The organism is Phenylobacterium sp. LjRoot225, assembly GCF_964252855.1.
GTDB lineage: Bacteria > Pseudomonadota > Alphaproteobacteria > Caulobacterales > Caulobacteraceae > Phenylobacterium.
The window spans coordinates 606415-660639 of record NZ_CAXUPL020000003.1 but is presented as its reverse complement, the minus strand read 5'-3'; the positions used below and the strand labels follow the sequence as shown (position 1 = coordinate 660639).

The following is a 54225-nucleotide window of genomic DNA, read 5'->3' as shown; positions in this document are numbered from 1 at the left end:
GGTGGACGGCGCAGGACGCCGCCAAGTTCGACGCCCGCGCCGAAGTGCTCGGCAAACAGTACTCGGCCTTCCAAGTGCTGCCCGGCGCCTTCGTCAACGGCAAGCAGACCATGGGCGAGAACATCGCCGACCTCGGCGGCCTGCTGCTGGCGCTCGACGCCTACCACGCCTCGCTGAACGGCAAGCCCGCCCCGGTGATCGACGGCCTGACCGGCGACCAGCGCGTCTTCCTCGGCTGGGCCCAGGTGTGGCGCGGCAAGCTGCGGGAGGAGCGCGAGCGTCAGCTGCTGGTGGTCGACGTGCACGCCCCCATCCAGGCCCGCGTGGACATTCCCGTGCGCAACATCGACGCCTTCTACGCCGCCTTCGGCGTCAAGCCGGGCGACGCCATGTACGTCCCGCCGGCGGGCCGCGCCCGGATCTGGTGAGGGGGCGCGATCCCCTTCTCCACCCTCCTCACCGTCATTCCCGGCCTTGTGCCGGGAACCCATCCACACGGAGTGACGGAGACGATCCTGCGCCTTCGACGTTCATGGATGGCCGGGACGGAGCCCGGCCATGACGGAAGGACGGGGGCTTGGTCCCCTACTGGGTGATGACGAGCTGGATAGGGGAGAGTTTTGCCGATCCCCGCCATTTTTGACATGAGAGTCAGAAAATGATCGGGGCAAAAAATTGGCCCGCCGCGAGGGTGAGCGGCGGGCCTCTTTCCGAGCTTACGCTCTGATTTAGAGGGCGTTTCCTCCCCGAAACGCCGGAGACTTCAGGCCTTGGTAGCCCTCATGTCTCTCGCAAGGAGGAGGAAACGGCAAAATCTGACGGGTGTCAACGCCCCCAAAGGGCAGACAGGCAGATCAATGTCAGAAAGTCGTGTTTTTTGGGTTCACAGGATGTTTATTTTTGACGAATGCGTCAGATACGGGCGCGCAACGCCTCAAATGAGGGCGACGCAACCTCATAAACGAAGTCCGGGCGCGCGGCGGTGACCGGACCGAGGCCCGCCTGGGTCAGGGCGGCGGCGGCGGCGGCGACGTCAGCGGCGTCCAGCAGCAGGCCATGCGGCCGGCGCGAAGCTCCGCTGGCCACCAGGGCGTCGACCACCGCGGCTTCCCGGGCATCGCCGGCGGCGGGCCAGGTCAGGGTCGCGCTGCGCAAGGCGTTGGCCCGCGCCTCCACCACCCGAAGCAGGCGTTCCGCCTGGGCGAGCCGCGCCTGATCCCAGTCAGCGGTGAGGCTGGCGGCGAGCTGGGCCTGGCTCTTCAGGATCAGACCGTCGGACAGCACCTTCAGTCCGTTGGCCGCGAGCGTGGCGCCGGTGGTGGTGATGTCCACCACCAGTTCGGCCGCGCCGGTCGCCGGCGCGCCCTCGGTCGCCCCGCTGGATTCGGTGATCCGGTAGTCGGCGACGCCATGCCTGGCGAAAAAGGTTCGGGTCTGAACGACATATTTGGTCGCGACCCGCATGCGCCGGCCGGTGCGGGCGAGATGCTCGTGCGCCACGTCCTCCAGATCGACCATGGTGTCCACGTCGAGCCAGCTCTTCGGCGCGGCGACCACCAGGTCGGCGCGGCCGAAGCCCAGCGGGCGCAGCAGCATGACGCGGCGATCCACATCCGGCCCGCGCTCGCGCAACAGGTCCTCGCCGGTGACGCCGAGGTGGACCTCGCCGCCGTCCAGCGCCTCGGCGATGTCGCCGGCCGACAGCAGCCTCACCTGGACGCCGGGCAGGCCCCGGATATCCGCCACATAACCGCGCGCGCCGCCGCTGACCTGCAGCGGAATCCCGCAGTCGCCGAGCCAGCCGTCGACCTGTTCCTTGAGCCGCCCCTTGGAGGGGACGGCGATGATCAGCGGACCGCTCATGCCTCGCCTCCCGTGAAGGCGCGCGCCGGTCGCACCATGCAGCCCACCGCCCGCGCGCCGACCGCGCCGCCCAGTCGGGCCAACAGGCCGTCATAGCGGCCGCCGACCGCCACCGCCCGCTCGGGCCCGAGGCCTGCGCTGCGCACCTCGAAGGTGAGGCCGTCGTAGTAGTCGAAGGCGTGCCCGAGCGCCGGCGCGAAGCCGAGCGCCGCGCCGGGCGCCAGGGCGTCGAGACGCTCCAGCCGCCGAGCCCAGTCGTCGAGCGCCTGATCCAGGGCCAGGCCCGCGCCGGCGAGCTCGCGCACGCGGGCGAGACCCGCCTCGGGCTGGTCGGAAATCGCCATGAACTCGCGGATCGCGCTGGCCTGGGCCTCGGTCAGGGCCGGGGCGTCGGCGGCTTCGGCGCGGCGCACCAGGCGCGCGGCGATCTCGGCGGGCCCGCGCCCGCCGACCGGCTCGACGCCGGCCAGGGACCAGACCTCTTCCAGCAGGTTCGCCGCTTCCGCCTCGCCGAGCCCCGCCAGCAGGGCCGCGAGGCGTCCGCGCGCGGCGGGTTCGGCGGGCTCGCCGGCCCGCGCCAGCTCGGCGTTCAGTAGCCGCGGCCGACCGGCGACGCGCTGCAGCCGCGCGCCCAGGGCCTGGGGCAGGGACAGGCTTTCGATGAAGGTCGCGAACAGGCCCACGTCGCCCAGCCAGAGCGACAGGTCCCCTCGGCCGCCGGCCGCGGCCGCCCGCCAGGCCAGGGCGGCGATCTCGGCGTCGGCTTCGACGCAGGGCGCGCCGGCCGGCTCGAACCGCTCGACGCCCAGCTGCAGGAACTCCTCGGCCAGTTCGGCGCCTTGCGAGGCGCGGAAGGCCGAGCCCTCGTAATAGTAGCGGCCCTCGCCCGCCCCCCCGTCGACGTGCTGGCGCGCCACGGCCACGGTGAAGTCCGGGCGCAGACAAGCCTCGGCCCCGCCCTCGGCCTGGACCACGAAGAGCCGCTCGCGCATCGCCTCCCCGGCGAGGTCGAGGATCAGCGACAGGGGCTGCAGCAGCGGCGGCTCGACGCGCGTCGCGCCCGCGGCCAGCAGGGGCTCGCGGATCTGCGCCAAGGCCTCGGCGGGGATCGGGGCCTCGCTTCTCACGGCTGGGCGTCCACGATCTTGCGGATGGTCGCCACCAGCTCGGCGCGCGGCACCGTGGCCTGGCCAGGACGCTGCTCGCGCCAGGCGGCGTTGTCGGTGACCCCGGCGGAGAGCGCCCGCCCGAGGTCGAGGTCCTTCACCGTCGCCGTGCCCGCCGCCAGCTCGTCCTCGCCGATGATGATCGCCGCGGGCGCCAGCCGGCGGTCGGCGTACTTCATCTGCGCCTTCATGCCCGAGCTTCCGAGGTAGACCTCGGCGGCGACGCCGGCGGCCCTCAGCTCTCCGGCGACTTCGAAATAGTCGCTCATCCGGGTCTGGTCGAAGGCGATCACCACCACCGGCCCGCGGGCCTGGGCGGCCACATCCCGCCCCGCCGCCCTAAGGGCGCTCGCCAGCCTCGAGACGCCGAAGGAGAAGCCGGTGGCCGGAACCTGCTGACCGGTGAAACGGGCCACCAGATCGTCGTAGCGGCCGCCGCCGCCGATCGAACCGAAGCGCACGGCATTGCCTTTCTCGTCTGCGGTCTGGAGGAGGAGCTCGGCCTCGAAGACCGTGCCCGTGTAGTATTCGAGCCCGCGCACCACCGTGGTGTCGATCCGCGCGACGTCGTCGGGCACGTTCATGCCGGCCAGGGCCGCGGCGATCAGCTCCAGCTCGTTCAGCGCCTCCTCGCCCTTCGCCCCCATCTTCAGGGTTCCAAGCGCGTGGACGACCTCGATCCGGCCGAGGTCCGGGGCGGCTTCGATGGCCAGGAAGGACTGGATCGCGGCGGTCGCCTCGGCGTTCAGCTCCGCGCCCTTGGTGAAGTCGCCCGACTCGTCGAGCCGGCCGGGGCCCAGCAGGTCGCGCACGCCCGGCCAGCCCAGGCGATCGAACTTGTCGATGGCCCTGAGCGCCGTCAGCCGCTGGCGCACGTCGACCACCCCGTGGAAGTCGAACAGGCCGTCGAGCAGCTTGCGGTTGTTGATCTTGATCACCGCCGAGCCGACCGGCAGGCCGGCGGCCTCCAGGCCTTCGGCGGCCATGGCGATAATCTCGGCGTCGGCCTCGGGGCGGGCCGAGCCCACCGTGTCGGCGTCGCATTGCCAGAATTCGCGGAAGCGGCCGGGGCCCGGCTTCTCGTTGCGCCAGACCGGGCCGTAGGCGTAGCGCCGGAACGGCTTGGGCAGGGTCTCCCAGTTCTGGGCGGCGAACCGGGCGAGCGGGGCGGTCAGGTCGTAGCGCAGCGCCATCCACTGCCCATTTCCCTCGGAGTCCGCGTCGTCCTGCAGGGCGAAGACGCCCTCGTTCGGACGGTCGGCGTCGGGCAGGAACTTGCCGAGCGCGTCGGCGTACTCGAAGGCCCCGGTGTCGAACGGCTCGAAGCCGTAGCGCTCGTAGACCTCCGACACGGCGGCCAGGATCCGGCGCTCGGCGGTCAGGTCGCGGGCTCGGCGATCGACGAAGCCGCGGGGACTACGCGCTTCGGGGCGGGAGGGGTCGGTGGTCATGGTCGCGCGATTAGCCGAGGCGGCGCCATCACTCAAGAAAGGAAGGTTTTCCATCGTCGTATCCTGGAGAAATCGGAGGCGACGGAGGGGACTTCGAAAGACCGAGCCCCGTCCGCTTCGGCGGGGCTTCGGAAGGGTCGCGTCAGGCCACGCGATCCCATGCCGAACCCGCCAGGGTCGGATGGTGATGCGAGCCGTGATGATGCGCGACGAAGGTCATCGGGGGCGGCCTATAGCCGAGGGATGTGAAGAAAGCGAGTCGGAGAGACCCGCGCCCCTCGCCCGCTTTTCCCCCGTGAAAGCGGGGATCCAGGCTTTTCTTGTCCACGAAATACACGAAATACACGAAAGGGCCGGCGCTGAGAGCGGGCCACGGTGAAGCCCGTGAGAAGAAAGGACCGGCCACAGGCCGGTCAATCAAGCCGCCCCGTCTCGAACCCGTTCGTGTGGTTCGTGGACAGACTTTCTTTCGTGTATTTCGTGTATTTCGTGGTTCTACAAAAGAGCCTGGGTCCCCGCTTCCGCGAGGATGACCGGGTTTAGCTGCGGCCTCAGACCTTCAGCTTCCCGATCAGCGCCTCGGTCGACGGGTCGTGGCCGCCGGCGGGGCCGCCTTCCAGTTCGCCCAGCACCCGGGTCGCCAGGGTCTTGCCGAGCTCGACGCCCCACTGGTCGAAGCTGTTGATGCCCCAGAGCACGCCCTCGACGAAGGTCTTGTGCTCATAGAGCGCGATCAGGGCGCCCAGCCGCTCGGGGTCGAGGCGGTCAAGCAGCAGGAAGCTGGACGGCCGGTCGCCGGGGAAGGTGCGCTGGGGGGCGAGCATGTCGATCTCGGCGGGATCGAGGCCCTTGGCGGTCAGCTCCGCGCGGACCTCGGCTTCGCCGCGGCCGACCAGCAGGGCCTCGGCCTGGGCGATGGCGTTGGCCAGCAGCTTACGCTGCATCGCCGGATCGCCCTCGGAGCCTTCGCGCACCGCCACGATGTCGACGGGGATGATGTCGGTCCCCTGGTGCAGCAGCTGGAAGAAGGCGTGCTGGCCGTTGGTGCCGGCGTCGCCGAACACCGAAGCCGCCGTGCCGCGCGTCAGCGGCCGCCCCTGGGCGTCGACCCGCTTGCCGTTCGACTCCATCTCCAGCTGCTGGAGGAAGGGCGCGAAGAGGCGCAGCCGCTGGGCGTAGGGCACCACCGCCCGCATCGGCCGGCCCAGGCCGTTGCGGTTGAACACATGGGCCAGGGCCAGGAGCACGGGCGCGTTGCGCTCCAAGGGCGCCTCGGCGAAATGGACGTCCATGGCGTGGGCGCCGGCGAGCATCCGCTCGAAGGCCGCGAAGCCCAGCGCCGTCGCGCACGACAGGCCCACCGCCGACCACAGCGAATAGCGGCCGCCGACCCAGTCCCAGAAGGCGAACACCCGGTCCGGCGCGACGCCGAAGGCCTGGGCCCGGTCGGGCGCGGCGGAGACGGCGGCGAGATGGCCGTCGGCGCCGGCCTCGCCCAGCGCCGCGCGCAGCCAGGCGCGGGCGATCTCGGCGTTGGCCAGGGTCTCCAGCGTGGTGAAGGTCTTGGAGACCACGACGACCAGAGTCTCGGCCGGATCGAGGCCGGCGAGCGCCTGGGCGAGCTCGGCCGGGTCGACGTTGGCGACGAAACGCAGGTCGATCCGCGGCTCGAGCGGCTTCAGCGCCTCCCAGATCAGCCGGGGGCCCAGGTCAGAGCCGCCGATGCCGATATGGACGATGGCGCGGAAGGGCTTTCCGGTCGCCCCTCGGATCGTGTCCGAGCGGACGCCGTCGGCGAACCGCTTCATCGCCGCGCGGGTCGCGTCGACCTCGCTGGAGACCTCGACACCGGCGGCCTTCAGTCCGGCGCCGGCCGGGGCGCGCAGCGCCACGTGCAGGGCCGGGCGTTGCTCCGAGCGATTGACGATCTCGCCGGCCAGCAGCCGGGCGCGCGCCGCCTCGACGCCGGCCGCGCGGGCGAGGTCGAGCAGCTCGGCCAGGTCGGGCAGCGACCAGGGCTGTTTGGAGAGGTCCAGGGTCAGGCCCGCGGCCTCCAGCGTCAGCCGGGCCAGTCGTCCGGGTTCAGCATCGAACAGGCTGGCGATCCGGCGGACGCGGGCCCGGTCGGCGGCGGCGTTCAGCGCGGCCCATGCGGCGTCGAGTTCAGACAATCGGTCAACCCCTTGGAGGCATGCAACGTCAGCTTGCGTCAGAGTCCGCAAAGCTCAGATTAACGCCGCAGGCAAGGCAAACGATCATGCGCCGGCGACAAGCGCGCTACGCGCCTGGACCGAGCCTGCCCCACCCGGGGCGCGCGCGGCTGCCAGCGCTTTGAGCACGGTTCCCTCCGTGAGGATGGTCGGCAGCACAACCGGGGCGCCGCCGCCGCTGGGATAGACCAGGTAGAGCGGCACGCCGACGCGGCCGAATCGCGCCAGGTCCGCGGCGATCACCGGATCGCGCAGGGTCCAGTCGGCCTTGAGATAGGCGACGCCCTCGCGCCGGAAGGCCTCGGCGACGCGCGGGGTGGAGAGCGCCACCCGGTCGTTGACCTGGCAGCTGACGCACCAGGCGGCGGTGTAGTTGACGAAGACCGGCGCACCGCGCGCCCGCAGGTCGGCGAGCCTGGCCGGGGTGTAGGGTTGTTCGGCGAGCGCTGCGGACTCCGGTCCCTGCCCCGCCGTGGCCGATCCGGCCGTCGCATAGGGCGCCAGGACGGCTGCGCCCGCGGCCAGCACGGCGATCGCCGCCGCCGCCCCGCCCAGCACCAGCGCGCGGCCGCCCGCCGCATGCCGCCGCTGGGCGGCGCCGCCCAGCCAGGCGGCGAGCCCGACCGCCACCGCGGCGGCCAGCAGCCGCGCCAGCGCCGACGAGCCGGCCTGCACCGTCAGCACCCAGGCGAGCCAGGCCGCAGCGGCGTACATCGGAAAGGCCAGCGCCTTCTTGAAGGCGTCCATCCACGGACCGGGTCTGGGCAGTCGGGCGATCAGGCCGGGCGCATGGGAGACCAGGACGAACGGCAGGGCGAAGCCGAGGCCGAGGGCTGCGAACACCACCATCGCCGCCGCCGGCGACTGGGTCAGCGCCCAGCCGAGCGCCGGGCCCATGAAGGGCGCCGTGCAGGGCGCGGCCACCACCACCGAGAGCGCGCCGGTGAAGAAGGCGCCCGCCAGGCCCTGGCGGGTGGCCAGGCCCGAGCCTGCGCCCTGCAGCGAGGTCCCGACCTCGAACAGGCCGGAGAGGTTGAGCGCCACGCCGAGGATCAGCAGGGCCAGGCCTGCGACCACCGGCGGCGACTGCAGCTGGAAGCCCCAGCCCACCGCCGCGCCGGCGGCCTGCAAGGCGATCAGCAGGCCGGCCAGGCCGAGGAAGGTGAGCATCACCCCGGCCCCGAAGGCCAGGCCTTGGCGGCGCACCCCGGTCTGCTCGCGCGCATGTCCGGCGAGCGCCGCGGCCTTCATCGCCAGCACCGGGAAGACGCAGGGCATCAGGTTGAGGATCAGCCCGCCCAGGAAGGCGAATACCGCGGCCGGCGCCAGGCTGAAGCCCGCCCCGTCGCCCTTGGCCGGCGGCGGTCCGAGACCCGCGGCGCTTGCGGGCGGAGCGCCCGGAGCGGCGGCGACCTCATAGGCCTTGCCGTCCGTGACCAGCACGCCGGCGAGACTGGACGGGGGCTTGCCCTGGGTGAAATCGTAGCCAGGCTGCAGGGTCAGCGTCAGGCCGGCGGGCCCGCGCTCGACGGTCTGCGGCTTGGCGTGTTCGATCACCGTCGAGGCGAAGGGATAGAAGTAGGCGTCGCGCCCCTCGGGCGCTGTCAGAGCCGGGCCGGTGACGGCGAGCGCCAGGCCCGTGGGGCGGCGCTCGAACACCGCCTGCAGACCCGCCGATTTCGGCGCTTCGGCGAGCGCCTTGGTCACGGCGCGCCCCCACTTGTCGTCGACCGGCGCGGTCGTGGCGACGACCGGCAGGTCGAGCGTCAGCAGGGCGTCTTCCGGAACGCAGGTCTCGGCGCAGACCAGGAAGGAGGCCGCCAGCTTGACCGGGATCGTGTCGCCCGGCCGGGCGGTCGGCGGCGCGGTCACCGGAACCGGCAGCAGCACCTCGCCCTCGTAGCCGAAGTCCATCAGCGGCCCGACCGGCAACCGATGCGGCGTCGCCCAGACGATCTCGCCCGCGCGCCAGCCGGCCGGCAGGGTCCAGCCAAGCTTCATCGGCTCACCCGCGTCGCCGGGATTGCGCCAATAGGTGTGCCAGCCCTTCTGGATCTTCTGACGCACGGCCAGCCAAACGGTCTGACCCGGGACGACGCCCTGCGACTGCGCCACCAGTTCGGCGGTGAGGTGGCCGGTGTCGACCGGCCCCGAGCCAGAAGGGGCCGCCGCCGCGCCCGCGCTCAGCGTCAGAGCCAGGATGAGGCCCGCCAAAAGTCGCATCATCTTCTCGCGCGCCCCCCGGTCCGGAGACTATATGGTCGCCCGGGGCGATTTCCGCAAAGCCGCGCTCGACTTCGCAGGCGACGCCGCCGCATCATCCGCGAATCCCTTCGCGCCAAAGGAGCCGCTCGCCCGTGCCCGCTGCGTTCGACGATATCGAGATCGGCCAAGTCGTGTCCCTCGGCGCCTGCGCCGTCCAACCAGAAGCCCTGCAGGTCTTCGTCGACGCCTTCACCCCCGGCTGGGCCGTGGAGCGCGGCGCGCCCGACGCCATGGTCTTCGCCCTTTGGGCCCGGCTGGACGCCGTGGCCCACACCGACTGGCCGCAGACCAAGCGGCTGGGGGTCGACGCCCTGCGCTGGCTGCGCAACCCGCCGGCCGGCGAGCTGCTGCGCGGCCGCATGACGGTGATGGCCAAGGACCCGGTCGGCGAAGGCAAGGGCATCGTCATCTGCCAGCACGACCTCCTCGACGAGGCCGGGCGGCTGGTCTTCTCCTGCCTGACGCGGGGCGTTTTCGCGCGCTGAAGCAGATCCCTTCTCCCCTTGTGGGAGAAGGGGCGTTCGGCGCGACGGCCCCTACGCGTTCGCCGCCTGCGGAGCCTGCTGGGCGCGGACCAGGGCCAGCGAGATCAGCCTGTCCCAGCCGACCAGCGACAGCAGGTGGGCGTAGATCTGGGCGAGCGCGCCATTGTCGCGCAGTTCGATGAATTTCTCGATCGGCAGCTTGCCCAGCTTCTCCTCGGAGACGCCGAAATACTCCGCGATCTTCTGCGGCTCCTGGGCGGGCTGGCCTTCGGGAACCGGCGGGGTGAAGGTCGCGGTCTTCAGTTCGAACAGGTCGAGCTCCTGCAGCAGCTTCACGAAGCTCATCGTGCGCTGACGCTCCATCTCGAAGTTGTTGCAGAACTCCATGCAGGCCTTGGTGTAGTCGCTGGGCTGGCCCTTCTCGTCGAAGAAGGGCAGGTCGCCGCCTTCCACCACGAACTCGGCGTCGCGATCGACGCAGAGCACCATCTGCTGGTTGCTGTCGTCGTTGGCGAAGACGAACGGATAGCGGCGCACATAGGCCGGGATGTAGACGCCCGGCTCGAACAGGCCGTCGGGGCGCAGGAACATGTTGTCCCCGGCGTTCAGACCCATCACCGAGAGCGGCAGCTTCTCGTCGCCGACGAAGATGATCGGCCCCGTCACCGCCGCCAGCGGGAACTCGCCGACGGTCAGCGGAATGGCGTGGCCGGACTTGGCGAACTTGAACGGCGCGTCGAGGCGCTTGACCCCCATCTTGCCGTGCAGTTCGGGGCTCAGCGGCTCGGGCCGCGAGTAGAAGAGGACGGTGCCGGAGATCTCGCCGGCGGGGGTCTGGGACGTGGTCATAGAGGGCCTTCGATCAGGGGGCGCGGCGCTTTTCGGAGCGCGCGGGCGCAACATGTAGGTCCGCTTCTAACGGATCGGGCTTGGAGCGGCAATTCAGTGTCCCAGGTCCTCCACCGAGGGCCGGGCGATCGCATATGGCGCGCCGGGCGAAACACCCCACGACTGTCATCCCGGTTTTTCGCGGAGCGAAACCGGGATGACAGTCGTGGGGAACCGCTCACCTGACCCGCCAGCATCCGATATGCGATCGCCCTGCCCCCGAGGGGGAGCATCCATCAGACCGGACGCCCCTGCGCCAGCGCGCCGTAGAGGTCGGGGCGGCGGTCGCGGAAGAAGCCCCAGGCGGCGCGGTGCGCGGTCAGGAAGTCGAGGTCGAACTCGGCGCTCAGCACGCCTTCGTCCTCCCGCCCGAAGGCGGCGACCAGATCCCCGCGGTGATCGGCGATGAAGCTCGAGCCGTAGAACTGCTGGCCGCCGTTCGGATAGCCGGCCCAGGGCTCGAATCCGGTGCGGTTGGCGCCCACCACCGGGATCACGTTGGAGACCGCGTGCCCCTGCATGGCGCGGCGCCAGGGCGCAGCCGTGTCGAGCGTCGCGTCATGCGGCTCCGAGCCGATGGCGGTCGGATAGAGCAGCACCTCGGCGCCCATCAGCGTCATCGCCCGCGCGCACTCCGGATACCACTGGTCCCAGCAGATGCCGACGCCGATCCGGCCGAAGCGGGTGTCCCAGACCTTGAAGCCCGTGTCGCCCGGCCGGAAGTAATACTTCTCCATATAGCCGGGACCGTCGGGGATGTGGCTCTTGCGGTAGACGCCCATCAGCGAGCCGTCGGCGTCGACCATCACCAGGCTGTTGAAATAGTGCGGCCCCTCGCGCTCGAAGATCGAGATCGGCAGCACCACGCCCAGTTCCTGGGCCAGCGGCGCCAGCGCGGTGACGCAAGGATGCTCGCGCCACGGATGGGCGGTGGCGAACCAGCGCTCCTCCTGGGCGACGCAGAAATAGGGCCCCTGGAACAGCTCCGACGGCAGGATCACCTGGGCGCCCTGGGCGGCGGCCTCGCGGATGAAGCCGGCGGTCTTGGCGATGTTCGCGCCCAGGTCCTCGCCATAGGCGGTCTGGATGGCGGCGACGGTCAGGCTGCGCGTCATCAGGCGGGCTCCTGCTGGGTGATGCAGTGGAACGAACCGCCGCCGGTGAGGATGGCCAGCGACGGCAGGCCGATCACCGTGCGGTCGGGGAAGATCGCCTTCAACGCCTCGATCGCCATCGCGCCCGGCCGCTCCTCGTAGAGGGGCACGATCACCGCCCGGTTGGCGATCAGGAAGTTCATGTGCGAGGCCGGGATCGGGCCGCCCTCCGGACCCTCGACGAAGCCCGGCGAGGGAATGCGCATCACCTGCAGCTTGCGCCCCGCCGCATCGCTCATGCCGGCGAGCCTGCGGGCGGCGTCGTCATAGGCGTCGGCGTTCGGGTCGCCGCGGCCCCAGGCGATCGGACAGGCGACCACGCCCGGCGCGACGAAGCGGGCCAGGTTGTCGACGTGGCCGTCGGTGTGGTCGTTGAGCAGGCCTTCGCCCAGCCACAGCACCTTCCGGGCGCCCAGGCTCTCGGCGAAGGCGCGCTCGGCCTGTTCGACGTCCCAGCCCGGATTGCGGTTGGCGTTCAGCACGCACTGGCCGGTGGTCAGCACGGTGCCCTCGCCGTCGTGGTCGACCGCCCCGCCCTCCAGGATGAAGTCGTGACGCGCGAGCGGCGCGCCCGAGGCCGCGGCGATCTGTTCGGCGACGGTGTCGTCGTGCTCCAGCTCGTACTTGCCGCCCCACCCGTTGAAGCGGAAGCCCTGGGCCTGCGGTCCCTTTTCGGTCCGGGCGAAGATCGGGCCCGTGTCGCGCAGCCAGATGTCGCCGAAGGCGCCCGACACGATCTCGACGCCGTCGACCTCGCCCAGCAGCCGGCGGGCGTCCGCCTCGCCCTGCGCCGAGCCGGTCAACAGCCGCACCCGCTCGCCGCCGGGACCCGCCAGGGCGCGCGCCAAGGCCGCCACCTCGGCCTGAGCTTCGGGCAGATCCTCCTGCCACAGCTCCTCATGGCTGGGAAAACCCAGCCACATGGCGCGGTGCAGCGCCCATTCGGCAGGAACCATGACCTTCATTCGACCCTCGACGACCCAAGCCGCGCGCAGATGGCCCCAGGGGGCCCCCACGTCAAGAATGCGCGCGCCGCGCGACGATAAAGCAAAGGGCGGCCGCATCGCTGCGGCCGCCCTCCTTGTTCAAACCGTAGCGCGCCGGATCAGATCTCGGCGTGCAGGGTCACGATGAAGGTCCGACGGTAGCCGGGCTGGAATTGGCCGTTCCCGTTGGTGTTGGTGGTGATGTCGCCGAGATAGCGCTCGTCGAACAGGTTCTTGATGTTGAGCTGCAGGTAGGTGTTCTTCAGGCCGAAGGCGGTGACCATATAGCGCGCGTCGAGGTCCCAGAGGGTGTAGCTCGGCGCCTTCTCGGTATTGGTGAGGTTGGACCAGCGCTCGCCGACGTACTTGCCCTGCACCCCGACCGAGACGTTGTCCGTCACACTGTAGGTCAGGCGGGTCGCCCCCTGCCACTTCGGCGTCTCGTAGAGCTCCTTGCCCTTGGTAGCCAGGATCGCGCCGCCAGCGCCGTTCGGGAAATCGTTCTTGATCTCGGAGTCGACGTAGGACAGCGAGCCGTAGAGGTTGAGCGCGTCGGTGGGTTGCCAGCCGATCTCGCCGTTGAAGCCCTTGAGCTGCACCTCGCCGACGTTCACCGAGAAGAAGATCTGCGCGTTCTCGTCGAACTGGCGTTCGATCCGGTTCTCGAACTTGTTGTAGAAGGCGGTCAGCGTGGCCATGAGGGTCGGCGTCTGGTAGCGCCAACCGATATCGTAGGCATGGTTGAGCTCGGCCTTCGGGCTCACCGCGTTACGGTCGTAGAGATCGTCCGTACGCGGCGCCGACAAAACCTCTGCGTAGCTGGCGTAGACCGACATCTGGTCGGTCACGTCATAGCGCACGCCGGCGCTCGGCAGAGCGCGGTGGTAATTGCGCTCGAAGCTGCGGGGCTGGCCGAAATAGACGCTGGGATTGGCCGTCGCCCCATAGACCGCCCGGAAGGCGGCGAGCTGCGCCGCGGTCAAGACGCCGGAGCCAGCCGGAGCATTGGCGCTCGTCGGGAAGACCACGAAGGGTACGCCGGCTCCATCATTGGTGCCGGTCACCGTGAACGGCGTCTGCGTGGTGCAGAAGGCGTTGAAGGTGTCGCGCTGATAGCAGTAGTTGTTCAGCTCACGGTGGAAGTAGGGCAGACGAACGCCCACGTTCACCAGCAGCTTGTCCTCGAGCCAGCGGCTCTGATACTCGGCGGAATACTGGTTGAGCTCGGCGACCGAGTAGCGGTCGCGGCGGCGGAAGCTCGTGCCGTCCGACAGAAGAACCTTTTCGCCGTAGCCGTTCTTGCCGCCGAACACGTTCTCGGGGTTGCCGCTCTGGTCGAAGTAGCCGGCGTCGCCGGTCTGACGGTGACGGCCCTTGTCGTAGGTGTAGGCCAACCGGAAGGTATGGTCTTTGGCGACGTTCCAGATCAGCGACGAGGTCACGAGGTAACGCCGCGTGTTGCTGGTGTTCGGCCAGTAGAGCAGCACGCGGTCCAGGGCGTCGCCGTCGCCGTTCAGGTCGGTCGCGGTGCGCAACTGCAGGTCGGACTCCGGCATGATCGTCCGCCCACCGCCGTTGGCCAGCGTGTACTGGAACGAGGGGTCGACCGTCAGGATCAGGTTGTCGAGCAGGTGGAACCTGCTCTGCCCACGGATGTTGCCGGTGTTCGAGGGGTTGATGTTGTTATTGTAGTAGTTGCCGCAGGCGGCAGTGAAGCCGCTGGCGGTGGTCGCTTCGTTCTGCGCCGTGCCCGCCGCCGGCGTCGGGCGCGTGCAGGTCGCATCATAGACCCAGGCGGTGTCCGGCCGGTTCGCCGCGGTCACGCCCTGCATGTTGTACTGGGTGAGGCTGATCCGGCGGATGAAGTTGTTCCGGTTCACGTTATAGTGGGCGATCAGGCTGACGAAGTCGCCGTTGTCGCCCAGATCCTGGTAAATCCGCGCGTTGAACTGCTTTTTCTCGATCTTGCCGGGTGCGTCGATCGGCGAATTCTTCGGCCGGAAGAGGTCGTTGCGGGTGTAGGTGGCGCTGAGCCAGGCCTTGGTCCCCCACGGGCCGAACTTGCCGGTTTCGAAGGTGCCGTAATAGCGCTGGAAATTGTCCGAACCGCCGCCGATCTCGGCGCGCATGCCCATGACGTCGGACGGCACCTTGCTGATGTAGTTGATGGTGCCGCCGGCGGCCGCGGCCGTGGGGCTGTCCACATCGGTGGTGCCCTGGTTCACGTCGACCCGGGCGATCAGCTCAGGATCCAGCTGCTGGTTCGAATAGAGCGCGTAGTTGCCGGTGTCGTTCAGCGGCATGCCGTCTTCGAGAAGGGCCACGCGCTGGGAGTCGAAGCCGCGCAGCGTGATGTCGCCGCCAGCCGAACCGTAGGGGTCGTTGTTGGTGAAGTTGACCGCCGGGAGGAGGTTGATCGTCTCCAGCACCGTCGCGCCGGGCTGCTGCCGCGAGATGAACTCCTGAGTGATGGTGGAGCGGGACTTGGGCGCCTCCACGGCGACGATCCCGCCCTGGTTGAGCGGGCCCCGTGCGCCCGTGATCACCAGCTCTTCCACGACAGCGGTGCCGGAGGATTGTGCAAAGGCGCCGCCCGCCATAAGCAGGCCGGTGGCAAGCGCCGTCGACGCGCAAAGTGCGCGGTTCAAGTTGATTCTCACGATTTTACCCCTCTCGAACGTCCGCTAAGCGGCGCCCCCAAGCATCCGCGAGGCCCCGAGAGGAGCCGCCACGTTCCCTAACTTTGGCGGGAACAAATGACCCCGATCGGCAACACTTTTGTTACAGAAAACTCAGCCCGGTACGGGGTAGTGACAAGATTGCCACAAGCTTGATCAGCGGCCGCCCCAGACCGCTTTCAGCCGCGCATCCCGGCGGCAGCCGATACGATAGGCCTGGTAGTTGACCGGATTCTTGCGCGCGTAGTCCTGGTGATAGGCCTCGGCCGGCCAGAAGGTCGCCGCCGGCAGCACCTTGGTGGCCACCGGCTTGCCGAGCGCCTTGGCGACCTGGGCCTTCACCGCCTCGGCCTGGGCGCGCTCTTCCGGCGAGCCCACGAATACTGCGGTCCGGTACGACGGCCCCTGGTCGCAGATCTGGCCGTTCGGATCGGTCGGGTCGATGTGGTGGAAGAAGGCGTCCACCAGCTGCGGATAGCTGATCTTCGCCGGGTCGTAGGCCACCTGGATCGATTCCAGATGCCCCTCGTGGTCGCGGTAGGTCGGATTGCGCAAGGACCCGCCGGAGTAGCCTGCCACCACCTTGGCCACGCCGGGCGTGTGCTCGATGTCGTGCTCGGCCGACCAGAAGCAGCCGCCGGCGAAGACGGCGGTCTTCAGCGCCGCGGCGGCGGGCGCAGCTTGCGCGGTCAGCAGGGCGAAGGCGGCGGCGGCCGCGGCCGCGGCGGGGATGCGGGTCATGGGAAGGCTCCGGTTGTCGCCCTGAGGATACGCCAATTCCGGCCGCGCAGATGCAGCGCCGGCCGCAGCTTCAGCGTGTCGCGGACTCCAATCTGGTCTCGAAAAAACCGGCTTGAGTGTCGTTATATTATAACATATCAGACGGCGGACAAGCTGGCATGAGGCCCACCCGTGAGCGTCAAAACCCTTCTCTTCGCGGCGGGCGCCGTGGCCGCCCTGTCCACCGGCCGAGCCTATGCCGAGGACGCTCCGAAATCGGTTTCGGAAGTGGTGGTGACCGCCTCCCCGATCGCCGGTGATCCGGACCGGTTCGCGACCATCGTCGACCAGGTCAACCGCGACGACGTCCTGACCAATGGAGGTTCGAGCCTCGCCGATTCCTTGCGCGACATCCCTGGCGTCGCCGGCACCGGTTTCGCCACGGGCGCGAGCCGCCCGGTGATCCGCGGCATGGACGCCCAGCGGGTGAAGATCGTCGAGAACGGCCAGTCCAGCGCCGACGTCTCCGATGTCGGCCCCGACCACGGCGTGCCGATCGATCCCCTGGCGGCCCAGACCGTCGAGGTCGTCAGAGGCGCGGCGACCCTTCGCTACGGCAGCCAGGCGATCGGCGGGGTCGTCAACGCCATCAACAACCGGATCCCCCGGAAACCGATCTCGGGCGTCGAAGGTGAAGCCTCGGCCGCCTACAACTCGGTGGCCGGCGGCGGCGAAGGATCGTTGATGCTCGACGCCGGCGGCGGTCCGTTCGCCATGCACATCGACGGCTTCGGCCGCCGCGCGAGCGACTACGACACCCCGATCGGCAAGCAGCAGAATTCCTTCTTCCGCGGCAATGGCCAATCGGTGGGCGCGTCCTACTTCTTCGGCGACGACGACGACAGCCGCGTGGGGGCGTCGGGAACCCACTACGAGGCGCGCTACGGCATCCCCTCGGACGACACCTTCATCCGGATGCGCCAGGACAAGGGCGCCTTTGGATCATCGCTCCAGGTGGACGCAGGCCCGCTGCAGACGATCAATCTCGACCTGAGCTACGCGGACTACACCCACAGCGAGATCGATCCGGAAGGAAACCTCGTCCTTTCGACCTTCAACAACAAGGAGTGGGACAGCCGCGCCGAAGCCTTGTTCGGCCCCATGGGACCGCTGTCGGCCGCAGCCCTCGGCGTGCAGTGGCAGGACCGCAAGTTCGAGGCGCTCGGCGAAGGCGCCGACTATCTGCTGCCCACCCACACCCAGTCCGCGGCGGGCTTCGCCTTCGTCGAGGCGCCTCTCGGCGCCTTCCAGTTTCAGGGCGCCCTGCGCGTGGAGCGCTCCCGGATCGACGGCACGCCGGCGTCCGGCGTCTCGATGCGCCGGACCTTCACCCCGATCAGCGTCTCGGCCGGCTTCACCTATGAGGTGTCCGACGACCTGCGCCTGGGCCTGACGGCGTCGAGCGCCGGACGGGCGCCCGCGCAGACCGAGCTCTTCGCCCGGGGCCCCCATGACGGCCCGCAGACCTTCGAAACCGGCGATCCTTCGCTGAAGATCGAGCGGGCCAACTCCCTGGAAGCGACGGCGAGGTATCGTGTCGGTTCCGGCGGCAAGATCGAGGCTTCGGCCTGGGGCACGCGCTTCAACGGCTATATCTACGGCGCGCTCACCGGCCGGACCTGCGACGAGGCCGGGGTCTGCGCCTTCGACAGTCCCGAAGAGCTGAAGGAACTGAACTACAGCCAGCGCGACGCCAACTTCTGGGGCGTCGAGCTCAAGGGCGCCTTCCCCGTCGCCAAGACCCTGGGCGGCGACCTGTCCGTCAACGTGCTGGCCGACTATGTGCGGGCGAAATTCACCGGCGGCGGCGGCGATGTTCCGCGCATCCAGCCTGGGCGCATCGGCGGCGGCCTGAGCTGGGCCAGCAAGTCGCTGGACGCCGGCTTCATGGTGCTCGCCGTGGACTCGCAGGACCACGTCGGGGTCGCCGATTCCCCGACCGACGGCTACACCTCGGTCGATGCGCAGATCGCCTGGCGGCCGCTGGACGGATCGCGCCGCCTCGAGGTGCTGTTGGTGGGCCACAACCTCGCCGACGAGACCATCCGCAACGCCACGGCGCTCAACAAGGACAACGTGGTCATGCCGGGCCGGGATGTGCGGGTCGTGCTCGTCTCCCACTTCTGAGCGACCGCGGCAGGCGCGAGCCAACTACCGATTCCATACGATCACCGGTTGTGCCGCCGCGGAATCTGATGGACCATCAAGCGTAGCCGAGGCGGCGCAATCCGCCGCGTCGATGTCCGGCATGACTTTCAGTATTGGGAAGTAACTCCCAGCGCTTCAGTCCGCGTCAGTCGCAGTTCCCCGATCTCAATCGACGAAACAGGAGCGGAAGGGGAGTTGCCCCGGCCGCTCGCAGTATCTCTGAGACATTATTGATTGGGCTTTTGGACGCCGCGTCCTGACGTCACCGTCTGTTCGCAATGGCGGAGCAATAATGACAGGACGCAGGCAGGTCGACCGAGGATGCGGCAATGGCGATTAGTGATCGAGGTCGTGTCAGCTCTGTCGCGCAGCAGATCCGGGAGGCCAGCAATCCCGATGTCCAGGCGGATATCGACGCGCTCCTGACCCAGCCGAAAGCGCGGCCCGCCTGGCTCAAGGAAGCCCAACCGGCGATGGAGCGGCGGCTGAGCAATCGGCCCGCGAGCCGCGCCCACCTCGGTCCGCTGGCGGTGAACGAGGGCATGGCGCCGTCGGAGGAGATCGGCGTTCGCGAGACCATCGTCTTCGCGATCGGCACGCCGGTCTATGTGGTTCGGGACGGCCGGGTCGATCTCGACAGCGCGCGGGCCGAGGCGAAAGCCTGGCGAACGCTGCTCGCCAAGCATGATGCGTCCATGACAAGCGCCCTGCTTTCGGTCGGCCGCATCGATGTCGACAATTTCGTCGACGACAGCCCCTATGTCGGCACCGCCTGGGTCATCGACGACGGTCTCATCGTCACCAATCGGCATGTCGCCAGCCTGTTCGCCGAGGCGAGCGGCGCCCACTTCAAGTTCCGCCTCGGCTTCGACGCGCGGACCCCGATCGGCGTGCGCGTCGACTTCCTCGAAGAGTTCGGCAACACGGCCGCCGCCGAGGTCGCGGTCGAGCGGATCGTCTGGGTCGCCCCTGAGGCCGGACCGGATGTCGCCTTCCTGAAGCTTGCGGAGTCCTCGACGCTGGTCGGCAGGAAGCCGCTGATCCGATCGACCGAGGCGCTGCGGCCGAAAAGCCCCGTGGCGGTCGTCGGCTACCCGGCGCGCGACACGCGCTTCTCCGACCGCGCCCTGGCCGAGAAGGTGTTCGGCGGCGTCTTCGACAAGAAGCGGGTCGCGGTCGGCCAGATCCTTGGCGTCGGCGGCGATCAAGTGACCCACGGATGTTCGACGCTCGGCGGCAATTCCGGATCGCCGGTGATCGATATCGCCACCGGCGAGGTGGTGGCGCTGCACTACCGTGGCGTCGAATTCGTCGAGAACGACGCCGTGCCCGTCTCCGTGCTGGGCCGGTGCCTCGAACGGGCGCGCGCATTGCTGGGATCGGGAGGATCAGCCTTGTCGGACAACGAAGGCCAGAACGCCGGAACGACGACCGGAACGGTGCAAATCGGGACGGGGGCGGGAAGCGTCACCGTCACCATTCCGCTGAGGATCACCGTGGAGCTCGGCGGCCCGATCGCTCTGCCGATCGCGGCCGGCGCCACGCCCGCGGTCACGACGACCGCCGCCTCGGTCGCCGGGGGCGATGTCGACAAGCCGCGCCTGGCGCAGGCGGTGGCCAAGGCCAAGACGCTGCTGGCGAACCGCGCCGACGTGGTGGCGATCAAGCCCGGCTACCGCTTCGAGAACGGCATGATCACCAACGAACGCGCGGTCGTGGTCTCCGTCCGTCGCAAGATCGACAAGTCGTCGCTCGAGTCCCGCGGCGTGCTCGCTCTGCCCCAGGACATCGACGGCGTGCGGGTGGACGTGACGGTGGCTTCCACCGCGGACCTGTCGGGCGAAGGCGCCGGGCCCAGCGAGGAAGCGCGCACGCCAAGCTGGCGCACGTCCTACAAGGCGCGGCCGGACCTGCCGCTGACGCGCCGCAGCGCGGAGATGGGATTCGTCATCCATTCCGGCCCGGATTCCGGCTGGCCCCAGCTATCCAAGTTCCTGAAGGCGACGAGGACGTCGCTGGCGATCGCCATGTACGAGTTCGGCGCGCCGCACGTCGTCAAGGGCGTCCTCGCCAGCGTCAAAGGCGCGAACGAGACGATCGACCTGGTGCTGCAGCTCGGCGGCGATGTGGGGCGCGGCACGAAGAAGGACGACTTCACCGACGTGGAGACGGTCGATCACATCCGCGAGGCTAAGGCATCGAAATTCACCTTCGCCCCCGCGAGCGTCGGCAAGGCGGGCATTTTCGACTCCGCCTATCACATCAAGGTCGCCGTCCGCGACAACCGCGCCCTCTGGCTCTCCAGCGGCTCATGGCAGACCTCCAACCAGCCGGACGTCGATCCGTTCACCGCGGACACCAAGCCGGCGGCGCTCCGTCAGTTCAATCGCGAATGGCACGTCATTCTCGACGATCCCGATATCGCCGGGCTGTTCGCGAAACATATCGAGCGCGACCTGAAGGAGGCGCAGGCGGCCGAGGAGGCTCCGGCGCTGGAAGAGCCGCTGGTCTTCGTGCCCACCGGCATGATGGGCGATCTGGAGACGGCGGCGAAACCGCGCTATTTCGAGCCGCTCGAAGGCCGCCGTACGCTCGACGTGCACCCCATCCTGACGCCCGACAACTACATCGCGACCGTCCTGCCCTTCATCCAGTCGGCGAAGCGCTCGGTGCTGTTCCAGAACCAGAGCTTCAACACCAAGACGGTCGGCGGCGACTACGGCAAGCTCCTGGACGCCCTGCTCGCCAAGCAGCAGCAGGACCTTGATGTGCGCATCATCTTCCGAAGCTTCGGCCCCGACGACCGCGACACGATCTCCTTTGCGAAGGACTATGGCTTCGACACCGACAGGGTCCGGATCCAGAAAAATTGCCATACCAAGGGGATCGTCATCGACGGCGCGGCGGTGCTGATCGGCAGCCACAACTGGACGACGGCCGGGACGGGCTTCAACCGCGACGCCAGCCTCATCTTCTACGATCCGGAGATCGCGAAATTTTACGGCGCGCTCTTCGAATATGACTGGGAGCGCGTCGGCCCGGCGAAGATCGACGAGTCGCTTCCCCCGCCGATCCTCGTGCCGCCCGGCGATGAAACGCCGCCTCCGCCCGGCTATGTGGCCGTCCCGCAATCCCTGCTGCTGGGCCGATAGACAGCCGTCATCAGGCTGATGAGGGTTCCAGCGGCGCACCGGTCGCCAGCCACGCGCGGCGACGGCGGCCGGGGTAAAAAACGCGTGCAAGCGGCCGCAAGGCGCCGTCCATTGCGCCCATGCCGCCGCCCCTGCAAAGACCACGAGCTCGATGAACGGCCTTCTGATTGAGGCCCTGGTCTATCTGGCCGCCGGCGTGATTTCGGTGCCGATCGCCAAGCGGCTCGGACTGGGCTCGGTGCTGGGCTATCTGGTCGCCGGCGTCATCGTCGGCCCCCACGTGCTCAGCCTGGCCGGCGAGCCGGAAGACGTCATGCACTTCGCCGAGTTCGGCGTGGTGATCCTGCTGTTCCTGATCGGGTTGGAGGTCCGTCCGGCCCTGCTCTGGCGGATGAAGACCGCCATCTTCGGGGTCGGCGCGGCGCAGATGGTCGGCACGGCCGCGCTGCTGGCCGCGGCGGCCGCGGCGCTGGGCCTGGACTGGCGCACGGCGCTCGCCGCCGGCCTGATCCTGGCCATGTCGTCCACCGCCATCGTGCTGCAGACCCTCGACGAGAAGGGACTGCGCCAGGGCCCCGTCGGCGAGGCGGCCTTCGGCGTGCTGCTGTTCCAGGACCTGTCGGTCATCCCGCTCTTCGCGCTGCTGCCCCTGCTGGGCCCGGGCGGCGGGGCGGCGACGGTGGAACACAACCTGCTGGGCGACCTGCCCGCCTGGCTGCGCGCGCTGGCGATCATGGGCGCGGTGACTGCGGTGATCGTCGGCGGCCGCTATCTGATCCAGCCGATGTTCCGGTTCATCGCCGCGGCCCGGCTGCGCGAGATCTTCACCGCCTCGGCCCTGCTGCTGGTGGTCGCCGTCGCCGCCCTGATGGAGGCGGTCGGCCTGTCCCCGGCGCTCGGCGCCTTCCTGGCGGGCGTGGTGCTGGCGGAGAGCGAGTTCCGTCGCGAGCTGGAGACCGACATCGAGCCGTTCCGCGGCCTGCTGCTCGGCCTCTTCTTCATCACCGTCGGCGCCGGCCTCGACCTCAAGCTGGTCGCCGCCAAGCCCCTGCTGGTGATCGGTCTGGTGGGCGGGCTGATGGCGCTGAAGATGTTCGCCATCTATGGCGCGGCGCGCCTCTTCCGCACGCCCAAGCGGGCCGCCGCCACCGTCGGCGTATCCCTGGCCCAGGGCGGGGAGTTCGCCTTCGTCCTGCTGGGCTTCGCCGTCGGCGCCCAGGTGCTGCCGCCGGACCTGTCGCGCCTGTTCACCGCCATCATCGCCGTCTCCATGGCGGCGACGCCCCTGATGATGGTGATGTTCGACCGGCTGGTGCTGAGCCGCGAGCGGCCGCTGGACGAGCCGGAGCGGCTGCCCTTCGACGAGGGCGCCCCTGACGCGATCATCGCCGGCTTCGGCCGCTTCGGCCAGATCGCCGCCCGCCTGCTGATCGCCAACAACTTCAAGGTCGTGACGCTGGAATCCAGCATCGAGCAGATCGACATCCTGCGGCGGTTCGGCTGGCGCGTGCACTACGGCGACGCCAGCCGGCTGGACCTGCTGCGCTCCGCCGGCGCCGACAAGGCCAAGCTGCTGCTGGTGGCCATCGACGACCGCGACAAGGCCAGCGAGATGGTGGAGGCCGCCCGCGAGGCCTTCCCCAACCTGACCATCCTGGCCCGCGCCTACGACCGCCGCCACGCCTACGAGCTGCTCCGCCACGGCGCCGACACCGTGGAGCGCGAAACCTTCGAGGGCGCGCTCAACTTCGGCCGCCGCGCCCTGGTGCGGCTGGGCGTGTCGGAGCGCCGGGCGCTCAAGTCCGCGGTCCTGTTCCGCGACCACGACCGCGAGTTGTTCGAACAGCTCGCCCCCCTGGCCGGCGAGGAGGATCGCTACGTCATGGCCAGCCGCGATTCCCGCGAGACCACGGAGAGGCTGCTGCGGGCGGAGATGGCCCGCATGGCCGAGGAGGACGAAGACGACGACCCGCCGGCGACGCCGCCGCGTGTGGAGACTGGCCGGGAGCCGGTGTAGGACGAGCCGCCATGAGTCAAACACCCAACAGCCAGTCCCCGGCCCTCCCCGCCACCCTGGATCCCGTCTCCTTCGCCCAGGTCGACGGCGACTTCGCCGGGTTCGCGCAGGCCCTCGGCAGGTCCTTCGCCCGCTTTGGCTTCGCGGTGATCTCCGACCACGGCCTGCCGCAGGCGAAGATCGAGGCGGCGCTGGCGGCGGCGAAGACCTTCTTCGCCCTGCCGACGCCGGCCAAGCTCAAGTACAAGGTCGGCCTCGCCGGCCAGCGCGGCTACACGCCCTTCGGCGTCGAGACCGCCAAGGGTCAAGCCCACCACGACCTCAAGGAGTTCTGGCACGTCGGCCGCGACCTGCCGCCGGGGCATCCCTTCCGCGCCCTGATGGACGAGAACGTCTGGCCGGACGCCGACACGCCGGAGTTCCGCGAGGCTGTCGGCTGGCTCTATGGGGCGCTCGACGCCATGGGGTTGAAGGTGCTGGAGGCGATCGCCGTCTGGCTGGGGCTCGATCGGGGATTTTTCACGCCGACGGTCGACGCCGGAAATTCCGTGCTGCGGCTGCTGCACTATCCGCCGGTGTCTGAGGACGGGCCGCACATCCGCGCCGGGGCGCATGAAGACATCAACGTCATCACCCTGCTCCTGGGCGCGGAGGAAGCCGGGCTCGAGGTGCTCGACCGTTCCCTAGGCAATGACGGGGGCCGCTGGCTGCCGATCAATCCGCCGCCCGGCGCCCTGGTGGTCAATATCGGCGACATGCTGCAGCGGCTAACCAACCACCGCCTGCCCTCGACCACCCACCGCGTGGTCAATCCGGCGCCCGAGCGGCGCGGCTGTTCGCGCTATTCGACGCCCTTCTTCCTGCACTTCAATCCGGACTACGAGATCCGCACCCTGCCGGGATGCGTCGACGAGGCCCATCCGGACCGCTACCCGCAGCCGATCACCGCCGACGCCTACCTTCAGGAGCGGCTGCGCGAGATCAAGCTGGCGTAGGACCGGGCTCGGCCGATCGCTACAGGATCCGGTCGACGTCCTCGGGGCTGCCGACGGTGACGTTCAGGTCCCTGACCAGGCCGTCGGCGATCGAATAGACCCAGCCGTGGACGTTCAGCGACTGGCCGCTCGCCCAGGCGTCCTGCACGAAAATGTCCTGCGCCACGTTCTTGACCTGGCGAATGACGTTCAGCTCGACCAGCCGATCCCAGCGGGCCCGATCGTCGTCCAGCGCCGCCAGCTCGTGCTTGTGGTCGTGACACACTTCGCGGATCGGATGGAGCCAATGGTCCACCAGGCCGCGGCGCTTGCCGTCGACCGCCGCGGAGACCCCGCCGCAGCCGTAGTGGCCGACCACCATGATGTGCTCGACCTTCAGCACCTCGACCGAGAACTGCAGCACCGAGAGGTAGTTGGCGTCCTGCGGCGGGGCCAGGTTGGCGACGTTGCGGTGCACGAAGAGCTCGCCCGGATCGAGGCCGACGATCTCGTTGGCCGGCACCCGGCTGTCGGAACAGCCGATCCACAGGTATTTGGGCGCCTGCTGGTTTTCGAGCCGTTTGAAGAAGCCGGGATCGACCGCAATCTTGCCGGCCGCCCAGTTGCGGTTGTTGTTCTTCAGGTCTTCGAGCATGGCGCCGCTTTAGGCTTACGGGCCGAGGCCCGCAACCCGCAACGACGTCATTTCGCCGTGGCGTCGGGCTGCTGCTCGGGATGGGCCGCCACGAAGGCGGGATGCCCTGCGCAGCGCTCCGCCACGGCGCGGATCGCCGGATAGGCCCCCAGGTCCACCTCGTAGCGTTCGGCGGAATAGACCTGGGGGATCAACAGGCAGTCGGCCAGGGTCGGCGCGGCGCCGAAGGCGAAGCCGGCGGTATGGGCGGCGACCATCGGCTCCAGGGCGCGGAAGCCGTCGTGGATCCAGCGCTGGGTCCAGTCGAGGCGCGCATCGGCCTCGACGCCCATCCTGGTGAGCTGCTGCTGGACGCGCAGATTGTTCAGCGGATGGATGTCGCAGGCGACCAGGGCGGCCATGGCGCGGACGGCGGCGCGGTCGAAGGGATCCGCCGGCAGCAGCGGCGGGACCGGATGGACCTCCTCCAGCCATTCGAGAATGGCCAGGCTCTGGGTCAGGACCCGGCCGTCCTCGGTCTCCAGCGCCGGCGTCAGCCCCTGCGGGTTGAGACGCCGGTAGGCCTCTGCGTGCTGGTCGCCGGACAGCAGGTTCACCGGGGCGTAGTCGAAGGGCAGGCCCTTCAGGTTCAGGGCGATCCGCACCCGGTAGGGCGCGGTGGCCCGCCAATAGCTGTGCAGGACCAGGGTCATGGTCAGACCAGCTGGAAGGCGATTGCGCCCACGCCCGCCACCTCGCCCTCGACGCGGTCGCCGCGGACGATCGGGCCGACGCGCTCGGGCGTGCCGGTGAAGATCAGGTCGCCGGCCTCCAGCCGCCACAACTTCGAAGCCTCGGAGATGATCTCCGCCACGTTCCAGATCATGTCGTCCACCGTCGCGTCCTGGCGGACCTCGCCGTTGACGCCCAGCCAGATGCGGCCGGTCGGCGGCGCGCCGCTCCAGCGGCGGATGGCCGAGATCGGCGCCGAGGCGTCGAAGCCCTTGGCCGCGTCCCAGGGCTGGCCCTTGTCGCGCGCGGCCGACTGCAGGTCGCGCCGGGTCAGGTCGACGCCGACCGCGTAGCCGAGGATCAGGTCCAGCGCCCTTTCGACCGGGACGTCCACGCCGCCCGCCCCCAGGGCCGCCACCAGCTCGATCTCGTAGTGCAGGTTCTGGGTGGCCGGCGGATAGGCGATCTCGCCCCCGGGCGGTACGACCGCGTCGGCAGGCTTGGCGAAGAAGAACGGCGGATCGCGATCGTCGCCGCCCATCTCGCGCCGGTGGGCCGCATAGTTGCGGCCGACGCATAGGATGCGCCGCACGGGAAAGACGGCGGCTTCGCCCTCCACGGGGACGACGGGTCGGGCGGACGGTTCGAAGAGATAAGGGCTCATGCCCCTTCAGATAAGCGCGCCAGCGCTCGCCGCATCAACCGTCAATTCGAAGACCCTTCCGGCCTCCGGTTAGGGCATAGGTCTCGTCCGGATGATACGGCCGGTGCTCTGCAGCCGGATTGCCGGCCGCGGCCGAGCTGCGCTATAGGCGGTTAGTTCGATTATAGAAAATTGTAGAAACGCGAACCTCTGCAGCAAGGGGCCGCCGGCGCGCCCTGGCGCCGGCTTCATCGGAGATATTGAGCATGAGCCGGATGACCCGTCGGGGTTTCGGACTTTTGGCCGGAGCGGGAACGCTGGCGATCACATCGGGCGCAGCCGGCGCGGCGGTCCGCGCGCCCGCGGCAGGCGCCTTCGATCCGACCCCCTATGTGAATCCCGAGCTTCGGCCGATGCTCGATCGGATCCGCAAGTTCGCGTCCGCGCCGCTCAATGCGCAGACGCTTCCGGCGCAACGCAAGGCGACATTCTCCCGGCCTCCGCTGGCGCAGCCCGCCTGGGTCGAGCAGATGATTCCGGGGCCTGCAGGGGCGCCGGCCGTCCGCGTCTACGTCATCAACGCGGCCGCGGGTCGACCGCAGCGGCCGGCGATTCTGCATACCCACGGCGGCGGCTTCGTCTTGGGCGCGGCCAAGGCGGACATCCGCAATCTGCAGGAGATCGCGCTCGCGCTCGACTGCGTGATCGTCACCGTGGATTACCGGCTCGCCCCCGAGACCCGCTTTCCGGGTCCGCTCGAGGACAATTACGCGGGCCTGAAATGGCTGCACGCAAACGCCGCGGCGCTCGGCGTCGACCGCACCCGTATCGCCGTCATGGGCGAGAGCGCCGGCGGAGGTCACGCCGCCATGCTGGCGATCGCCGCGCGCGACCGTGGCGAAATCCCCCTGGTCTACCAGGCGCTCATCTATCCGATGCTGGACGACCGGACCGGCAGCACCCGCAAGACGCCGCCCTACATCGGCGCGCTGATCTGGACGCCCGAGCGCAATCGCTTCGGATGGACCTCCCTGCTCGGGGTTCCGGCCGGATCGGCCCGCGTTCCCCACGGCTCCGTTCCGGCGCGCGTGAAGGACCTGCGCGGATTGCCGCCGGCCTTCATCGGCGTGGGGTCGATCGACCTCTTCGTGGACGAGGACATCGAATACGCCCGCCGCCTCGTCGACGCCGGGATCCAGACCGAGCTGAATGTCGTGCCAGGCGCCTTCCATGGCTTCGACGCGATCGGGAACACCGCCATCGCCCGGCAATTCAAGGCCGCCCTGATCAATGGGCTGTCACAAGCCCTGAGGCCGACCGGCAGATAGTCGACCCCGCGCCTCAGCTCGGCGGCGGGCCGTCGCCGGACTTGGCGATGCTGTGGCCGCCGTCGACCTTGATGCAGGCGCCGGTGGTGAAGGCGGCCAGGTCGCTGACGAGGTAGAGCACGGCGCCGACGATCTCCCGCGGCTCGCCGGCGCGGCCGAGCGGCAGGACCCGCCGGGCGTAATCGGTGAACCCCTGGGTGCGCGACCAGGCCTTGGTGGCGTCGGTGTGGAAGGGGCCCGGCATGACGGTGTTGACCCGCACCTCCGGCCCGAACTCCTGGGCGAAGGTGGTGGTGTAGAGGCTGACCCCGGTCTTGGCCGCCGCGTAGGGGGCGAACGAGGGGTCGGGCCTCAGCGTGCCGGTCGAGGAGATGTTGACGATGGCGCCCGAGCCGGCCGCCTTCATCTGCGCCCCGAACAGGGCCGAGAGCCGAAAGACGCTCTTCAGGTTCACCGCGAAGACCATGTCGTAGAGCTCTTCGCTGGTCTCGACGGACGAGGGCGCGACCGGCGACTTGCCGGCGTTGTTGACCAGGATCTGCGCGCCGCCCCAGCGCTCCGTCACCTCGGCGAAGAGACGGTCGCAGTCGGCCCAGCGGCCGGCGTGGAAGGCGTGGGCGGAGGCCTGGCCGCCCGCCGCGACGATCTCCGCGGCGACCGCCTCGCAGGTCTCGATCTTGCGGCTGGCGATGGCGACCGAGGCGCCGGCCCGCGCCAGGCCCTGGCTGATCGCGAGCCCCAGGCCCCGGCTTCCGCCGGTGACGACCGCGACCTTGCCGCTCAGATCCATCGATATCATTCCGCTCGCCTCTCCCTGAACGTCCCTTGCGACGCCATCTGCGTGCCTTTGCTGGCCACGTGAGTCCATTTTTCGGCCGGCGCCCCGCCGTCGGGACGTTCTGGTGGTGCGTCGCATCCGCAGATCGGTCTAGACTGCGCAGAGAAACAGGCTCCGGTCCGCCTTTGTAGCGACCGGGCGCGCGTATGGGAGGATGATCTTTGGCTGCGCCTCAACTCACCGCACCCGCCGAATGGCGCAAGTACGGTCTCATGGTTCTGGCCGCATTCACCGGCTTCTCCTTCCACTCGATCACCACCTACTCCACCGGCCTGTTCATGCAGCCGCTGGCGGACGAGTTCGGCTGGAGCCGGACGCAGATCACCGCAGGGCTGTCCATCGCGGCCCTCATGACCATCCCGTTGGCGCCGGTGGTCGGCGCGATGATCGATCGCTGGGGCTCCCGGGTCCTGGCGATCGTCGGCCTGGTCATGACCGCCGGCGCGGTCAGCGCCTTCGGGCTGGCGAACGGATCCACGCTGCAGTGGCTCGCGCTCTGGACCTTCTATTCGATCGTCGCGACCGGGATTAAGTCGACGGTCTGGACGGCGGCGGTGACCGGCACCTTCAGCGCCGCGCGCGGCCTGGCGCTCGGCGTGATGATGTGCGGCGCGGCCGCGGCTCAGATCGTGGCGCCGCCGCTGACCCGCTGGCTGATCGAAACCCAGGGCTGGCGAATGGCCTACGTCTGGCTGGGCGCCGGCTGGGGCGGCCTGGCCTTGGTCATGGTCCTGCTGTTCCTGTACGACGCCCACGACCACATGCGGCGCCGGACGCCGGCGGAAAAGGCGATCGCGGACGCCGAGCCCATTGTGGTTCTGCCGGGGCTCAGCTTCGGTGACGCGCTGCGCAGTCCCGCCATCATCCGGATCGCGCTCTCGACCCTCATCACCATGTTCATGGGCGTGGCCCTGATCGTCCACCAGGTGCCGATCCTGGTCGAGACCGGGCTGACGCGCACCACCGCGGCCTATCTGGCGAGCTTGACCGGGCTGGCCGGATTCGCCGGCAAGCTCGCCACCGGCTGGATGTCGGATCACTGGAATGCCGGCCTGGTCGGCGGCATCACGCTCGCCGTGCCGATGATCGGCTTCGTCATGCTGCTCGAACCCTTCCGCAGCCCGGCCCTGATCGTCATCTCCATGTTCATCATCGGCTATTCGTCGGGCGCGAAGCTGCAGATCGCCGCCTATCTGACCAGCCGCTACGCCGGCATGCGCAACTTCGGCAAGATCTTCGGGATCATGGGCAGCCTGATCGCCGTCGGCTCGGGCCTCGGACCGGTCGCGGCAGGCGCGATCTACGACCTGGCCGGCAGCTATACGCCCTTCATCCTGGCCGGCATCCCGGCAAGCCTGATCTGCGGCCTGCTGATCCTCACCCTCGGCCCCTACCCCATCTGGGGGCCGAAGCCGCAGCCCGTCGACACGGCGGACACGCCCATCCCGGCCCGAGCCAAGTCGGCCCGGCCCAAGGCGGCCTGACCGGGCGTTGCCGCCGGGGGTTCGAGCAGGCCAGGGGCCGGCCGCGCGGTTGACAAGCCGGCGCGCCGGCCCAGGTTCTGCGACGCCTGCGCCGACGCGCCCCAAGGAGCCCAGATGTCCGAGCCCCTGTCTTCCGCCGCCAAGGCCCAAGGCCCGCTCGCGGACCTCACGGTCGTCGAGATGGGCACGCTGATCGCCGGGCCCTTCTGCGGCCAGATCCTCGGCGACTTCGGGGCGGAGGTGATCAAGATCGAGGATCCGCGCGCCGGCGATCCGATGCGCAAATGGGGCCGCACCCTGCCCAAGGGGCTGTCGCCCTGGTGGCCGGTGATCGCCCGCAACAAGAAGTCGGTGACCCTCGACCTGCGCACGCCCGAGGGCCAGGAGCTGGCCCGCGCCCTGATCGCCAAGGCCGATGTGCTGATCGAGAACTTCCGGCCGGGCGCGCTGGAAAAATGGGGGTTGGGCTACGAGGCGCTGTCGGCCCTGAACCCGCGGCTGATCATGGCCCGCATCTCCGGCTTCGGTCAGACCGGACCCTATTCCCAGCGCGCCGGCTTCGGCCTGATCGGCGAGGCCATGGGCGGCCTGCGCGAGGTCACCGGCGAACCGGACCGGCCGCCCTCGCGGGCCGGCATCTCCATCGGCGACAGCCTGACCGGCCTGCACGCGGCCATGGGCGTGATGATGGCGGTGCATGCCCGCCACCGCACCGGGCGCGGCCAGCTGGTCGATGCGGCCCTCTACGAAAGCGTCTTCGCGGTGATGGAGAACCTGGTCACCGAATACGACCTGACCGGCTACATGCGCGAACGCTCCGGCCCCATCCTGCCGGGGCTGGCGCCCTCGAACGTCTACCCCTGCGCGGACGGGCAGATGATCCTGATCGGCGCCAATGGCGACGGGGTGTTCGCGCGCCTGACCGAGGCCATGGGGCGGCCCGAGCTGAAGGCCGATCCGCGCTACCTCGACCATCCCAGCCGCGGCGAGAACCAGCACGAGCTCGACGCGCTGATCGCCGCCTGGACTCGGACCAGGCCGCTCGACGCGCTGCTCGAGCTGATGGAGACCCACGGCGTCCCGGCGAGCCGCCTCTATCGCGCGCCCGAGATGCTGGCGGACCCGCAGTTCGCCGCGCGCGAGGCGATCATCGAGACGGACCATCCGGCTTTCGGCCGGATAAAGATGCAGAACGTTTTTCCGAAGCTGGGCGACACCCCCGGCGGCGTCCGCTGGGCGGGGCCCGCCCTGGGCGAACACACCGAGGCGGTTCTGCGCGAGCGCGCCGGCCGCACGGCCGAGCAGATCCGGGCTCTGCGCGAAAAGGGTGTGATCTAAAATGCGTCGGGATCTGAAGTCCGCAGGCGCGCTTTCTCGCACGCCGGTGCAAACTTCAGATCCTTAACGCCTACTGTACGCTTGCACTTGCCAGCGCCCCTGACGATTGCGAAGCTCCTCGGAGCCCTCCACAGGCCCAATCGACTTCGAATCAGTGCGCCGGCTAAGCAATCTGGTCCGCGACCTATGCCGCGGACCGGAAAGCAGGAGCTAGGATCGCATGACGCGGGCGATGTCCCTGGCCGCCGGTCCGGCCTCTGCGAGCACTCCGCAGATCTCCTTGGCCTGAGTTTTAGGGCCTGGCTTTTCGGCCGGGTAGGTGACGCCTTGTCTCAGGATCCTTAAAGGCGAAATCGCAGCGCGGCTGCAACCCTACGATCACGCCCTCACCGAGACGCGACGGCCGTCTGAGCGTCGGCGACAGCGGGCCCGAGCGGCGTTTTTGCCGCAGGCGGCGGCGTCAGCGGGCGGCGAGCAGATCGGCGACGGCGGCGGCGACCTGGGTGACGTCATAGGGCTTGCGGATCACCGGGGCTTCGAAGCCGCCCGGCGCGCCGCCATTGTCGCCGTAGCCGGTGGCGAAGACGAAGGGCACGCCGCGCGCGAAGAGCGCCTCGGCCACCGGCATCACCGAGCGGCCGTTCAGGTTGGCGTCCAGAACCGCGGCGTCGATCGGCCGGTCCAGCAGCGCCATCGCCTCCTCCAGCTCGTAGGCGGGTCCGACGATCTCGGCGCCCGCGTCGGCGAGCCCGGTCTCCAGCTCCAGCGCCAGCAGCACCGCGTCCTCGACGATCAGCACCCGCGACCCCTTCAGACTGCGCGGCGCCCGGGCGGCGGCGACGGTCTCGACCACTCTCGCGGTCGTGACGTCCGGCACCGATTCCGGCCGCGGCGCGACGGCGGCCGCGCCGGCGGTCAGCCGCGCGCGCACGCCCGAGGGGCGGTATTCCACCACCGCCTCGCCATTCAGCTCCCGGCCGGTCACCTGCTCCAGCAGGGTGGTCCCGAAGCCGCGGCGCACCGGCTGGACCACTGTCGGTCCGCCGCTCTCGCTCCAGATCAGCTCGAAACCGCCGTTGCCGAGCCGCTTCCAGCGCAGATCGACGTGGCCGCTTTCGACAGCGAGCGCCCCGAATTTCACCGCATTGGTGGCGAGTTCATGCAGGGCCAGCGACAGCGCATTGGTCGCACGCGGCGTCAGGAAGAGCTCCGGCCCGTCCCAGCTGGTCTGGCCGGGCGCCAGGGCGCCGAGTTCCGCGGCGGCCACATGGTCCACCGCCGCGCCGCGCCAGCGGGCCGCGGTCAGCAGCTCGTTGGCCGATCCCAGCGCCTTCAGGCGGCCGGAGAAATTCTGCAGGAAGGCGTCGAGCGAGGTGGTCCGCTTGGCGGTCTGGTAGGCCAGCACCTGGACCGCGGCGAGCATGTTCTTCACCCGGTGGTCGAGCTCGGCCATCAGGGTGACGCGCTGCTCTTCCTCCAGCTTGAAGGCGGTGATGTCCGACATCAGGCCGGTGATGTAGATCAGCGTCCCGTCCGGCCCCAGCTCCGGCGCGCCGGAGATCCGCAGCCAGACGGTCCGGCCGTCGTCCGGGCGCACCGTCCGCACGTCGACCTGGAAGCGCTCGCCGCGCACCAACGGGTCGCGAAGCGCGGTCACCCGCGCCATGTCGTCGCCGTGGATGAGCTGGTCCCAGGTCCATCCGCCCTTCGTGGGAACGTCCCCGGCCGGAACCCCGACCAGGGCCGCCGCGCTCGGACTGATGCTTAGCACCTGCCGAACCTCGTCCCACTCGAACTGGCCGAGACCGGCTGCTTCCAGCGCTAGTTCGAGCCGCTTTTCGTTCACGCGTCGTCCGCCTGTTACACGCCGAGTTGCAGACAATAGGCGCAAGCCTTCGCTGGCGCGATAGGAACCGCTGCTTGGCCCCCACCTTTCCCAATTGCCCCCACCTTTCCCAATTGAAAGGTGAAGCTCTGCTTTTGCGATGACGCTGGAACTTGCCTATGCTGTTCCTCGTTGAGGCTAGCGCGCCCCGCTCGCCGCCGGGGCCCATCCCTTCGGAGACATCGAAATGCCCGCGAACGCCGTTGACTACGCTGACGAGAAACTCACCGCGGCGAGTGGCGCCGAGACCAAGCAGCTGGCGGCCGAGGCCCAGCGCGCCTTCACCGAGGCGCGCAGCAAGATCCAGCAGGCGGTCCAGGACGGACTGGAGCAGATCCGCGCCCAGTCGCGCACCTACGCCGACACCGCGGGCCAACAGGTCGAACAGGCTCAGCAATATGTGACCGAGCGCGTTCGCGAACGTCCGCTCGCCGCCACCGGCGCGGCGCTGGGCGTCGGCGTCCTCATCGGCCTGCTGCTCTCCTCCGGCCGCCGTTGATCCTCAGGAAGGCGTTCAGCCTGATCGTCGCCATCTCTGCGATGGCGGCGGCGGCGGCCGTCTGCGTGATCGCAGCGGCCTTCGCACTCTATGCGCTGTTGCGCGATCAGCTCACGCCTGCGGGCGCAGCTGCAGTGGTCGCCCTGCTGGCGGCGGCCGTGGCGGCGATCATCGCCCTGGTGGCGGTGCTGAAGGTCAGGTCCAAGCCTCGGGCCCACGAAGAGGAAAGCCTGACCAGCCGGCTCATCGATCTTGCGCGCGAGCGGCCGATCATCGCCGCGGGCGCGGCGGCCGCGGCCGGCCTTGTCATCCTGCGCAACCCCGCCGTGCTGACGACGCTCCTCACCGCCGCCGTAGCCGGCCGCGCGAGCCGACCACGCGCCTCCGACCGTGATCGGCGGCGCTAGAGGGCGTCTCCAGGCCGGGCCGCAGGACGATCAAATCACCTTGAGACATGCCGGCCGGGGAACGGCGGAGCTGTGCGCACGTTGATTTGGCGAGCGGACAAGGCGTCCGCGATCTCAACAAAGAGCGCCCTCGGGCGCGCATGGAGAACGCCACATGCTCGGCTGGGCCCTGACCTTTCTGGTGGTCGCTCTGATCGCCGCCGTGCTCGGTTTCACCACCATCGCCGGCGCGGCCATGGGAGTCGCCAAGATCCTATTCTATGTCTTCCTGGTTCTGTTCCTGGTCTCGATCGTCATGCACCTCGTGCGCGGGCGCGGCGTCCCATAGCAGGGCCACGCGGCCCTGACGCTCGACGAGGGCGTCAGCGGCGGTCGAGCGACCAGGTCCGGTAGGGCTCGAAATGCGAGCCTGTCCAAGCAAGGGCGGCGACACGGATCGCCGCCCTTTCTATGTCGACCAGGTTGAAGCCCGGCGGGACGCCCCGCTCCCGCACCGACAGCGTGCCGGCGCCCACGGCATAGGTGCGCCCGTCGGCGAAGGGGTAGGGCCAGGCGAAGGGCGCGTGGATGTGGCCGGAGAGCACCAGATCGACCCGCGCTTCCGAGAAGGCCCGGGCGGCGGCGGCGCCGCCCCAGACCCGGGCGGTCATCGGCCCGCCGATCATCTCCGCCAGCGGGTGATGGCAGACGACGATGCGGACGTCGTCCGCAGGGACCGACGCGAAGGCCTTGAGCGTGCGGGCGACCTGGCGGCGTGCGATCTGTCCCTTCGACCAGTTCATCCTCGGCTGCGCCCCGCGCGCGGTGTTCACGCCCCGCACCGCCAGGCCGGGCGCGACATAGCCCTGGGCGTCGGCCGGCCCGATCCGCGCCATGAACCGGCGGAAGGGGGCGAACAGCCGCTGCGGCACGGCGAAATAGGGCGCGTCGTGATTGCCGGGCGTGACCAGGCGCGGACCTCGAAGTCCCTCCAGCCAGGTGGCGGCCGCGACGAATTCCTCGGGCGCGCCATAGCGTGTGATGTCGCCGGAAATCACCGTCAGGTCGACGCCGCCGGCGTTGACGTACGCTCGAGCGGCGGCGACGGCCGCGCCGTTCTCCCCGCCGAAGTGCAGGTCCGACAGATGGGCCAGGCGAATCATGATTCCCGCAACGCCTTCGGCAGGCTCAACACCCGCACGATGTCCGGGCGGAAGCCGATCGTCGCCGAACTGCTCAACCGCACCGCCTCGCCGTCCAGAATGGCTGGGATATGTTCCGACGCCCAGATCCGCGCGACGCGGCAGGGCCTCGCATGCACCGCCGGGGCCTCGCGCCAGTCCCCTTTCAGCGCGTGAAAGCCGAGGCTGACCACGTCACGCAGCCCTTGCAGGTCGAGGATCGCCGCCTCGAGCGCCGGCGCCTCCTCGTCCAGCGCGCGCGAGATCAGCGGACAGAGGAAGCTCAGGCCCACCGCCTTGTCGCGCGGGCCGTCGTCCAGACTGTAGCGCAACCGGCCGGTGAAGGCCCGCCTCAGCGCCCGCTGGGCCCGCATCAGGGCGAGACGGGCCTTGCCATAGCGCGCCGCTTCGCGCGCGGGGCCCCAGAGCGCCGGCGATCCCAGGATGGCGGCCACCAGGAATTGGCGGCCTTCGACCTCGCCTCCGCCCAGCATCCGCGCCTCACCCTCGGCGAGCGCGACCGTGAGCGCGTCCTGCCAGGATCTGAGACCATAGATGGCGTGCGGCAGCATGTTCATCGTGCCGCCGGGCAAAGGCGCGATCATCGGCCCCTTGGGCCCGCAGAGCTCGGCGGCGGCGCGCACCGTTCCGTCCCCGGCCAGCACCACCAGCAGCTCGGGCCCGGCGTCCACCGCCGCGCGCAGGCAGTTGGTCAGATCCTCGGTCGACGGCGCGCAGACGTGCGCATTGATCCCGAAGTCCGCGAAGATTTTCTCGACCTCCGCCGGCGCATCAGGCGCCACGCTGCCGGAGGCGACGTTGACCACCACTTCCACACGCCGCAAGGTCGGCGCCGCCCCCCGCTTGCTCACCCGCTCAGCCGACCTTCTCGGCCCTGGACTTGGCCGATTGGCCGGCCTCGCGCAGGCTCTGGCCGGCGTTGCTGGCCGCCTCGTTGACCGCCGGCGCGGCGCGGTCGGCGGCGACGTTCAGCTGCTGGTCGACCACGTTGCCGCCGCGCATGAAGGAGCCGTTCACCGCCGCCATGGCCAGCAGGACGAGGCCGACCGCGGCCAGCAGGAAGGTCACCGTCATCAGCACGGGGTGGCGCTTGCGCCGCGAGCGCTCGTCGCTGCGCCCGCGCTCATAGGCTTCGCGCAAGTCCGCCTTGTCCAGGGCGTCCGGCGTTCGATCGTCTTTCTCCAAGCGTCCGCCAATCATGGGAAAGGGTCCTTCGCTAAGCAGTGTCCGCCGGCTGAACGGCGCGGGCTCGACGAGGGTTCCGGGAACTGTGAAGCTTTCCCCGCGTTGACCCCGCCGGGGACACACTAGGAGAGCTCTTCGATGCTCAAGCCATGGATCGCCCTCGCAGGGGCCGGCATGCTGGTCACCGCGTGCGCGAACGACCCTCACACGACAAACACCGCTCTCGGCGGCGCGGCGCTAGGCGCCGTCGCCGGCGCAGTCATCGGCAATAATGTCGGCGGCGGCAACGCCGCGACGGGGGCGCTGATCGGCGCAGGCGTGGGGGCCGCCGCGGGCGCGGCGAAAGGCTGCCACGACCAAGGCGGCTGCGGCGCCGCCGCCCCGGGCCGGCGGCAGTACTACGACGAACGCGCGGGCCGCTATTATTATTACGACTCCGCAACCGGGCGCTATTACTGGGAAGACGGCGCGCCCCGGTACTGAGGCGCGCGCGACCTCGGACTTCCAGAGGGCGGTCGGATCCCGGCCGCCCTTTCTCATGCCTTGCTCTTTCAGGCATCGCTTTCTCAGACACCTTTCGGGAGGCTGACATGAAGACCCTCGCAGTCGCGGCCCTGGCCGCCACGCTGGCGCTGAGCGGCTGCACCACCTTGCAGAACGCCCGGGCGCGGATCGTGCGCGCGCCCAGCACCTGCGTCGACCAGACGGTCCAGGTCTATTTCGACCCCCAGTCTGCCGAGCTGACGCCCGAGGGGCAGGCGGTGATCAACTCCGCGGCCGCCAGTCTGCGATCCTGCCGGGTGACCGCCATCGATGTGCTGGGTCTGGCGGACGCCGTCGGCGCGCCGCAGGCGAACTACGAGCTGTCGCAGCGACGGGCGCAGGCGGTCTCGCACGCCCTCGCCGCCTCCGGGCTGCCGACCGCGGAATTCCATATCGCGGCCGCCGGCCAGGCCGGGGCGCGGACCTCGGACGGTCAGGCCGCGCCGCTCCGACGCCGTGTCGACGTCATGCTGCACGTGCGCCGCTAAGGACCGGCAGGCCGCGCACATAAAATGGCGGGCCCTCTTGGGGCCCGCCGAGTCTGCATCATCGAGAAAAGGGGTGCGGAGACGGCAGACTGGCATGTTCGCCAGTCTCAAGTCGGGGGGGGCGTCGCCGCCTCCGCAGCCATAGAACACGCCTCGCATGTGACCGTTCCGAGGCGATCCAAGTTTTTTACGGATTTTTTCACCGCCGTCGGATCGGCGCCCAGAACGCCCTCTCCGCAACCGCGCGGGAACAGCTGAGCCGGCGCCTGCGTTAGCTCCTGAGGTCCGTGTGCGGGCCGGCAACGAGGATGGCGGCCGATGCCGGATGCGCTCGCGTCCCGAAATCTCGCGTCCCGAAATGACGTCGGTCTGATCAAGCGCCCCGGACTGCGCGAGCTGGCCGCCCGGCGACGCCGGGTCGTCGTCTGCGGCGTTCTCGCCCTGGCGCTGGCGAGCAGCCTGATCGGGGTTCTGGCCGATCGCCATCCCGAAGCGCTGGGAAAGCCGCAGACCGGACCGTTCAGCTATTTCCCATCTGAGTAAGGAGCCTCCTCATGGCGCTATCCACGCGCTCCCACCCACGGCCGAGCATCGGCGTCACGCGCGTCCGTCAGGGCCGGCTCGGCCGCAACGTTCTCTGGGTGTTGCTCATCACCTTGCTGCTCGTCGTTCTGGGCTTCTTCGCGACCTGGACCTGGCGGGCGCCGGACCTGGCCCGCGTCGAGCCGAACAACGCGACCGAACGCGCCGACGTGCAGGACTTCGCCGCGCCGCAGCCCGCCGGGGCCGTCCGCCAGAACTATGCGACCGGCGGCGTGTTCGCCCCGCAGAACAGCGGCAATCCAGGACAGCCCAACCGCTCCGAGCCGCCCCGGCCCTAGTCTATGCAGGGCAGACAGCAGAACGGCCGCCCGAGAGGCGGCCGTTTTCACATGCGCCAAAGGCGGTGCGCGCACGTCACCCCGCCGCTATCGCCGTCCCTAGACCACCGATTGGCCGCGGATCGCGCGGATCACAAAGCCCGCGACCAGCAGCACCAGGAACACAACGAACAGCACCTTGGCGATCGAGGCCGCCAGGCCGGCCAGGCTGAAGAAGCCCAGGAAGCCTGCGAGGATCGCCAACAGCGCGAAGATGATCGCCCAACCGAGCATGGGTCTCGCCTCCAAACGAAACGGGCGCCGCAAGGCGCGGCGCCCACATCGTCCTCAACGCGCACCCGCCGGCGCGCGTTCCGGTCAAGCTTATCCGTCAGGCCGCCTGTTTGTCGGCCCGCCGCGGATGGAAGAACAGCGCCTGGCCGATCGCCGCCTTCACCGTCTCCGGCTGGAAGGGCTTGGTGATCAGGAAGGTCGGCTCCGGCCGCTCGCCGGTGAGCAGGCGCTCGGGGAAGGCGGTGATGAAGATCACCGGCACATCGTAGCGGGCGAGGATGTCCTTCACCGCGTCGATGCCGGACGAGCCGTCGGCGAGCTGGATGTCGGCCAGCACCAGGCCCGGGGTCTTGCGCGTCACGGCGTCCACCGCTTCGGTCCGGGTGGCCGCGATGTCGACCACCGTATGGCCGAGCTCCTTGACCAGCGCCTCGATGTCGGCGGCGATGACGGGTTCGTCCTCGATGATCAGCACATCGGTCGCCAGCTCCGCGTCGATCTCGGTCTGGGCCTCGGAGATCAGTCGCTCGACCTCGTTGAAGTCGGTGCCGAGGATCTGCGCCGCCTCGCTCGGCGTGAAGCCTTCGAGCGCGGTGAGCAGGAAGGCCTGGCGCGACCGCGGCGCGATGCGCATCAGCCGGCGGGTGGTGTCGTCGCTCTCCGTGCGGTCGTCGTCGCCCAGCGCCTCAAGCTGGGCCCCTGAGGTGCACCAGATGGCGTGGAAGACGTGATAGAGGGCCACGCGCGGCGTAAGACTGGCTTCGAGCACGCGCTCGCCGGCGGCCAACGCCTCGAGCGCCACGCGCACGTAGTGGTCGCCGGTGGTCTGGTCGCCGGTGAGCGCGCGGGCGTATCGACGCACATAGGGCAGATGCGGCGCCAGTCGGGCTAGAAGACTCAAGGATGACCCCTCCCGTTTGGGATAATGCAGCACAGTCGCGGCCGGGGAGCCTCGCCCCCAAGCGGCCTCATCATGCTGAGAAACGTCAGGCTGGGGAACCGGTTCCCGAAGTCGGGTGTTTTCGGCATCTTGGTCGCTGACATTTATGGAACCTGGGGCGGAGTCGGGCGTTGAGCGCTGACGAGGATGCAACGAGGGGGCGGCCGCCGCGACAGCGGAGCGCCGAGGACATGATCGAACAACGGCCTTCAGAGGAGCGACGCAGGTCCTCCGCCGCTATGGACGAGGCGCGTCTGCGTCAGCAGGCTATCGGGGTGCGCCTGCGCCAGATGTTTGACGAGGTAGTGAACGAGCAGGTGCCGGAGGAATTCCTGGAAATTCTCCGCCGCGCCGACAGCCGTTCGTCGGAGAACGGCTGATGGCCGGCGACGAGACCGTGCAACCCGCTCGCCCGCCGCGGACCGCCGCGGACGACAACGCCTTCAAACGCGAGCTCGTCCAGCTGATCCCGCATTTGCGCGCCTTCGCGCGCACCCTGTGCGGCGACCCGGCGGCCGCCGACGACCTGGCGCAGGACGCCATGATGAAGGCGTGGGACGCCCGGGCCAGCTTCCAGATGGGCACGAACATGAAGGCCTGGACCTTCATGATCCTGCGCAACCAGTTCTATTCCGAGAAGCGCCGGTCCTGGCGGCAGACCCAGTTGGACCAGGAGGCGGCCGAACGGACGCTGGTCGCGGTCGACGACCCTGAGGCGCCGGTAGCGCTCGACGAGTTGCGGCAAGGCCTGGCCATGCTGCCGCCGGAACAGCGGGAGGCCCTGATCCTGGTCGGCGCCGGCGGCTTCGCCTACGAGGAGGCGGCCGACATCTGCGGCTGCGCCGTGGGCACGGTGAAGAGCCGCGTCAGCCGGGCCCGGCGGGCGCTGCACGCCATCCTGGACACCGGCGCCTATGACCGGGACGGCGCCTCCGCCGGGGACGCCATGCGGTCTATCCTCGCCGACGCGGAACGGCTAAGCACCGTCCGTTGAGGACGGTCGTCGGCGGACAGATGAGCGGCAGGCCTAAGGCTTCGCTGAGCACCATTCGGGTTCGCCTGACGGCGGCGCTGGCTCTCGCGCTGCTTCCGGTCCTGCTGCTCGGCGTCCTGCAATCCGCCATCGCCTTCCACCGGGAGGACGTCAGCCTCAAGCTCAACCTGTCCGCGTCGGCGCAGCGCAGCGCGGCGTCCGCCCGGGCTCGGCTGGAGAGCGCAGATATTTTGCTGCAGACCCTGGCCCCGGGGTCGGTCGGCTTCCAGTGCGCCCAGCGGCTGGCGCAGGTCACCGGCCGCATTCCCGGCTACGCCAACCTGATCCGCTTCGACCGCAACGGTAAGGTCGCCTGCGCCGCCGGCGGCGTGCCGAGCGATCCCCGGCGGGCCGCCCTGCCCTGGTTCCGCGCGCTCGCCGCCGGCGACGGCCTGGTGGTCGTTCGCGACGCCGGCCAGGCCTACGCCGGCGAGCCGTCGGTGCTGGCCGCAGTCCCGGCGACCGGCCCTGACGGAGAGTTCGAAGGCGCCTTCGCCGCGGTCATCGCCCTCTCCAGCCTGCAGCCGTCGGCCAACGACCCCGTGCTCCCCAGCCAGTCGGAAGTGGCGCTGACGGACTACGAAGGTCGGCTGATCAACGCCACCAATCCGCAGGCTTTCGGCCACCTTCCGGCGGACTGGCGCAGCCTCGCCAAGCGGGACGGAACGGCGGTCTGGTACGCCATCGGCCAGGACGGCGAGCGGCGCGTCTATTCGGCGGCGCCGGTGGTCAGGGACGACGTCTTCGTCCTGCTCTCGGCGCGCGCCCCGGGCCTGCTGTCCTGGGCGCGGCTGAACCCGCTCACCGGCATCCTCTTCCCGCTGCTGACCTTCGTCATCGCCCTGGTCGCCGTCTCGGTGGTGACGGAGCGGGTGGTGGTGCGATGGATCGCCTATCTCCAGCGGATCGCCGCCCTCTACGCCAAGGGCCGGCTGAGCGTGCGGCCGGTGCAGGCCGAGCAGATGCCGCCCGAGATCCGCGAACTGGCTGCGGCGCTCGAACAGATGGCCGAGGGCATCGTCGGCCGAGACGCCTCCCTGCGCGACTCGCTGGCGCAGAAGGACGCGCTGATGCGCGAGATCCATCACCGGGTGAAGAACAACCTGCAGGTCATCTCCAGCCTGCTCAACATGCAGCAGCGGGCGCTGGCCGACCCGGCCGCGCGGGCGGCGATGTCCGACACGCGCCAGCGGATCACCGCGCTCGCCCTGATCTACCGCGCCCTCTACCAGGGGCCGGACCTCAAACGGGTCGACCTGCGGCCCTTCCTCGAGGAGCTCACCGCCCAGCTGATCGCCGGCGAGATGCTGCACGGGCCCGGCGTACGCACCGAGCTGTCGGTCGACGCCCTGGTCATTGATCCCGACCGGCTCGCGCCGCTGGCCTTGTTCGCCGTCGAAGCGATCACCAACGCCCAGAAGCACGCCTTCGCCACCCGCGGCGGGGTGCTGACGGTCAACTTCCACGTTCGCGGCGACGAGGCCGAGCTGGAGATCAGCGACGATGGCCAGGTCGGAGACGACGCCCTGGCGGCCTCCGGGGTCGGCCGGACCCTGATGACGGCCTTCGCCCGCCAGTTGCGCGGCCGCGCCGAGCTGGTGCGGAACAGCTCCGGGGGTGTGACCGCGCGGCTACTCTTCCCAACTCCTTCGGTGGAAACCGCAGTTTCCGCCCCACCGTCCGGGAACCAAGCTGCAGCATAGGGGGTTTCCGGGGTCGCAAGTTCGCAAACACCCTCGGGAGACTTCGATGCGCAAAGTTGTTCTTTTGGCGCTGGTCGCCGCCAGCATGGCCGTGGCCGCCTGCAACACCGTTTCCGGCGCCGGCAAGGACGTTTCGGCCGCGGGCAAGGCCGTGTCCACGACGGCCGAAGACGCCAAGCAGTAGACTGAGCCGATCCATTCCGAGGCCCCGCCCGCCCGTCGCGGCGGCGGGGCTGTTCGGCATGTCGCGCCTGGTTCCATTCAGGCCGCGGCGCGGACCTCGCCGGTGCGGCGGAAGACGCCGCGCGCCGCCGATTCCGGCATGAGATTTTCGGCGGCGGACTCTTCGTTCGCGCCCAGCACCAGCACCCCGTCAGAGGCGACGACGCTCGCCAGCCGCTCGGTCGCCCTCGCACGGCCCGCCGGCGTCAGGGCGCCCAGCACGTAGCGGCACAAGACGATGTCGAAAGCGCCCAGCGCCGTCAGGTCGTCCAGCAGGTTGACGCGGCGCCACCGCACCGCCTGGCGCAGCGGCTTGGCCAGCTGGAAATGCTCGTCGCGGTTCTCGAAGTGCCGCACCATCTGCCGCGCGGAAAGCCCGCGCTGGACCTCGTAGCTCGTGTAGACGCCAAGCCGCGCCCGATCGAGCTGGCGCTCGCTGAGGTCCGAGGCGAACAGCTCGATCTTGCCCGGCGCCGGCTGCTCCGCCTGCAGCATGGCGAGGGAATAGACCTCCTGTCCGGCGGCGCAGCCGGCGCTCCAGATCCGCACCACCCCGTCCGGCCGGCGGCGCGCCAGCTCCGGCACGACCTTGCGCCACAGATGTTCGAAGACCGCCCGATCGCGGAAAAAGCCGCTCTCGCTCGGCGCCATGGCCTCGACGCAGGCCGTCAGGAGCCGTTCCTCGGGGCGTTCGCGCAGAACCTCCAGCAGCTCCGACACCGCGCCGAAGCCCTCGCGGCGCGCCAGCGGGCCGAGGCGGCTCTCGATCAGATAGGCCTTTTCCGGATCGACCTTCAGGCCGGCGCGCTCGGCGCAAAGTTCCGCCAGGAAGACCTGTTCCTCAGGCGTCATGCCACCCCCGCCAGCGCCAGCTTTTCGGCCACGATGTCTCCATCGAACGGCTTGATGATGTATTCCGCCGCGCCGGCGTCCAGCGCCTCGCGGATGCGGTCCAGATTGGTCTCGGACGAGCAGAAGATGACTTTCGGCGCGCGCCCGCCGGGCTCCAGCCGCAGGCGGCGCAGGAAGTCGAGCCCGCTCATCAGCGGCATGCCGGAGTCCAGCAGCACGAGATCAGGCATCATGGCCCGGCACCAGGCCAGGCCCTCCATGCCGTCGGCGGCTTCCGCCACGGCGAATCCCAGGTCTTCCAGCAGCCGGCGCGCGACCTTGCGCACGACCCGGCTGTCATCGACCACGAGGCAGGTCTTCACAAGGCGCCTCCCCTTCCCCGTATCCCTTGTCGCGCGCCATGGTTAACGAGCCGTGCAGGCCGCACGGATAGCGCCACGCTTCCAGCCTAGTGTCCCGATTCCGAAGTGCGCATGCGCTTGTGGCAGGCTCTGACGAACTTCGGAATCGACAAGGACACTAGCAAGTTTATGTTTCTAGTGTGCTTTTTTGGATCTGAAGTTCGCGCCGGCGTATGACCCTCATGCTGGCGAACTTCAGATCCAGCACACTTAGATCGGCACGGTCGCGGCGAACACCACGCGCTCCTCGTTAACGTCGGCGAAGACGCGTCCGCCGGCGTCCGCCAGGAAGAGGTTCACGTAATAGGCCTGCACCCAGTAGCCGTGCAGACCCTCGCCCTGGGGTTCGCCGCGCAGGCCGCGCAGCACTTCGGGACGGAGCTTGGCGCGCGGGCCGCTGGCGTCGGCGGCGATCGCCAGCGAGGCGCCTTCCTGCACCGCGCGCACACGGGCCGTTCCGCCGGTCGGCAGCGCGGCCCCAGCCATCTGGGCGAGGTTCAGCAGCGCCCGGGCGGCCGGCTTGTTCACCGCCGGCGCCTCCACCAGCCACTCCAGGTCGGCGCGCATGTGGCCGAAGACCCCGCGGGCCAGCTTCTCCAGCTCGCGGACGTCGAAGGTCTCGGCCGAGGCCGAGGCGCCGAAGGCCACGCGCGAGAACTGCAGCAGGTCGGTCAACTTTCGCGCCGAGGTGGCGATCAGGCCCATGGCCTCCTCGCGCATGTCCTGGGCCGAGGGATCCTCCAGCAGGTCCAGGCCGGAGACGATGGCGCTCGCCGGGCTGATGAAGTCGTGGCACATGCGCGCCGCCAGATAGGCGGCGAGCTCCGCGGGACGGATGACGGGATTCGCGGACACCATCGGGACAGCCTGTTGTTCACTCATGGCCGGCGACCTTGGCGTGATTTGACCTTTTTGGAAAACGCCTGGACGCCCTGAACCTGCCGTGGCCGCTAGATCCGCCTGGGACGGTTCCAGTCCTCGGACGCCGGCGCCGCGGCCTGGCCCGCGTCGGCGAAGGACGGGTGCGCGGGCGCACGCGCGCCGCCCAGCGCCAGATAGCTGCCGAACCCGATGACGAAGGCGGCAAGCGCCAGCCTCAGGAAGGGCTTGAGAAGGTCGAACAGGCGGGTGGACATCGGCTCGTCCCTCGGCGGATGAGATCTCCTGTGAGTCAGAATGACGCAAGGCCCGACCGGGCGCCGCCCCGGCTCGCCGCTTCGCCGCGGCCGGGGATGACGGCGCCTAGAGGTCGAGGCTGGCGGTCGTCGGGTCCACCGGGGGAGCCTGAGGCGGGACCGGGCTCGCCTGGCTCTCGTCGGCTTCGGCGCGCTGGTCGGCGCGCTTCTTCAACTCGCGGCTCATCATGAAGCCGAGCGCGACGCCGATTCCCAGCGCGGCGGTGAGCGCCAGGCTCGAACCGCCGGCGATCGCCAGGGTCTTGCGGCGTGCGCGCACGTCGCTGTCGGGCCGCAGGGCGCCCGCCAGGCTTTCCAGCGTGGTCGCCGCTGTCGTCCGCCGCCGGTCGATCTCGCCCCGGGCGCGGCCTTGGGCCTGGACCGTCAGGTCCTGGGCCTTGCGGCGCATCTGGTTGAACGCCTCGCGCGCCGAGGCGGCTTTCGCCGGCAGGTCGTCGGCGATCGTTCGAAGCTCGCGCATCGCTTCCGTTGTTTTCATGGTTCTCTCCACGGATGGCCCGGCGACGAGCCGAGCGAGCAATTGCGCGCGGCGGTCGCCGCGCGCGTCGAGGGGGTAAGCGACCGGAGGCGGCCCATGGTTCCGCCTGCGCTTCAACACGCCGGGCGTGGGTGCTACAGCACGCTCAGAACCGGGGGAGGACGAAGCTGATGGCCGAGATCGCCGTGGAAGGCGCGCGCGAAGACGATGGCCCCTCGATGCGCACTGTCGTGGGCGCCTCGTCCGCCGGCACCGCCTTCGAGTGGTACGACTTCTTCGTCTTCGGCAGCCTGACCCAGGTCATCTCGAAGACCTTCTTCTCGGGCCTGCCGGACGCTGCGGGCTATATCGCGGCCCTGGCCCTGTTCGGCGCGGGCTTCGCCTTCCGGCCGCTGGGCGCGCTGGTATTCGGCAAGGTCGGCGACCAGAGCGGCCGCAAGGGCGCCTTCCTGGCCACCGTCGTCCTCATGGGGGGCGCCACCGTCGCCATCGGCCTGCTGCCCAGCTACGCGACCGCGGGCCTGCTGTCGCCCATCCTCCTGATCGTCATGCGCATCATCCAGGGCTTCGCGCTCGGCGGCGAATACGGCGGCGCGGCCATCTATGTCGCCGAACACGCGAGCGACAACGCCCGCGGCCGCTCGACCAGCTGGGTGCAGAGTTCGGCCGCCTTCGGCCTCTTCGCCGCCCTGATGGTGATTCTCGCCACCCGCATCTTGGTCGGCCAGGCCTTCGGGCCGGCGGCCTTTGACGCCTGGGGCTGGCGGATCCCCTTCCTGTTCTCCGCGGGCCTGCTGGCGGTCTCGATCTTCATGCGGCTGAAGCTCTCCGAGAGCCCGGCCTTCGCCAAGATGAAGGCCGAGGGCGAAATCTGCAAAGCGCCGTACAGCGAGGCCTTCGGCCGCTGGCCCAATCTCAAGCTGGTGCTGATCGCCTTCTTCGCCGTGATGTGCGCGCAAGGGGCGGTCTGGTACACGGCCTTCTTCTACGTCCAGACCTTCCTGGAGAGATTCCTCAAGGTCGCGCCCGAGACCATCAACCTCCTGATGGTCTCGGCCACCGCCATCAGCGCGGTCGGCTATGTGCTGTTCGGCGCCCTGTCTGACCGGGTCGGCCGCAAGCCGGTGATGCTGGCCGGCATGACGCTGATGCTGATCGCCTACTTCCCCGGCTTCCACATGCTGGCCCAGACCCTGAACCCGGCGCTTTCCGAGGCGGTCGCCCGCACGCCGGTGGTGGTGTACGCCCCGCCGTCCGACTGCGCGGTGCAGTTCGACCCGATCGGCAAGAAGAGCTTCCTGTCGGCCTGCGACATCGCCAAGAGCGCCCTGGCCAACGCCGGCGTTTCCTACCGCAACCAGGCCGCGCCAGCCGGCAGCCTCGCCGAGGTCCGCGTCGGCGACCTGGTCGTGCAGTCGGTCGACGCCCGGAGCCTGGCCAAGGCCGACGCCAAGGCGGCCAAGGCGGGCGTCGAGGCCCGGATCAAGACCGCCCTGGCCACCGCCGGCTACCCGGCCAAGGCCGATCCCGCGCGCATGAACCTGCTGGGCGCCTTCGGCGTGCTGTTCGTCTTCACGATCGCCGCGACCGCCCTCTACGGGCCGATGGCCGCGGCCCTGGTCGAGCTCTTCCCGACCAAGGTGCGCTACACCGCCATGTCGCTGCCCTACCACATCGGCACCGGCTGGATCGGCGGCTTCGTGCCCTTCAGCGCCTTCGCCATCGTCGCAGCGGTCGGCGACATCTACGCCGGCCTCTGGTTCCCGTTCGCCTTCACGGCGCTCTCGGTGGTTTGCTGCATCCTGTTCCTGCCCGAGACCAAGGGCCGGCCGCTGCACTTCTGAGGGGGCCGTTCGGCGCCTCAGCTGGCGATCGGCAGGACTTCGGTCTGCACGCCGGCGGCGTCGAGCGCGGCCAGCTCCCGGCGCCAGGCGACGCCCACGATCAGCCGGACCACGCGACGGCCTTCGCCGGCCAGCGCCGCCAGATGCTCCACCCCCGTCGGCCCCTGCCGCTCGGCGTCGCGTCGCGCCAGACCGAGCACCTCGCCATGCGCGCCCTCGTCGGCGATCAGCACGTCGGCGCTGGCCAGCGCGCGCGCCGCGCGCAATGTCAGAAGGTCGGCCGGGCCTCGCGCATCTACGAACTGCACCCCTCCCACCGGCAGGCGGTCGGCGGCCAGGGCCTCACGCAGCAGGCGCGCGGCGCGCGGCGTGTCTCCCGCCATCGCCGCCTCGGCGGCTGGCCCGGCGAGGGCGGCGCGCAGGAAGGCGCGCCGGCGACCGGTGTCGGGCAGGGCGGCGCGGACCTCGTCCTGCAGGCTGCGGAAGAGGGCGGCGACGCGGCCGGCGCCTTCCGGCACCCGGGCCTCGATGTCCTGGCGCAGCAGGGTGGCCAGCATCGGCGACGCGCCGCCGGTGCCGATCGCCGCGACGACCTCGCCGCGGTCGATCACCGCCGGCGTGGTGAAATCGCAGAGCTTCGGCCGGTCGACGACATTGACCGGCACATGGGCCGCCCGCGCGGCGGCGGCCGCGGCGGTTGCGAAGCCGTCGTCGTCGCTGGCGACGAAGGCGAGGGCCGCGCCGGCGTAGCTCTGCGGATCGAGGGCGGCGGCGCCTTCCAGCCGTTCCAGCCGGGCTGGCGAGCCGTCGAACAGGCGAACCTTGGCCTCGGCGGCCTCGCCGGAGCCGGCGATCACCAGGATCCGGCCGGCGAGCGGGAAGAAGGCGGGAAAGACGTCCACGGCGACCTCGAATCTCTGGGCCCGCCCAGCCTTAAGGCCAGCCGGCCCAGAGAGCCAACATGGGAGCCGTTGCGGCTGACTTACCCGCACGGCGCAACAGGGCTAGCATGACGCTCGTCATGGGAACGGGAGCGCTTCGATGTCCATCACGCTGCAGGTCAACGGCAAGTCCTACCCGGTGAAGGCGGCGCCCGAGACGCCCCTCCTCTGGGTGCTGCGGGACGAGCTGAGGCTCACCGGGACCAAGTACGGCTGCGGCGTCGCCCAGTGCGGGGCCTGCACGGTGCACCTCGACGGCCAGCCGATTCGGTCCTGCCAGACGCCGGTCTCGGTGGTCGGCGCGGGCCAGATCGCCACCGTCGAGAGCCTCGGCGGCGGCCATCCGCTGCAGATCGCCTGGGTCAAGCACGACGTGCCGCAGTGCGGCTACTGCCAGTCCGGCCAGCTGATGAGCGCCGCAGCCCTGCTCGCCCAGACCCCGAAGCCCTCCGACGCGGAGATCGAGGCGGCGATGAACGGCAACATCTGCCGCTGCGGGACCTACCAGCGGATCAAGGCGGCCATCAAGGACGCCGCCGGCCTTCCCGCCGTCAGCGTGACCGCCCCGGCGCTCGCCATTCCTGCGCCGCAGGCCTGAAGGGAAAGACCGCCATGAACAAACCCCTCAAGCCCGCCGGCCTCACCCGCCGGGACGCCCTGCGGGTCGGCGCGGCCTTCACCGGCGGCGCCCTGCTGGTCGGCTGCTCGCCCGCCGACATTCTCAGCGTCGGCGCCAAGGCGGATGTCGGCGCCTTCGGCCCCTTCCTGAAGTTCTCGCCCGACGGCTGGATCACCGTCATCTCCAAGCACATCGAGTTCGGCCAGGGCTCGGGCACGGGGCTGGCCGCCATCGTCGCCGAGGAGCTTGACGCCGACTGGAGCCGGGTGCGGATCGAACAGGCCCCCGCGGTCGCCCGGCTCTACGGCAACAAGGTGATGGGCGGCACCCAGGGCACCGGCGGCTCCAGCGCCATCTCCAACTCCTGGACCCAGCTGCGCACGGCCGGCGCCGCGGCGCGGAGCATGTTCGTCCAGGCCGCGGCCAAGGCCTGGAACGTCCCGGCCGGCGAGATCACCGTGCAGAACGGCGTCGTCGCGCACGCCCAGTCCGGCAAGCAGGCGCCGTTCAGCCAGCTGCTGGCCGAGGCCGCCAAGGTCAAACCGGCGCAGGCGCCGACCCTGAAGGACCCGAAGGCCTTCACCCTGGTCGGTTCGGACCGAGTCCGACGCAAGGATTCCCAGGCCAAGAGCGACGGCACGGCGCGCTTCACCCAGGACGTCCACCTGCCGAACATGCTGGTCGCCATGGTGGCGCATAGCCCAAGGTTCGGCGGCAAGGTCGCCTCGTTCGACGCCAGCGCCGCGCGCAAGATCCCTGGCGTGGTCGACGTCTTCCAGATCGCCACCGGCGTGGCCGTGGTCGCCGACACCACCTACGCCGCCCGCCAGGGCCGCGACGCGCTGACCGTCGCCTGGGACGACAGCGCGGCGGAACAGCGATCGAGCGACCAGATCGCCCAGGCCTTCCGCGACCTCGCCGCCGGGGCGGCGCCGGCCGGCGACCTGAAGTGGCAGGCCTTCGACAGCCGCGGCGACGCCGCCGCGGCCCAGAAGGGCCAGGCTGTGGTCGAGACCACCTACGACTTCCCCTACCTCGCCCACGCCGCCATGGAGCCGCTGGACTGCATAGCGATCGTCAAGGGCAATTCCGCCCACCTGATCGCCGGCTCCCAGGCGCCCACCATCGACCAGCTGAACACGGCCAAGGTCGTCGGCAATCTGCCGGGGGCGATCGGCGTGGAGACGGTGTTCGCCGGCGGCAGCTTCGGCCGGCGCGCCAACTTCAGCTCCGACTACGTCGTCGAATGCGTGCGCATCGCCAAACATGTCGGCGGCGGACGGCCGGTGAAGCTGGTCTGGACCCGCGAGGACGACATGGCCGCGGGCCACTATCGCCCGCTGATCCACCACGCCGTGCGCGTGACGGTGGACAAGGACGGCTTCCCGGCGACCTGGCGGCACCGCATCGTCACCCAGTCGATCATGAAGGGCGCGCCGATCGGCGGCGGCAAGCTCGACGAGACCGCCGTCGAGGGGACCATGGGTTCGCCCTATCTGAAGGCGACCCCGGTGGTCGACGCCCAGGTGATCCTGCCGGACGGCAAGGTCCCGGTGCTCTGGTGGCGTTCGGTGGGGGCGACCCACACCGCCTTTGTCATGGAGCACACCATCGACCAGCTGGCCAAGGCGGCGAACAAGGACCCGGTCGACTACCGCCGCGCCCTCTACGCCAAGGCCGGCTCGAACCGGCATCTGGCGACGCTCAACCTCGCCGCCGAAAAGGCCGGCTGGGGAACGCCCGCCCCCGCCGGCTGGACCCGCGGGGTGGCGGTGCACGAATGCTTCGGCTCGGTGGTCGCCCAGATCGCCGAGGTGAAGCTGGAAAACGGCGTCCCGCGGGTCGGCCGGGTGGTCACCGCCATCGACTGCGGGATCGCGGTGGCTCCCGACCAGATCGCCGCCCAGATGGAGGGCGGGACCTGTTTCGGCCTCTCCGCGGCGCTGTTCGGCCAGATCACCCTGAAGGACGGCCTGGTCCAGCAGACCAATTTCGACAGCTATCGCGTGCTGCGCCACGCCGAGGCCCCGACGGTGGAGACCTACATCGTCGCCTCCCCCAACCCGCCCAGCGGCGTCGGCGAACCCGGCACCCCGGTCATCGCGCCCGCGGTGGCCAACGCCCTGCTGGCCATGGGCCAGGCCCCGACGACGAGCCTGCCATGGGTGAGGGGGTGAGGTGCGAGATGCTCCCCTGAGGGGGAAGGCTGCATATGCCCTCAACCTGAGCCGTCATCCCGGCCGGAGCCCCCGGGTCCGGCCAAAGGCCGGCCCGAGGATAAACTACGCGGAGAGCCGGGACCCAGGGGGCTCTGCAGTGCGGCCGCCCTGGGTCCCGGCTCGGCCTACGGCCGTCCGGGATGACGGGCATTTTCAGGTCAGATCACTGACCTCATCCACGTCGAACAGAACCCCGTCGTCCGGCGTCTCCACCTGCGCTGGCCCCATCTTCTCCAGCACCTTGCGCGCGCCCTGGTCGCCGCTGAGCGCGGCCAGGTCCGGAAATAACGCCCGGGCGAAAACCGCCGGATGGCCGCGGCGACCTTCGAACAGCGGGACCGCCGCGGCATGCCCCTCGGCCATTCGCGCCGCGAGCGGCGCCAGCACGGCATGCGGGATCCGCGGCATGTCGCCCAGGAAGACGAACACCCCATCGGCGTCTCCCGGCAGGCTGGCGATTCCCGCCCGCAGCGAGGCGGCCATGCCCTCGGCGTGGTCCGCCGCATGGACGATCCTGAGCCGGTCCCCCTGGCCCGACCTGGCGGCATAAGCCCGCGCCGCGGCCTCGACCGCCGGCGCATCCGCCCCGGTCACCACCGTCACCGCCCGCACCGGCGCGGCGAGGGCCGCCGCCAGGGCGCCGTCCAGCAAGACGCCGTCGCCCCAGGGCGCGGTGAGCTTGCCGCCGCCGAACCGGCGCGCCGAGCCCGCGGCCAGCACCACCGCCTCCAGAACGGGTTCGTCCCTCACCCCTGTCGCCATCGCGCCTTCATCTCTATGTTATGAGGATCATGTCGCCCTACGACGCCAGTCCAGTGCAAGCCCCCGCACCCCTTGTCGACGGCTTCGGTCGCAAGGTCAGCTACCTGCGCCTGTCGGTCACCGACCGCTGCGACCTGCGCTGCGTCTATTGCATGGCCGAGCACATGGTCTTCCTACCGAAGGCCGAACTGCTCACCCTCGAAGAGCTGGACCGCGTCGCCACCGCCTTCGTGGGCCTGGGCACGCGCAAGCTGCGGATCACCGGCGGCGAGCCCCTGGTGCGCAAGGGGGTGATGGATCTGATCCGCTCGCTTGGGCGGCACCTGGCCAGCGGCGCGCTGGAAGAGATCACCCTCACCACCAACGGCACCCGCCTGGCCGAGTTCGCCGGCCAGCTGGCCGAGGCGGGGGTGAAGCGGATCAACGTCTCGCTCGACAGCCTCAAGCCCGACCTCTTCAAGCGGCTGACCCGCGGCGGCGACGTCGCCAAGGTGCTGGCCGGGATCGAGGCCGCCCAGGCCGCGGGCCTGCGGGTCAAGGTCAACGCGGTGGCGCTCGCGCACGACAACGCCGCCGAAATCCCCGAGCTGATCGGCTGGGCGCACCGCTCGGGCCTCGACATCACCCTCATCGAGACCATGCCGATGGGCGAGATCGAAGCCGACCGCACCGACCAGTATCTCTCTCTCGAGACCGTGCGCCGCGAGCTGGAGAGCTTCTGGACCCTGACCGACCTGCCGCTCTCGACCGGCGGGCCGGCGCGCTATGTGCGGGTCGAGGAGACCGGCGGCCGGCTGGGCTTCATCACCCCGATGAGCCACAATTTCTGCGAGGCCTGCAATCGCGTGCGGCTGACCTGCACCGGCACCTTGCACACCTGTCTGGGCCAGGAGGACGCCACCGACCTGCGCGCCGTGCTGCGCGCCGGCGCCTCGGACGCCGAGCTGGTCGAGGTGGTCCGCAATGGCGTGCTGGCCAAGCCCAAGGGGCACGACTTCAGGATCGCCCGCGCCGAAGGGCCTTCCGTGTCCCGCCACATGTCGACCACCGGCGGCTGAGCCATGGCCCGGGTGCTCCTCTTTGGACCTCTGCGCGACGTCGCCGGCTGGCGCGAGCGTGAGCTGGCGGCGGAAAGCCTGGCTGAGCTTCGCCGGTTGCTGGGCGCGGACGACCCCGGGCTCGCCGCGGCGCTCGCCGCGCCCGGCGTTCAGGTCGCGCTCGACCAGGCCATCGTCCGCGGCGACGCCGCCCTCTCCGCCACCGCCGAGGTCGCCTTCCTCCCGCCGATGAGCGGCGGATGATCCAGCTCACCGCCGAACCCTTCGATCCCGGCGCCCTGCTCTCGAACTTCTGCCAGGGCCGCGCCGAGGTGGGCGCCGTGGCGACCTTCACCGGCCTCGCCCGCGCCGAGGCCGGCGCCACCACCGTGCTGGAGCTGGAGGCCTATCCCGGCTTCACCGAGGCGGCGATCGGCAAGATCGCCGATCAGGCGCGCGCGCGCTTCGGCCTGGCCGACCTGCTGATCCTGCACCGGGTCGGCCAGATCGCGCCTGGCGAGCCGATCGTCTTCGTCGCCACCGCCGCCAGCCACCGCCGCGAGGCCTTCGAGGCCTGCGACTTCCTGATGGACTATCTGAAGAGCCGCGCCCCCTTCTGGAAAAAGGAGCACGGCCCCGACGGCGTGCGCTGGATCGAGCCGCGCGCCCAGGATCACGCCGACGTCGCCCGCTGGGAGTAGGCTTCCCCGACGGCATCGGTCTAAACAGCTCGGCGAAATTTCAAGGAACCCTGCGATGAACGCCCCCAGTATCACCCCCGGCGGCAAGATCGACGAGACCAAGACGCAGAAGTCGGTGCGCGTGGCCGTGCTGACCGTGTCCGACACGCGCGACGCTTCCAACGACACCTCCGGCGACCTGCTGGTCAACCGGGTGACCGACGCCGGTCACGAGCTGGTCGCCCGCGCCATCGTCCGCGACGACGTCGACGCCATCCGCATGTATGTGCGGGCCTGGATCGACGAGGGCGTGGAAGCCATCATCACCACCGGCGGCACCGGCATCACCGGCCGCGACGTGACGCCCGAGGCGATCCGCCCGCTGTTCGACAAGGAGATCGACGGCTTCTCGGTGGTCTTCCACCTGGTCAGCTATCAGTCGGTGGGGCTCTCGACCCTGCAGTCGCGGGCCCTGGCCGGCATCGTCAGCGGCGCCTTCGTCTTCTGCCTGCCGGGCTCGAACGGGGCGGTGAAGGACGGCTGGGACAAGGTCATCGGCCCCCAGCTCGACAGCCGCCACGGCCCCTGCAACATGGTCGAGCTGATGCCGCGCCTGCTTGAACACTAGGGGTGCTGGAGCCTTGAGCCGGCTGACCCACATCGACGAGACCGGCCGCGCCCGCATGGTCGACGTCTCCGACAAGGCCGCCACGGTCCGCGAGGCGGCGGCCGCCGGCTTCGT

General features: G+C 69.9%; 55 protein-coding genes (2 of these 55 cut by a window edge). 28 read left to right on the top strand and 27 right to left on the bottom strand.

What is annotated here, in order from left to right:
• Positions 1–428, top strand: partial view of a M13 family metallopeptidase gene (locus tag ACSQ2B_RS18360; RefSeq protein WP_436052053.1) — the final stretch only. Its footprint begins 1648 nt before the window's first position; the window shows 428 of its 2076 coding nt (coding positions 1649–2076); its start codon lies off the left edge, out of view; its stop codon occupies positions 426–428.
• Between the two features lie 484 nt (positions 429–912).
• On the opposite strand, the gene hisG is transcribed toward ACSQ2B_RS18360, so the two are convergent.
• From hisG to ACSQ2B_RS18335, 5 genes are all read right to left on the bottom strand, one after another.
• A complete protein-coding gene (gene hisG, locus ACSQ2B_RS18355; protein WP_436052051.1) occupies positions 913–1863 on the bottom strand; it encodes an ATP phosphoribosyltransferase in 951 nt (316 codons plus the stop codon).
• Entirely contained in the window at positions 1860–2990 is a 1131-nt protein-coding gene (locus tag ACSQ2B_RS18350) for an ATP phosphoribosyltransferase regulatory subunit (RefSeq protein WP_436052049.1), read from the bottom strand. Before ACSQ2B_RS18350 ends, hisG begins: the two co-directional genes overlap by 4 nt.
• Positions 2987–4480 carry a histidine--tRNA ligase gene (hisS, locus tag ACSQ2B_RS18345; RefSeq protein WP_436052048.1) on the bottom strand — a complete coding sequence of 498 codons (1494 nt, stop codon included), beginning with the start codon at positions 4478–4480 and terminating at the stop codon, positions 2987–2989. The genes ACSQ2B_RS18350 and hisS overlap by 4 nt, the downstream gene beginning before the upstream one ends.
• Before the next feature lie 551 nt (positions 4481–5031).
• A complete protein-coding gene (gene pgi, locus ACSQ2B_RS18340; protein ID WP_436052047.1) occupies positions 5032–6651 on the bottom strand; it encodes a glucose-6-phosphate isomerase in 1620 nt (539 codons plus the stop codon).
• Between the two features lie 84 nt (positions 6652–6735).
• Positions 6736–8916 (bottom strand): protein-disulfide reductase DsbD family protein, encoded by a 2181-nt coding sequence (locus ACSQ2B_RS18335; RefSeq protein ID WP_436052046.1) that lies wholly within the window; start codon positions 8914–8916, stop codon positions 6736–6738.
• A gap of 131 nt (positions 8917–9047) precedes the next feature.
• On the opposite strand from ACSQ2B_RS18335, the gene ACSQ2B_RS18330 reads away from it, so the two are divergent.
• A complete protein-coding gene (locus ACSQ2B_RS18330; RefSeq protein WP_436052044.1) occupies positions 9048–9440 on the top strand; it encodes an acyl dehydratase in 393 nt (130 codons plus the stop codon).
• A 51-nt stretch (positions 9441–9491) separates the two neighbouring features.
• On the opposite strand, the gene ACSQ2B_RS18325 is transcribed toward ACSQ2B_RS18330, so the two are convergent.
• The 5 genes from ACSQ2B_RS18325 to msrA form a co-directional block, all read right to left on the bottom strand.
• The gene (locus ACSQ2B_RS18325; RefSeq protein WP_436052042.1) at positions 9492–10289 is read right to left on the bottom strand and encodes a SapC family protein; all 798 of its coding nucleotides are present in this window, start codon (positions 10287–10289) and stop codon (positions 9492–9494) included.
• A 275-nt stretch (positions 10290–10564) separates the two neighbouring features.
• A complete protein-coding gene (aguB, locus tag ACSQ2B_RS18320; protein ID WP_436052041.1) occupies positions 10565–11443 on the bottom strand; it encodes an N-carbamoylputrescine amidase in 879 nt (292 codons plus the stop codon).
• On the bottom strand, positions 11443–12447 hold the full coding sequence (locus ACSQ2B_RS18315) for an agmatine deiminase family protein (RefSeq protein WP_436052040.1): 1005 nt from the start codon (positions 12445–12447) through the stop codon (positions 11443–11445). Before ACSQ2B_RS18315 ends, aguB begins: the two co-directional genes overlap by 1 nt.
• A gap of 140 nt (positions 12448–12587) precedes the next feature.
• On the bottom strand, positions 12588–15116 hold the full coding sequence (locus ACSQ2B_RS18310) for a TonB-dependent receptor (RefSeq protein WP_436052039.1): 2529 nt from the start codon (positions 15114–15116) through the stop codon (positions 12588–12590).
• Between the two features lie 186 nt (positions 15117–15302).
• Entirely contained in the window at positions 15303–15887 is a 585-nt protein-coding gene (gene msrA / locus ACSQ2B_RS18305; protein ID WP_436052038.1) for a peptide-methionine (S)-S-oxide reductase MsrA, read from the bottom strand.
• A gap of 171 nt (positions 15888–16058) precedes the next feature.
• Between msrA and ACSQ2B_RS18300 the strand changes: the two genes are divergently transcribed.
• The 4 genes from ACSQ2B_RS18300 to ACSQ2B_RS18285 all read left to right on the top strand — a co-directional run bounded on the left by ACSQ2B_RS18300 (position 16059) and on the right by ACSQ2B_RS18285 (position 24238).
• Complete coding sequence (locus ACSQ2B_RS18300; protein WP_436052037.1) at positions 16059–18053, top strand: TonB-dependent receptor; 1995 nt, start codon at positions 16059–16061, stop codon at positions 18051–18053.
• A 350-nt stretch (positions 18054–18403) separates the two neighbouring features.
• Positions 18404–21226, top strand: coding sequence for a phospholipase D-like domain-containing protein (locus ACSQ2B_RS18295; RefSeq protein ID WP_436052036.1), 2823 nt, complete (start codon positions 18404–18406; stop codon positions 21224–21226).
• A gap of 151 nt (positions 21227–21377) precedes the next feature.
• Positions 21378–23243, top strand: coding sequence for a monovalent cation:proton antiporter-2 (CPA2) family protein (locus ACSQ2B_RS18290; RefSeq protein ID WP_436052035.1), 1866 nt, complete (start codon positions 21378–21380; stop codon positions 23241–23243).
• A gap of 11 nt (positions 23244–23254) precedes the next feature.
• Positions 23255–24238, top strand: a complete 984-nt coding sequence (locus ACSQ2B_RS18285) for an isopenicillin N synthase family dioxygenase (protein ID WP_436052034.1) — start codon at positions 23255–23257, stop codon at positions 24236–24238.
• Between the two features lie 19 nt (positions 24239–24257).
• On the opposite strand, the gene ACSQ2B_RS18280 is transcribed toward ACSQ2B_RS18285, so the two are convergent.
• From ACSQ2B_RS18280 to ACSQ2B_RS18270, 3 genes are read right to left on the bottom strand one after another with little or no spacing between them, the layout of a single operon-like run.
• On the bottom strand, positions 24258–24872 hold the full coding sequence (locus ACSQ2B_RS18280; RefSeq protein WP_436052033.1) for a carbonic anhydrase: 615 nt from the start codon (positions 24870–24872) through the stop codon (positions 24258–24260).
• A gap of 47 nt (positions 24873–24919) precedes the next feature.
• Complete coding sequence (gene maiA, locus ACSQ2B_RS18275) at positions 24920–25564, bottom strand: maleylacetoacetate isomerase (protein WP_436052032.1); 645 nt, start codon at positions 25562–25564, stop codon at positions 24920–24922.
• Between the two features lie 2 nt (positions 25565–25566).
• Positions 25567–26247 carry a fumarylacetoacetate hydrolase family protein gene (locus ACSQ2B_RS18270; protein WP_436052031.1) on the bottom strand — a complete coding sequence of 227 codons (681 nt, stop codon included), beginning with the start codon at positions 26245–26247 and terminating at the stop codon, positions 25567–25569.
• A 245-nt stretch (positions 26248–26492) separates the two neighbouring features.
• Between ACSQ2B_RS18270 and ACSQ2B_RS18265 the strand changes: the two genes are divergently transcribed.
• Positions 26493–27554: an alpha/beta hydrolase gene (locus ACSQ2B_RS18265; protein WP_436052030.1), complete on the top strand. Its 1062-nt coding sequence runs from the start codon at positions 26493–26495 to the stop codon at positions 27552–27554.
• Positions 27555–27567: 13 nt separating this feature from the next.
• Here ACSQ2B_RS18265 and ACSQ2B_RS18260 read toward each other — a convergent pair whose 3' ends face one another.
• Complete coding sequence (locus tag ACSQ2B_RS18260; RefSeq protein WP_436052029.1) at positions 27568–28353, bottom strand: SDR family NAD(P)-dependent oxidoreductase; 786 nt, start codon at positions 28351–28353, stop codon at positions 27568–27570.
• A gap of 200 nt (positions 28354–28553) precedes the next feature.
• On the opposite strand from ACSQ2B_RS18260, the gene ACSQ2B_RS18255 reads away from it, so the two are divergent.
• Both ACSQ2B_RS18255 and ACSQ2B_RS18250 read left to right on the top strand, forming a co-directional pair.
• Entirely contained in the window at positions 28554–29876 is a 1323-nt protein-coding gene (locus ACSQ2B_RS18255) for an MFS transporter (RefSeq protein WP_436052028.1), read from the top strand.
• A 114-nt stretch (positions 29877–29990) separates the two neighbouring features.
• Entirely contained in the window at positions 29991–31214 is a 1224-nt protein-coding gene (locus ACSQ2B_RS18250) for a CaiB/BaiF CoA transferase family protein (RefSeq protein ID WP_436052027.1), read from the top strand.
• A 460-nt stretch (positions 31215–31674) separates the two neighbouring features.
• On the opposite strand, the gene ACSQ2B_RS18245 is transcribed toward ACSQ2B_RS18250, so the two are convergent.
• Positions 31675–33060: an HWE histidine kinase domain-containing protein gene (locus ACSQ2B_RS18245; protein WP_436052026.1), complete on the bottom strand. Its 1386-nt coding sequence runs from the start codon at positions 33058–33060 to the stop codon at positions 31675–31677.
• A gap of 226 nt (positions 33061–33286) precedes the next feature.
• On the opposite strand from ACSQ2B_RS18245, the gene ACSQ2B_RS18240 reads away from it, so the two are divergent.
• The 3 genes from ACSQ2B_RS18240 to ACSQ2B_RS18230 all read left to right on the top strand — a co-directional run bounded on the left by ACSQ2B_RS18240 (position 33287) and on the right by ACSQ2B_RS18230 (position 34333).
• Positions 33287–33598 carry a glycine zipper domain-containing protein gene (locus tag ACSQ2B_RS18240; protein WP_436052025.1) on the top strand — a complete coding sequence of 104 codons (312 nt, stop codon included), beginning with the start codon at positions 33287–33289 and terminating at the stop codon, positions 33596–33598.
• Complete coding sequence (locus tag ACSQ2B_RS18235; RefSeq protein WP_436052023.1) at positions 33595–34005, top strand: hypothetical protein; 411 nt, start codon at positions 33595–33597, stop codon at positions 34003–34005. The genes ACSQ2B_RS18240 and ACSQ2B_RS18235 overlap by 4 nt, the downstream gene beginning before the upstream one ends.
• Positions 34006–34159: 154 nt before the next feature.
• Complete coding sequence (locus tag ACSQ2B_RS18230) at positions 34160–34333, top strand: DUF1328 domain-containing protein (protein WP_436052022.1); 174 nt, start codon at positions 34160–34162, stop codon at positions 34331–34333.
• A 34-nt stretch (positions 34334–34367) separates the two neighbouring features.
• Here the strand turns inward: ACSQ2B_RS18230 and ACSQ2B_RS18225 are convergent, their stop codons facing one another.
• From ACSQ2B_RS18225 to ACSQ2B_RS18215, 3 genes are read right to left on the bottom strand one after another with little or no spacing between them, the layout of a single operon-like run.
• Positions 34368–35147, bottom strand: coding sequence for a metallophosphoesterase family protein (locus tag ACSQ2B_RS18225; protein ID WP_436052021.1), 780 nt, complete (start codon positions 35145–35147; stop codon positions 34368–34370).
• Positions 35144–36037 (bottom strand): diacylglycerol/lipid kinase family protein, encoded by an 894-nt coding sequence (locus ACSQ2B_RS18220; protein ID WP_436052020.1) that lies wholly within the window; start codon positions 36035–36037, stop codon positions 35144–35146. Before ACSQ2B_RS18220 ends, ACSQ2B_RS18225 begins: the two co-directional genes overlap by 4 nt.
• Before the next feature lie 4 nt (positions 36038–36041).
• Positions 36042–36371, bottom strand: coding sequence for a hypothetical protein (locus tag ACSQ2B_RS18215; protein ID WP_436052018.1), 330 nt, complete (start codon positions 36369–36371; stop codon positions 36042–36044).
• Positions 36372–36509: 138 nt separating this feature from the next.
• Between ACSQ2B_RS18215 and ACSQ2B_RS18210 the strand changes: the two genes are divergently transcribed.
• The 4 genes from ACSQ2B_RS18210 (at position 36510) to ACSQ2B_RS18195 (ending at position 38283) form a co-directional block, all read left to right on the top strand.
• Positions 36510–36854: a YMGG-like glycine zipper-containing protein gene (locus ACSQ2B_RS18210; protein WP_436052017.1), complete on the top strand. Its 345-nt coding sequence runs from the start codon at positions 36510–36512 to the stop codon at positions 36852–36854.
• 107 nt (positions 36855–36961) lie between these two features.
• Positions 36962–37402: an OmpA family protein gene (locus ACSQ2B_RS18205; protein WP_436052016.1), complete on the top strand. Its 441-nt coding sequence runs from the start codon at positions 36962–36964 to the stop codon at positions 37400–37402.
• 318 nt (positions 37403–37720) lie between these two features.
• Complete coding sequence (locus ACSQ2B_RS18200) at positions 37721–37945, top strand: hypothetical protein (RefSeq protein WP_436052015.1); 225 nt, start codon at positions 37721–37723, stop codon at positions 37943–37945.
• 11 nt (positions 37946–37956) lie between these two features.
• A complete protein-coding gene (locus ACSQ2B_RS18195; protein ID WP_436052014.1) occupies positions 37957–38283 on the top strand; it encodes a hypothetical protein in 327 nt (108 codons plus the stop codon).
• Positions 38284–38382: 99 nt separating this feature from the next.
• Here ACSQ2B_RS18195 and ACSQ2B_RS18190 read toward each other — a convergent pair whose 3' ends face one another.
• Complete coding sequence (locus tag ACSQ2B_RS18190; protein ID WP_436052013.1) at positions 38383–38556, bottom strand: DUF1328 domain-containing protein; 174 nt, start codon at positions 38554–38556, stop codon at positions 38383–38385.
• A gap of 97 nt (positions 38557–38653) precedes the next feature.
• Positions 38654–39457, bottom strand: coding sequence for an anti-anti sigma factor/receiver protein PhyR (phyR, locus tag ACSQ2B_RS18185; protein ID WP_436052012.1), 804 nt, complete (start codon positions 39455–39457; stop codon positions 38654–38656).
• Between the two features lie 230 nt (positions 39458–39687).
• Here phyR and nepR point away from each other — a divergent pair, with 230 nt between their 5' ends.
• Genes nepR through ACSQ2B_RS18165 form a run of 4 tightly spaced genes read left to right on the top strand, consistent with a single transcriptional unit; the run spans position 39688 to position 42416 of the window.
• Complete coding sequence (gene nepR / locus ACSQ2B_RS18180) at positions 39688–39876, top strand: anti-sigma T factor NepR (protein WP_324088596.1); 189 nt, start codon at positions 39688–39690, stop codon at positions 39874–39876.
• A complete protein-coding gene (locus tag ACSQ2B_RS18175) occupies positions 39876–40490 on the top strand; it encodes a sigma-70 family RNA polymerase sigma factor (protein ID WP_436052010.1) in 615 nt (204 codons plus the stop codon). Before nepR ends, ACSQ2B_RS18175 begins: the two co-directional genes overlap by 1 nt.
• Before the next feature lie 20 nt (positions 40491–40510).
• A complete protein-coding gene (phyK, locus tag ACSQ2B_RS18170) occupies positions 40511–42232 on the top strand; it encodes a sensor histidine kinase PhyK (RefSeq protein ID WP_436052009.1) in 1722 nt (573 codons plus the stop codon).
• Positions 42233–42278: 46 nt separating this feature from the next.
• Positions 42279–42416, top strand: coding sequence for an entericidin A/B family lipoprotein (locus tag ACSQ2B_RS18165; RefSeq protein ID WP_436052007.1), 138 nt, complete (start codon positions 42279–42281; stop codon positions 42414–42416).
• A 77-nt stretch (positions 42417–42493) separates the two neighbouring features.
• On the opposite strand, the gene ACSQ2B_RS18160 is transcribed toward ACSQ2B_RS18165, so the two are convergent.
• The 5 genes from ACSQ2B_RS18160 to ACSQ2B_RS18140 form a co-directional block, all read right to left on the bottom strand.
• Complete coding sequence (locus ACSQ2B_RS18160) at positions 42494–43306, bottom strand: CheR family methyltransferase (protein ID WP_436052005.1); 813 nt, start codon at positions 43304–43306, stop codon at positions 42494–42496.
• Positions 43303–43668 carry a response regulator gene (locus tag ACSQ2B_RS18155; protein ID WP_436052003.1) on the bottom strand — a complete coding sequence of 122 codons (366 nt, stop codon included), beginning with the start codon at positions 43666–43668 and terminating at the stop codon, positions 43303–43305. The genes ACSQ2B_RS18160 and ACSQ2B_RS18155 overlap by 4 nt, the downstream gene beginning before the upstream one ends.
• Positions 43669–43917: 249 nt before the next feature.
• Positions 43918–44589, bottom strand: coding sequence for a histidine phosphotransferase ChpT (gene chpT, locus ACSQ2B_RS18150; RefSeq protein WP_436052001.1), 672 nt, complete (start codon positions 44587–44589; stop codon positions 43918–43920).
• Between the two features lie 68 nt (positions 44590–44657).
• Positions 44658–44843, bottom strand: a complete 186-nt coding sequence (locus tag ACSQ2B_RS18145; protein ID WP_436051999.1) for a hypothetical protein — start codon at positions 44841–44843, stop codon at positions 44658–44660.
• Positions 44844–44949: 106 nt separating this feature from the next.
• Complete coding sequence (locus tag ACSQ2B_RS18140; protein ID WP_436051998.1) at positions 44950–45381, bottom strand: hypothetical protein; 432 nt, start codon at positions 45379–45381, stop codon at positions 44950–44952.
• Between the two features lie 170 nt (positions 45382–45551).
• On the opposite strand from ACSQ2B_RS18140, the gene ACSQ2B_RS18135 reads away from it, so the two are divergent.
• Positions 45552–47225 (top strand): MFS transporter, encoded by a 1674-nt coding sequence (locus ACSQ2B_RS18135; protein ID WP_436051996.1) that lies wholly within the window; start codon positions 45552–45554, stop codon positions 47223–47225.
• A 17-nt stretch (positions 47226–47242) separates the two neighbouring features.
• Here ACSQ2B_RS18135 and ACSQ2B_RS18130 read toward each other — a convergent pair whose 3' ends face one another.
• A complete protein-coding gene (locus ACSQ2B_RS18130; protein WP_436051994.1) occupies positions 47243–48127 on the bottom strand; it encodes an NAD(P)-dependent oxidoreductase in 885 nt (294 codons plus the stop codon).
• Between the two features lie 139 nt (positions 48128–48266).
• On the opposite strand from ACSQ2B_RS18130, the gene ACSQ2B_RS18125 reads away from it, so the two are divergent.
• Together ACSQ2B_RS18125 and ACSQ2B_RS18120 are read left to right on the top strand one after the other, a co-directional pair.
• The gene (locus tag ACSQ2B_RS18125) at positions 48267–48764 is read left to right on the top strand and encodes a (2Fe-2S)-binding protein (RefSeq protein WP_436051992.1); all 498 of its coding nucleotides are present in this window, start codon (positions 48267–48269) and stop codon (positions 48762–48764) included.
• A 14-nt stretch (positions 48765–48778) separates the two neighbouring features.
• Positions 48779–50962, top strand: coding sequence for a molybdopterin cofactor-binding domain-containing protein (locus ACSQ2B_RS18120; RefSeq protein ID WP_436051990.1), 2184 nt, complete (start codon positions 48779–48781; stop codon positions 50960–50962).
• A gap of 195 nt (positions 50963–51157) precedes the next feature.
• Here ACSQ2B_RS18120 and ACSQ2B_RS18115 read toward each other — a convergent pair whose 3' ends face one another.
• Positions 51158–51754: a nucleotidyltransferase family protein gene (locus ACSQ2B_RS18115; protein WP_436051988.1), complete on the bottom strand. Its 597-nt coding sequence runs from the start codon at positions 51752–51754 to the stop codon at positions 51158–51160.
• A 41-nt stretch (positions 51755–51795) separates the two neighbouring features.
• Between ACSQ2B_RS18115 and moaA the strand changes: the two genes are divergently transcribed.
• The 5 genes in view from moaA to moaC are tightly spaced (at most 55 nt apart) and all read left to right on the top strand, a layout consistent with a single transcriptional unit that may run on beyond the window.
• A complete protein-coding gene (gene moaA / locus ACSQ2B_RS18110; RefSeq protein WP_436051986.1) occupies positions 51796–52824 on the top strand; it encodes a GTP 3',8-cyclase MoaA in 1029 nt (342 codons plus the stop codon).
• Between the two features lie 3 nt (positions 52825–52827).
• On the top strand, positions 52828–53067 hold the full coding sequence (locus ACSQ2B_RS18105; RefSeq protein ID WP_436051984.1) for a MoaD/ThiS family protein: 240 nt from the start codon (positions 52828–52830) through the stop codon (positions 53065–53067).
• Positions 53064–53504: a molybdenum cofactor biosynthesis protein MoaE gene (locus ACSQ2B_RS18100; protein WP_436051982.1), complete on the top strand. Its 441-nt coding sequence runs from the start codon at positions 53064–53066 to the stop codon at positions 53502–53504. The genes ACSQ2B_RS18105 and ACSQ2B_RS18100 overlap by 4 nt, the downstream gene beginning before the upstream one ends.
• Positions 53505–53559: 55 nt before the next feature.
• Positions 53560–54111: a molybdenum cofactor biosynthesis protein B gene (gene moaB / locus ACSQ2B_RS18095; protein WP_436051980.1), complete on the top strand. Its 552-nt coding sequence runs from the start codon at positions 53560–53562 to the stop codon at positions 54109–54111.
• A 13-nt stretch (positions 54112–54124) separates the two neighbouring features.
• Positions 54125–54225, top strand: partial view of a cyclic pyranopterin monophosphate synthase MoaC gene (gene moaC, locus ACSQ2B_RS18090; RefSeq protein WP_436051978.1) — the 5' end (the start) only. It continues 370 nt past the right edge of the window; 101 of the gene's 471 nt are visible here — the first part of the coding sequence; it begins with the start codon at positions 54125–54127; its stop codon lies off the right edge, out of view.

What these genes read in the sequence shown, in the direction of transcription:
- hisG (WP_436052051.1), bottom strand. Translation starts at nt 1,863, where the DNA reads ATGAGCGGTCCGCTGATCATCGCCGTCCCCTCCAAGGGGCGGCTCAAG.
- hisS (WP_436052048.1), bottom strand. Translation starts at nt 4,480, where the DNA reads ATGACCACCGACCCCTCCCGCCCCGAAGCGCGTAGTCCCCGCGGCTTC.
- ACSQ2B_RS18335 (WP_436052046.1), bottom strand. Translation starts at nt 8,916, where the DNA reads ATGATGCGACTTTTGGCGGGCCTCATCCTGGCTCTGACGCTGAGCGCG.
- ACSQ2B_RS18325 (WP_436052042.1), bottom strand. Translation starts at nt 10,289, where the DNA reads ATGACCACGTCCCAGACCCCCGCCGGCGAGATCTCCGGCACCGTCCTC.
- aguB (WP_436052041.1), bottom strand. Translation starts at nt 11,443, where the DNA reads ATGACGCGCAGCCTGACCGTCGCCGCCATCCAGACCGCCTATGGCGAG.
- ACSQ2B_RS18315 (WP_436052040.1), bottom strand. Translation starts at nt 12,447, where the DNA reads ATGAAGGTCATGGTTCCTGCCGAATGGGCGCTGCACCGCGCCATGTGG.
- msrA (WP_436052038.1), bottom strand. Translation starts at nt 15,887, where the DNA reads ATGACCCGCATCCCCGCCGCGGCCGCGGCCGCCGCCGCCTTCGCCCTG.
- ACSQ2B_RS18295 (WP_436052036.1), top strand. Translation starts at nt 18,404, where the DNA reads ATGGCGATTAGTGATCGAGGTCGTGTCAGCTCTGTCGCGCAGCAGATC.
- ACSQ2B_RS18290 (WP_436052035.1), top strand. Translation starts at nt 21,378, where the DNA reads ATGAACGGCCTTCTGATTGAGGCCCTGGTCTATCTGGCCGCCGGCGTG.
- ACSQ2B_RS18285 (WP_436052034.1), top strand. Translation starts at nt 23,255, where the DNA reads ATGAGTCAAACACCCAACAGCCAGTCCCCGGCCCTCCCCGCCACCCTG.
- ACSQ2B_RS18280 (WP_436052033.1), bottom strand. Translation starts at nt 24,872, where the DNA reads ATGCTCGAAGACCTGAAGAACAACAACCGCAACTGGGCGGCCGGCAAG.
- maiA (WP_436052032.1), bottom strand. Translation starts at nt 25,564, where the DNA reads ATGACCCTGGTCCTGCACAGCTATTGGCGGGCCACCGCGCCCTACCGG.
- ACSQ2B_RS18270 (WP_436052031.1), bottom strand. Translation starts at nt 26,247, where the DNA reads ATGAGCCCTTATCTCTTCGAACCGTCCGCCCGACCCGTCGTCCCCGTG.
- ACSQ2B_RS18265 (WP_436052030.1), top strand. Translation starts at nt 26,493, where the DNA reads ATGAGCCGGATGACCCGTCGGGGTTTCGGACTTTTGGCCGGAGCGGGA.
- ACSQ2B_RS18260 (WP_436052029.1), bottom strand. Translation starts at nt 28,353, where the DNA reads ATGATATCGATGGATCTGAGCGGCAAGGTCGCGGTCGTCACCGGCGGA.
- ACSQ2B_RS18250 (WP_436052027.1), top strand. Translation starts at nt 29,991, where the DNA reads ATGTCCGAGCCCCTGTCTTCCGCCGCCAAGGCCCAAGGCCCGCTCGCG.
- ACSQ2B_RS18240 (WP_436052025.1), top strand. Translation starts at nt 33,287, where the DNA reads ATGCCCGCGAACGCCGTTGACTACGCTGACGAGAAACTCACCGCGGCG.
- ACSQ2B_RS18230 (WP_436052022.1), top strand. Translation starts at nt 34,160, where the DNA reads ATGCTCGGCTGGGCCCTGACCTTTCTGGTGGTCGCTCTGATCGCCGCC.
- ACSQ2B_RS18225 (WP_436052021.1), bottom strand. Translation starts at nt 35,147, where the DNA reads ATGATTCGCCTGGCCCATCTGTCGGACCTGCACTTCGGCGGGGAGAAC.
- ACSQ2B_RS18210 (WP_436052017.1), top strand. Translation starts at nt 36,510, where the DNA reads ATGCTCAAGCCATGGATCGCCCTCGCAGGGGCCGGCATGCTGGTCACC.
- ACSQ2B_RS18205 (WP_436052016.1), top strand. Translation starts at nt 36,962, where the DNA reads ATGAAGACCCTCGCAGTCGCGGCCCTGGCCGCCACGCTGGCGCTGAGC.
- ACSQ2B_RS18200 (WP_436052015.1), top strand. Translation starts at nt 37,721, where the DNA reads ATGCCGGATGCGCTCGCGTCCCGAAATCTCGCGTCCCGAAATGACGTC.
- ACSQ2B_RS18195 (WP_436052014.1), top strand. Translation starts at nt 37,957, where the DNA reads ATGGCGCTATCCACGCGCTCCCACCCACGGCCGAGCATCGGCGTCACG.
- ACSQ2B_RS18190 (WP_436052013.1), bottom strand. Translation starts at nt 38,556, where the DNA reads ATGCTCGGTTGGGCGATCATCTTCGCGCTGTTGGCGATCCTCGCAGGC.
- nepR (WP_324088596.1), top strand. Translation starts at nt 39,688, where the DNA reads ATGATCGAACAACGGCCTTCAGAGGAGCGACGCAGGTCCTCCGCCGCT.
- ACSQ2B_RS18175 (WP_436052010.1), top strand. Translation starts at nt 39,876, where the DNA reads ATGGCCGGCGACGAGACCGTGCAACCCGCTCGCCCGCCGCGGACCGCC.
- phyK (WP_436052009.1), top strand. Translation starts at nt 40,511, where the DNA reads ATGAGCGGCAGGCCTAAGGCTTCGCTGAGCACCATTCGGGTTCGCCTG.
- ACSQ2B_RS18165 (WP_436052007.1), top strand. Translation starts at nt 42,279, where the DNA reads ATGCGCAAAGTTGTTCTTTTGGCGCTGGTCGCCGCCAGCATGGCCGTG.
- ACSQ2B_RS18160 (WP_436052005.1), bottom strand. Translation starts at nt 43,306, where the DNA reads ATGACGCCTGAGGAACAGGTCTTCCTGGCGGAACTTTGCGCCGAGCGC.
- chpT (WP_436052001.1), bottom strand. Translation starts at nt 44,589, where the DNA reads ATGAGTGAACAACAGGCTGTCCCGATGGTGTCCGCGAATCCCGTCATC.
- ACSQ2B_RS18145 (WP_436051999.1), bottom strand. Translation starts at nt 44,843, where the DNA reads ATGTCCACCCGCCTGTTCGACCTTCTCAAGCCCTTCCTGAGGCTGGCG.
- ACSQ2B_RS18140 (WP_436051998.1), bottom strand. Translation starts at nt 45,381, where the DNA reads ATGAAAACAACGGAAGCGATGCGCGAGCTTCGAACGATCGCCGACGAC.
- ACSQ2B_RS18135 (WP_436051996.1), top strand. Translation starts at nt 45,552, where the DNA reads ATGGCCGAGATCGCCGTGGAAGGCGCGCGCGAAGACGATGGCCCCTCG.
- ACSQ2B_RS18125 (WP_436051992.1), top strand. Translation starts at nt 48,267, where the DNA reads ATGTCCATCACGCTGCAGGTCAACGGCAAGTCCTACCCGGTGAAGGCG.
- ACSQ2B_RS18120 (WP_436051990.1), top strand. Translation starts at nt 48,779, where the DNA reads ATGAACAAACCCCTCAAGCCCGCCGGCCTCACCCGCCGGGACGCCCTG.
- moaA (WP_436051986.1), top strand. Translation starts at nt 51,796, where the DNA reads ATGTCGCCCTACGACGCCAGTCCAGTGCAAGCCCCCGCACCCCTTGTC.
- ACSQ2B_RS18105 (WP_436051984.1), top strand. Translation starts at nt 52,828, where the DNA reads ATGGCCCGGGTGCTCCTCTTTGGACCTCTGCGCGACGTCGCCGGCTGG.
- ACSQ2B_RS18100 (WP_436051982.1), top strand. Translation starts at nt 53,064, where the DNA reads ATGATCCAGCTCACCGCCGAACCCTTCGATCCCGGCGCCCTGCTCTCG.
- moaB (WP_436051980.1), top strand. Translation starts at nt 53,560, where the DNA reads ATGAACGCCCCCAGTATCACCCCCGGCGGCAAGATCGACGAGACCAAG.